At 44.4% G+C, this 54,109-nt stretch carries 47 protein-coding genes and 4 pseudogenes; 29 read left to right on the top strand and 22 right to left on the bottom strand.

What is annotated here, in order from left to right:
• From F6K38_RS10855 to F6K38_RS10840, 4 genes are all read right to left on the bottom strand, one after another.
• A partial coding sequence (locus tag F6K38_RS10855; protein ID WP_287356594.1) for a hypothetical protein occupies window positions 1-956 on the bottom strand: 956 nt, incomplete at its 3' end.
• Window positions 929-2,197 carry a tetratricopeptide repeat protein gene (locus F6K38_RS10850; RefSeq protein WP_287356592.1) on the bottom strand — a complete coding sequence of 423 codons (1,269 nt, stop codon included), beginning with the start codon at window positions 2,195-2,197 and terminating at the stop codon, window positions 929-931. The genes F6K38_RS10855 and F6K38_RS10850, both read right to left, overlap by 28 nt.
• A gap of 339 nt (window positions 2,198-2,536) precedes the next feature.
• Entirely contained in the window at window positions 2,537-2,695 is a 159-nt protein-coding gene (locus F6K38_RS10845; protein ID WP_154659947.1) for a hypothetical protein, read from the bottom strand.
• Between the two features lie 146 nt (window positions 2,696-2,841).
• Entirely contained in the window at window positions 2,842-3,054 is a 213-nt protein-coding gene (locus F6K38_RS10840) for a hypothetical protein (RefSeq protein WP_287252323.1), read from the bottom strand.
• A 988-nt stretch (window positions 3,055-4,042) separates the two neighbouring features.
• Here F6K38_RS10840 and bicA point away from each other — a divergent pair.
• The 6 genes from bicA (at window position 4,043) to F6K38_RS10810 (ending at window position 13,150) form a co-directional block, all read left to right on the top strand.
• On the top strand, window positions 4,043-5,746 hold the full coding sequence (gene bicA, locus F6K38_RS10835) for a bicarbonate transporter BicA (RefSeq protein WP_287356590.1): 1,704 nt from the start codon (window positions 4,043-4,045) through the stop codon (window positions 5,744-5,746).
• Between the two features lie 753 nt (window positions 5,747-6,499).
• Window positions 6,500-7,879: an AAA-like domain-containing protein gene (locus tag F6K38_RS10830; RefSeq protein WP_044492734.1), complete on the top strand. Its 1,380-nt coding sequence runs from the start codon at window positions 6,500-6,502 to the stop codon at window positions 7,877-7,879.
• A gap of 63 nt (window positions 7,880-7,942) precedes the next feature.
• Window positions 7,943-11,491 (top strand): WD40 domain-containing protein, encoded by a 3,549-nt coding sequence (locus F6K38_RS10825; protein WP_008182660.1) that lies wholly within the window; start codon window positions 7,943-7,945, stop codon window positions 11,489-11,491.
• Window positions 11,492-11,662: 171 nt separating this feature from the next.
• Entirely contained in the window at window positions 11,663-11,842 is a 180-nt protein-coding gene (locus F6K38_RS10820) for a hypothetical protein (RefSeq protein ID WP_008182657.1), read from the top strand.
• A 128-nt stretch (window positions 11,843-11,970) separates the two neighbouring features.
• Entirely contained in the window at window positions 11,971-12,417 is a 447-nt protein-coding gene (locus F6K38_RS10815) for a hypothetical protein (RefSeq protein ID WP_008182654.1), read from the top strand.
• 52 nt (window positions 12,418-12,469) lie between these two features.
• The gene (locus F6K38_RS10810) at window positions 12,470-13,150 is read left to right on the top strand and encodes a calcium-binding protein (RefSeq protein WP_287263182.1); all 681 of its coding nucleotides are present in this window, start codon (window positions 12,470-12,472) and stop codon (window positions 13,148-13,150) included.
• Between the two features lie 87 nt (window positions 13,151-13,237).
• On the opposite strand, the gene F6K38_RS10805 is transcribed toward F6K38_RS10810, so the two are convergent.
• Window positions 13,238-13,495, bottom strand: coding sequence for a hypothetical protein (locus F6K38_RS10805; protein ID WP_287356589.1), 258 nt, complete (start codon window positions 13,493-13,495; stop codon window positions 13,238-13,240).
• A gap of 347 nt (window positions 13,496-13,842) precedes the next feature.
• Between F6K38_RS10805 and F6K38_RS10800 the strand changes: the two genes are divergently transcribed.
• From F6K38_RS10800 to F6K38_RS10780, 5 genes are all read left to right on the top strand, one after another.
• On the top strand, window positions 13,843-14,646 hold the full coding sequence (locus F6K38_RS10800; RefSeq protein WP_287251190.1) for a cupin domain-containing protein: 804 nt from the start codon (window positions 13,843-13,845) through the stop codon (window positions 14,644-14,646).
• Between the two features lie 140 nt (window positions 14,647-14,786).
• Window positions 14,787-15,362, top strand: coding sequence for an RNA polymerase sigma factor (locus F6K38_RS10795; RefSeq protein WP_287356588.1), 576 nt, complete (start codon window positions 14,787-14,789; stop codon window positions 15,360-15,362).
• A gap of 189 nt (window positions 15,363-15,551) precedes the next feature.
• Entirely contained in the window at window positions 15,552-15,716 is a 165-nt protein-coding gene (locus tag F6K38_RS10790) for a hypothetical protein (protein WP_287251188.1), read from the top strand.
• Window positions 15,717-16,340: 624 nt separating this feature from the next.
• Window positions 16,341-16,616, top strand: a complete 276-nt coding sequence (locus tag F6K38_RS10785; RefSeq protein WP_008184390.1) for a hypothetical protein — start codon at window positions 16,341-16,343, stop codon at window positions 16,614-16,616.
• 172 nt (window positions 16,617-16,788) lie between these two features.
• A complete protein-coding gene (locus F6K38_RS10780; RefSeq protein ID WP_154659791.1) occupies window positions 16,789-16,938 on the top strand; it encodes a hypothetical protein in 150 nt (49 codons plus the stop codon).
• A gap of 406 nt (window positions 16,939-17,344) precedes the next feature.
• Here the strand turns inward: F6K38_RS10780 and F6K38_RS10775 are convergent, their stop codons facing one another.
• Together F6K38_RS10775 and F6K38_RS10770 are read right to left on the bottom strand one after the other, a co-directional pair.
• On the bottom strand, window positions 17,345-19,270 hold the full coding sequence (locus F6K38_RS10775; protein ID WP_008184392.1) for a cation:proton antiporter: 1,926 nt from the start codon (window positions 19,268-19,270) through the stop codon (window positions 17,345-17,347).
• An 832-nt stretch (window positions 19,271-20,102) separates the two neighbouring features.
• Window positions 20,103-20,237 (bottom strand): hypothetical protein, encoded by a 135-nt coding sequence (locus F6K38_RS10770; RefSeq protein WP_267872031.1) that lies wholly within the window; start codon window positions 20,235-20,237, stop codon window positions 20,103-20,105.
• Window positions 20,238-20,303: 66 nt separating this feature from the next.
• On the opposite strand from F6K38_RS10770, the gene F6K38_RS10765 reads away from it, so the two are divergent.
• The gene (locus tag F6K38_RS10765) at window positions 20,304-21,653 is read left to right on the top strand and encodes an ArnT family glycosyltransferase (RefSeq protein WP_008184393.1); all 1,350 of its coding nucleotides are present in this window, start codon (window positions 20,304-20,306) and stop codon (window positions 21,651-21,653) included.
• Window positions 21,654-21,962: 309 nt separating this feature from the next.
• On the opposite strand, the gene F6K38_RS10760 is transcribed toward F6K38_RS10765, so the two are convergent.
• Together F6K38_RS10760 and F6K38_RS10755 are read right to left on the bottom strand one after the other, a co-directional pair.
• Entirely contained in the window at window positions 21,963-22,088 is a 126-nt protein-coding gene (locus F6K38_RS10760) for a hypothetical protein (RefSeq protein WP_287251184.1), read from the bottom strand.
• Between the two features lie 39 nt (window positions 22,089-22,127).
• Complete coding sequence (locus F6K38_RS10755) at window positions 22,128-22,541, bottom strand: AbrB family transcriptional regulator (RefSeq protein ID WP_008184396.1); 414 nt, start codon at window positions 22,539-22,541, stop codon at window positions 22,128-22,130.
• 889 nt (window positions 22,542-23,430) lie between these two features.
• Here F6K38_RS10755 and F6K38_RS10750 point away from each other — a divergent pair.
• The 4 genes from F6K38_RS10750 (at window position 23,431) to F6K38_RS10735 (ending at window position 26,953) form a co-directional block, all read left to right on the top strand.
• Window positions 23,431-23,874: an Rrf2 family transcriptional regulator gene (locus tag F6K38_RS10750; RefSeq protein ID WP_008184397.1), complete on the top strand. Its 444-nt coding sequence runs from the start codon at window positions 23,431-23,433 to the stop codon at window positions 23,872-23,874.
• Window positions 23,875-23,891: 17 nt separating this feature from the next.
• Window positions 23,892-24,281, top strand: a complete 390-nt coding sequence (locus F6K38_RS10745; protein ID WP_008184398.1) for a GFA family protein — start codon at window positions 23,892-23,894, stop codon at window positions 24,279-24,281.
• The gene (cbiB, locus tag F6K38_RS10740; RefSeq protein ID WP_287356586.1) at window positions 24,281-25,318 is read left to right on the top strand and encodes an adenosylcobinamide-phosphate synthase CbiB; all 1,038 of its coding nucleotides are present in this window, start codon (window positions 24,281-24,283) and stop codon (window positions 25,316-25,318) included. Before F6K38_RS10745 ends, cbiB begins: the two co-directional genes overlap by 1 nt.
• Window positions 25,319-26,104: 786 nt before the next feature.
• A complete protein-coding gene (locus F6K38_RS10735) occupies window positions 26,105-26,953 on the top strand; it encodes a hypothetical protein (RefSeq protein ID WP_287356584.1) in 849 nt (282 codons plus the stop codon).
• A 77-nt stretch (window positions 26,954-27,030) separates the two neighbouring features.
• Here the strand turns inward: F6K38_RS10735 and F6K38_RS10730 are convergent, their stop codons facing one another.
• Window positions 27,031-27,774: a DUF2927 domain-containing protein gene (locus F6K38_RS10730; protein ID WP_008184401.1), complete on the bottom strand. Its 744-nt coding sequence runs from the start codon at window positions 27,772-27,774 to the stop codon at window positions 27,031-27,033.
• A gap of 323 nt (window positions 27,775-28,097) precedes the next feature.
• On the opposite strand from F6K38_RS10730, the gene F6K38_RS10725 reads away from it, so the two are divergent.
• From F6K38_RS10725 to sppA, 5 genes are all read left to right on the top strand, one after another.
• Window positions 28,098-28,271: a hypothetical protein gene (locus F6K38_RS10725; RefSeq protein WP_154659792.1), complete on the top strand. Its 174-nt coding sequence runs from the start codon at window positions 28,098-28,100 to the stop codon at window positions 28,269-28,271.
• Between the two features lie 862 nt (window positions 28,272-29,133).
• Window positions 29,134-30,444 carry a peptidoglycan-binding domain-containing protein gene (locus tag F6K38_RS10720; protein WP_287247988.1) on the top strand — a complete coding sequence of 437 codons (1,311 nt, stop codon included), beginning with the start codon at window positions 29,134-29,136 and terminating at the stop codon, window positions 30,442-30,444.
• A 102-nt stretch (window positions 30,445-30,546) separates the two neighbouring features.
• Complete coding sequence (pyrR, locus tag F6K38_RS10715) at window positions 30,547-31,092, top strand: bifunctional pyr operon transcriptional regulator/uracil phosphoribosyltransferase PyrR (protein WP_008184410.1); 546 nt, start codon at window positions 30,547-30,549, stop codon at window positions 31,090-31,092.
• 35 nt (window positions 31,093-31,127) lie between these two features.
• Window positions 31,128-32,156: a type 2 isopentenyl-diphosphate Delta-isomerase gene (gene fni, locus F6K38_RS10710; protein WP_287247985.1), complete on the top strand. Its 1,029-nt coding sequence runs from the start codon at window positions 31,128-31,130 to the stop codon at window positions 32,154-32,156.
• A 244-nt stretch (window positions 32,157-32,400) separates the two neighbouring features.
• Entirely contained in the window at window positions 32,401-34,218 is a 1,818-nt protein-coding gene (gene sppA, locus F6K38_RS10705; RefSeq protein ID WP_287247983.1) for a signal peptide peptidase SppA, read from the top strand.
• Window positions 34,219-34,437: 219 nt separating this feature from the next.
• On the opposite strand, the gene F6K38_RS10700 is transcribed toward sppA, so the two are convergent.
• Together F6K38_RS10700 and F6K38_RS10695 are read right to left on the bottom strand one after the other, a co-directional pair.
• On the bottom strand, window positions 34,438-35,334 hold the full coding sequence (locus F6K38_RS10700) for an ATP-grasp domain-containing protein (protein WP_008184413.1): 897 nt from the start codon (window positions 35,332-35,334) through the stop codon (window positions 34,438-34,440).
• The gene (locus tag F6K38_RS10695; RefSeq protein ID WP_008184414.1) at window positions 35,334-36,230 is read right to left on the bottom strand and encodes a hypothetical protein; all 897 of its coding nucleotides are present in this window, start codon (window positions 36,228-36,230) and stop codon (window positions 35,334-35,336) included. The genes F6K38_RS10700 and F6K38_RS10695 overlap by 1 nt, the downstream gene beginning before the upstream one ends.
• Before the next feature lie 251 nt (window positions 36,231-36,481).
• On the opposite strand from F6K38_RS10695, the gene F6K38_RS10690 reads away from it, so the two are divergent.
• Entirely contained in the window at window positions 36,482-36,757 is a 276-nt protein-coding gene (locus F6K38_RS10690) for a hypothetical protein (RefSeq protein ID WP_287252230.1), read from the top strand.
• Here F6K38_RS10690 and F6K38_RS10685 read toward each other — a convergent pair.
• Both F6K38_RS10685 and F6K38_RS10680 read right to left on the bottom strand, forming a co-directional pair.
• A complete protein-coding gene (locus tag F6K38_RS10685; protein WP_008184416.1) occupies window positions 36,663-37,331 on the bottom strand; it encodes a GDYXXLXY domain-containing protein in 669 nt (222 codons plus the stop codon). The two genes, F6K38_RS10690 and F6K38_RS10685, sit on opposite strands and share 95 nt — an antisense overlap.
• 24 nt (window positions 37,332-37,355) lie before the next feature.
• Window positions 37,356-38,717, bottom strand: a complete 1,362-nt coding sequence (locus tag F6K38_RS10680) for a DUF2157 domain-containing protein (RefSeq protein ID WP_008184419.1) — start codon at window positions 38,715-38,717, stop codon at window positions 37,356-37,358.
• 384 nt (window positions 38,718-39,101) lie between these two features.
• On the opposite strand from F6K38_RS10680, the gene F6K38_RS10675 reads away from it, so the two are divergent.
• The 3 genes from F6K38_RS10675 to F6K38_RS10665 all read left to right on the top strand — a co-directional run bounded on the left by F6K38_RS10675 (window position 39,102) and on the right by F6K38_RS10665 (window position 41,918).
• Window positions 39,102-39,584: an RNA recognition motif domain-containing protein gene (locus F6K38_RS10675; protein WP_287263187.1), complete on the top strand. Its 483-nt coding sequence runs from the start codon at window positions 39,102-39,104 to the stop codon at window positions 39,582-39,584.
• 383 nt (window positions 39,585-39,967) lie between these two features.
• Window positions 39,968-40,678 carry a ribose-5-phosphate isomerase RpiA gene (gene rpiA / locus F6K38_RS10670; RefSeq protein WP_287263188.1) on the top strand — a complete coding sequence of 237 codons (711 nt, stop codon included), beginning with the start codon at window positions 39,968-39,970 and terminating at the stop codon, window positions 40,676-40,678.
• A gap of 787 nt (window positions 40,679-41,465) precedes the next feature.
• Window positions 41,466-41,918 (top strand): hypothetical protein, encoded by a 453-nt coding sequence (locus tag F6K38_RS10665; protein ID WP_287252222.1) that lies wholly within the window; start codon window positions 41,466-41,468, stop codon window positions 41,916-41,918.
• A 154-nt stretch (window positions 41,919-42,072) separates the two neighbouring features.
• Here the strand turns inward: F6K38_RS10665 and F6K38_RS10660 are convergent.
• The 4 genes and pseudogenes from F6K38_RS10660 to F6K38_RS10645 all read right to left on the bottom strand — a co-directional run bounded on the left by F6K38_RS10660 (window position 42,073) and on the right by F6K38_RS10645 (window position 45,892).
• Window positions 42,073-42,727: pseudogene (locus tag F6K38_RS10660) on the bottom strand (Uma2 family endonuclease).
• Between the two features lie 193 nt (window positions 42,728-42,920).
• Window positions 42,921-43,115: pseudogene (locus F6K38_RS10655) on the bottom strand (DUF4058 family protein); the annotation flags it as partial.
• Window positions 43,116-43,223: 108 nt separating this feature from the next.
• Window positions 43,224-43,472, bottom strand: a complete 249-nt coding sequence (locus tag F6K38_RS10650) for a hypothetical protein (protein WP_008185379.1) — start codon at window positions 43,470-43,472, stop codon at window positions 43,224-43,226.
• Window positions 43,473-43,552: 80 nt separating this feature from the next.
• Window positions 43,553-45,892 (bottom strand): alpha/beta fold hydrolase, encoded by a 2,340-nt coding sequence (locus tag F6K38_RS10645; protein ID WP_008185381.1) that lies wholly within the window; start codon window positions 45,890-45,892, stop codon window positions 43,553-43,555.
• Between the two features lie 161 nt (window positions 45,893-46,053).
• On the opposite strand from F6K38_RS10645, the gene F6K38_RS10640 reads away from it, so the two are divergent.
• Complete coding sequence (locus F6K38_RS10640) at window positions 46,054-47,298, top strand: sensor histidine kinase (protein ID WP_044493487.1); 1,245 nt, start codon at window positions 46,054-46,056, stop codon at window positions 47,296-47,298.
• Window positions 47,295-47,930: a response regulator gene (locus tag F6K38_RS10635; RefSeq protein ID WP_008185384.1), complete on the top strand. Its 636-nt coding sequence runs from the start codon at window positions 47,295-47,297 to the stop codon at window positions 47,928-47,930. The genes F6K38_RS10640 and F6K38_RS10635 overlap by 4 nt, the downstream gene beginning before the upstream one ends.
• 515 nt (window positions 47,931-48,445) lie before the next feature.
• On the opposite strand, the pseudogene F6K38_RS44135 reads toward F6K38_RS10635, so the two are convergent.
• Window positions 48,446-48,599, bottom strand: a pseudogene (locus tag F6K38_RS44135) (IS630 family transposase); the annotation flags it as partial.
• A 71-nt stretch (window positions 48,600-48,670) separates the two neighbouring features.
• Here F6K38_RS44135 and F6K38_RS10625 point away from each other — a divergent pair.
• On the top strand, window positions 48,671-48,838 hold the full coding sequence (locus tag F6K38_RS10625; protein WP_154659821.1) for a hypothetical protein: 168 nt from the start codon (window positions 48,671-48,673) through the stop codon (window positions 48,836-48,838).
• Between the two features lie 119 nt (window positions 48,839-48,957).
• Here F6K38_RS10625 and F6K38_RS10620 read toward each other — a convergent pair.
• Both F6K38_RS10620 and F6K38_RS10615 read right to left on the bottom strand, forming a co-directional pair.
• A pseudogene (locus F6K38_RS10620) lies at window positions 48,958-49,236 on the bottom strand (IS630 transposase-related protein); the annotation flags it as partial.
• A gap of 280 nt (window positions 49,237-49,516) precedes the next feature.
• Window positions 49,517-50,284, bottom strand: coding sequence for a DUF4058 family protein (locus tag F6K38_RS10615; RefSeq protein WP_071104053.1), 768 nt, complete (start codon window positions 50,282-50,284; stop codon window positions 49,517-49,519).
• A 227-nt stretch (window positions 50,285-50,511) separates the two neighbouring features.
• On the opposite strand from F6K38_RS10615, the gene F6K38_RS10610 reads away from it, so the two are divergent.
• Window positions 50,512-51,450, top strand: a complete 939-nt coding sequence (locus tag F6K38_RS10610) for a CBM96 family carbohydrate-binding protein (protein ID WP_137985426.1) — start codon at window positions 50,512-50,514, stop codon at window positions 51,448-51,450.
• A 140-nt stretch (window positions 51,451-51,590) separates the two neighbouring features.
• Here F6K38_RS10610 and F6K38_RS10605 read toward each other — a convergent pair.
• On the bottom strand, window positions 51,591-54,109 hold a 2,519-nt coding region (locus F6K38_RS10605), incomplete at its 5' end, for a WD40 repeat domain-containing protein (RefSeq protein ID WP_287356581.1).

Here is a 54,109-nt window from a genome sequence, read left to right as displayed (position 1 = left end):
ACTAAACTCTTTTGTATTTCCGCTTGACTGTTTAAATCTGATGCTGCTTTAGCCAGTTCTAAACCTTTGAGGTAACGCTCCTTTGCCAGTCGATTTAACCCCACTTGTGTGTAGGTATTCCCTAGCAGTTGATAGGTTGCTACCAAAGTATTCCCATCTTTGATGCTTTGTTCGAGGATATCAATCGCATCATATTTCAAATCTTCGCTGAGGTAAAAATGGGCTATGGCTAAGGTTTTTGCTTCTTCACTTAACTGTTTTTGCTGGAGTTCCTCTACTTCTTTTAATAGGGTGGTAGCTTTCTTTTCATCAAGTACCCGAAAACCAAATACCCCTTCCTCTATAGAACGTTGACCGTTGTCAGTCTCAACAATTAACCAATAATAACCAGGTGGTAGAGGTTGTTCCCCTGAATAAAGAATTTCTGTCTCCCTACTGTGGGTTTTCCAGTCTAGATCTAATCCTTGTCCACGAATCCTAACAGAGTAACTTTCTGCACCTTCAACCTGATGCCAGCGTAGGGTGGGTCGGTTGTCGAGTAAGGATGTGTTCCTCGGACTTAATAGATAAGGAATGTTTTGATTATTTGCTGCCCTAGTAGGAGGGGTATCATCCTCTGAGTGAATTATTCTATTATCTCTGGTGGCAGGACAGCCTTCATTAACGGTGGAAGTTCTTCCCGGTTCAGGTTTCCAGGTTGTCCAGTTGGAACACAGCACTTCAACCGTAGCATTTGAGCCTACCAACAGCTGATAATCCCCCCTGAGTACAGAACCAATAGAAGCTGGTTGAAAATTTGACCAATTGGGCTTCTGGAATTTGACTTCACCTGGAGGACCCAAGGCGATAATTAGGTTAAACCTTGGTATTTGAGGCAGGGCAGGTTTGATGAAAGTAACTGCCACACCTAGCCCCAGTGCAAAGGCAATTAAGGTTTTCGATTGTTTTGACCACATGATTGATTGTCCTCCTTTAATTTTTTATGAGCTAAGCCCAGCCACAGATCCTCATCAGGATTAGCACTTGAGCCGAATTGACAACATTTTTGCCACTGGTTCAGGGCTTTGGTTTTCTGGTTTTGTCCTTGATAAACCTGAGCTAATAAGCAGTGGGCTGAACCGCGATTAGAGATTCGTTTACTACCTTCTTGACTACTTCCTAGAGAAACAGCACCCAGGATAAATTTCTCCGCTTCATACCAGCGCTGTTGCTTAAGCCTTGCCCAACCCAAGTTTTTCATCAGGTCGTATTTAACTTTGATACTGGCTTGCTCAGCCTTGGCTAAACCTTTTAAGAGTAGGGGTATAGCTAAAGATGGTTTGTTGTTCAGAATATGCAAGCGACCTAAGTTGTTATAGGCTTTGACAAAACCGCCTTTTACGGCGAATTGGTATTGAGTTCTGGCTTTATCAAACTGTTGTAAATCTTCGTAAACAAAAGCTAAGTTGTAGTGAGCTTTGACATTATCAGGATTAAGGGCTAACGCTTGCTGATAGTGGGCTTCAGCACTGGCTAGTTGACCTTGGTTATACTTTTCAAAACCTCTTTTATTGGAGAAATTAGAAAAATTGGGCAGATAAAAGTGAAAACCTAGTAAGATTACCAGTAATAACTCCGTCGCCCCGAGCTGGGCTTCCGCATGAAAATGCTTGGGAATACCCAGTCGGATTAATAATTTATCAAATCCTTCTTGTCCGGTTTCCGTTAGTTCGCTGATCCCTTGTAATACGGTCAAAAGACTGGGAAAAGCAATTGCTACTGCTCCCGCAAATCCAGTGCCTGCTATCAAAAAACGAGGCAGAAGGTCGATTAACAAGCCAAGATTCGCCGTCCAGCCAGCAATGCTCAATCCTCGCCATAACCAATCCCACCATTGCCAGCGGGCAAGCTCCGCTTCTGTTTCTAAATGCCACCACCAAGCTGTGTCTCGGGGTTCCAAACTAGTTCGCCAGCTGGCAAAATCAATAACTTTGCTGATCTGCCAAGCATTTTGTTTGAGGCGCACATCCAAGGCAACAAGCTTTTTTTGTTGGTGATAAGAAGGGTAAACTTGTGCCTGACCAACAGCCTGAACAAAATCCCTAGCATTTAAAACCACGATAATTTGCTTTTCAGACATCGGTGATGCTGAATCTTCAAGGTGTTCAAGGGCTATTTCGTAAGTCTTGAGAGCCTCATCTAAGGGAGGATTAGTCATTTACTTTGTGGGTCAAAGAAGCAAAAATTAAACTTAATTGTTATTGCAGCTTATATAGTTATATAGTTGATTTTATAGATTTGTACTACTAAGCTCGAAAAGCTTGACTGTAAGCATTCAGCAGTCAGCCGTCAGCCGTCAGCCAAGGGCATCAGCTGATACGCGACACGCTGATAGCTGATAGCTGATTACCTGATCTAGGGGTAATTGCAGCTGGCTCACATTTTTTTGTTCCCGCTTTTTATTGTAGGGCGCAGGCTAAGTAATAACAACCGTTAACATAGACGTTACACTTCCCACCCTCCCCACACTCCCGACTCCCTCGGTGCCCTTGACCCATTAAGAATTAAATTCGCCACGGGTCGCACCGCTCCCGACTCCCGACTCCCGACTCCCTAAAAAAAAATCGGTCAAGTTTGGGTTAACCCCAATCCTTGACCGAATCTGTACTTGAAGGTTCCACAAGTACAGCTCAAAATGGATAATTTCAGATCTCAATTATGGCATGATTCCCGAGTTAGTCAGCAACTGCTGAAAAGCAATAACATTCCAACTCATTTTGCTTCATGTTGCTTCATCCTCCTTCACCAAACATCCTTCACAATTCCTGATTTGCCAGGGGGCAACCCTGGCAAACTCCTATCTTAATCTACGTAAAAGTATCGAATCAAAAAGGTCATAACCTCACCAGGATTTCCCGTAGGCTCCGGAGTGCTCCACTCGTCCGGCTCCGCATACTTAAGGGAATAAATGGCATTAATTGTATTCCGAACCTTTTCAGGAGAACCGATCAAAAAGAGCTTGGCTTTCTTGGGTAAGGCACCTTGGTTGTCGGAAGGAGGAAAATTGTTACTCATCTGAAATTATCTCTTGAGTTTGTTGACACTATTAATTTATCAATAAATCAATATATTGTCAAGGGATTTTAGAAATTTTTTTTTATTAGGAAATCGGGAATCGGGAATCGGGAATCGGGAATCGGGAATAGTAATAAAATTACTCGTAGGGTGGGCAGTGTTTCAGAGCGATAATATTAGCTTATAATCGGTATTTTAAGCACTGCCCACCGACATCAAATCAACTATATTACTCGTAGGGTGGGCAGTGGTTTAGACGGATAAATCAGTTTTTAATCGGTTTTCAACACTGCCCACCTATATTAATCGTAGGGTGGGCAGTGGTTTAGACGGATAAATCAGTTTTTAATCGGTTTTCAACACTGCCCACCGACATCAAATCAACTATAAAATAGAATTTATTTGTCTAGATTTTTAATAAAATTACTGGTCTGGTGGGCAGTGCATAATAACAATTGAAAAGCTGACAATCCTGTTGGTATCCACTGCCCACCCTACATCTACATATACTGATCTGGTGGGCAGTGCCTAATACCAATTCAAAACCTCACAATCCTGTTGGTAGGCACTGCCCACCCTACATCTACATATACTGATCTGGTGGGCAGTGCTTCAGACCAATGCAAAACCTGACAATGCTTTTGGTAAGCACTGCCCACCCTACATCTCTCCCCATCTCCCCATCTCCCCCATCTCCCCCATCTCCCCATCTCCCTATCTCCCCATCTCCCTATCTCCCCATCTCCCTATCTCCCCTGGCCATAAAGCAAATCGATAATTGCCATGAGTTTTTCTTAAGTTAAGGTACTTATTAATAAATTATTAATATTAAGTTAACGGCTTATGTTTCTGGGGCTTGTGCCTTTACCATAGAGTAAAGTAAATGATTTTAGTAAAATACTTCAATAAATATAATGGATGTATTTGCAGTACAGTAAAAAGTAATTACCTACATGTAATGTAACAATTACCTACATCTAATTTAACTGTGCAACTAACTAACCAAATTCACTTTCGTAACATTAGGGGGGATATTTTTGGTGGACTAACCGCCGCCGTTATCGCCCTCCCCATGGCTCTTACCTTCGGTGTCGCCTCCGGTGCTGGAGCAGAAGCTGGTTTGTGGGGTGCTGTATTAATTGGCTTTTTTGCTGCGGTATTTGGAGGTACTCCCACCCTAATTTCTGAACCCACTGGCCCCATGACAGTGGTGATGACAGCGGTAATTGCTAACCTTACGGCTGCTAATCCAGAAAACGGCATGGCTATGGCTTTTACCGTGGTCATGTTAGCCGGAATTTTTCAAATTCTGTTTGGTTTTCTGCGCCTAGGCAAATACATTACTTTGATGCCCTACACCGTCATTTCCGGTTTTATGTCGGGTATTGGAATCATACTAATTATTTTGCAAACGGCTCCTTTTTTGGGTCAAGGTAGCCCTAAGGGTGGCGTCATTGGCACAGTTACTAGTTTGCCCACACTGATAGCAAACATCAACCCGGTTGAAACTGTTTTAGCTGTTTTGACCGTAGCAATTATTGTTTTAATGCCCCGCAAATGGAAACGCATCTTACCACCCCAGTTGCTAGCATTAATTCTGGGAACAGTTTTGTCTTTGGTATTTTTCTCTGGGGTAGATATTCGCCGTATTGGGGAAATTGCTGTTGGTTTGCCTAGTTTGCGTCTACCGGTGTTTAGCACTGAACAGTTACAGTTAATGGTGGTTGATGCTTTGGTGCTAGCTACATTGGGCTGCATTGATGCATTACTAACCTCCCTGGTTGCTGATAGTTTAACCCGTACCGAACATGATTCTAACAAAGAGTTAATGGGCCAGGGTTTAGGTAATTTAGTATCCGGTTTATTTGGCGGTATTCCTGGAGCTGGCGCAACCATGGGAACTGTGGTTAATATCCAATCCGGGGGTAGGAGTGCCCTTTCTGGAATCGCCCGTGCTTTAGCATTACTAGTAGTTGTGCTTTGGGCCGCCCCCCTCACCAAAACGATTCCCCTTGCTGTTTTGGCTGGTATCGCCCTCAAGGTAGGTATTGATATTATTGACTGGGGTTTCCTCAAGCGTGCCCATAAAATTTCTTGGAAAGCATCCCTGATTATGTACGGGGTGATTTTACTGACTGTTTTTGTTGACTTGATTGTGGCGGTGGGAGTAGGAGTATTTATTGCCAATATCCTCACCATTGAGCGTCTTAGTGCTCATAGAGCAGACAGTGTTAAGGCGATTACCTATGACGATGAGGAAATTCAGCTTTCCCAGGAGGAAAAAGTACTATTGGATCAAGGTGACGGTCGTATTGTACTCTTTCATCTCAGTGGACCGATGATTTTTGGGGTTGCAAAAGCAATTTCCCGTCAACACAATGCCATTGAAGGTTTTGATGTGCTGATTCTGGATTTCAGTGATGTACCTATTTTAGGTGTTACCGCTTCCCTAGCTTTGGAAAATGCCATTCAAGAAGCCTTAGATAAAGGTCGTGAAGTATTTATTGTAGGGGCAACAGGCAAAACCAGAAAGCGGTTACAAACCTTGGATATCTGGCAGCAGATTCCACCCCAAAACCTAGAAGTTAGTCGTTTAGAAGCACTGCGGTTGTCTCGTACCATGGTGAATAACTATCAAAATTATGCACCAAGTCAGGGAAAAGCTAATTTTGATTTGTCAGCTGATATATAAGTTTTATTTAAGAGCCGTAGGGTGGGCAGTGCCTAATACCAATTTAAAAGCTGACAATCCTTTTGGTACGCACTGCCCACCCTACATCTACTTCTAGATTTTTAATAAGCCTCCCAGATCCGCTGTTCCCTTTGCTATATAGCATAGAAGCGTTGAATGTTTAAAACGTTCAACGCTTCTGACTTTTTGATACCTTTTGATAGTTGTTGAGTTAAAAAAAATTAAATTAATTTAAACTAACTTAAAATCTCGACGTCTTGCATAAATAGCCAACAACAGGGTGATAAGTACTATAACTACATCGCAAAAACGTAAGCATTCAGCCATCAGCTATCAGCCGTAGGGTGGGCAGTGGATCAGACCAATTGAAAAGCTGACAATCGTTTTGCTAGCCACTGCCCACCCTACCTCTATCAGTGAGCCGTAGTGAGCCGTAGGGTGGGCAGTGGATCAGACCAATTGAAAAGCTGACAATCGTTTTGCTAGCCACTGCCCACCCTACCTCTATCAGTGAGCCGTAGTGAGCCGTAGGGTGGGCAGTGGATCAGACCAATTGAAAAGCTGACAATCGTTTTGCTAAGCACTGCCCACCCTACCTCAACTTTTGCTTCTTGCCTTGCCCGTAGCGCTATATCAGTTTCTCCAAAAATCTGGAATGCTGGGGCTGTAGTTGGTAGCTAAGTATACATCTACAAAATTGTTAGTTACATGATTGCTCAAGCATTTGATGAGTTTTACCCCTCCCATCCAGTTATGAGTGTAGTCTCTGGAGTAGACTCAGAATCAGAGTTAGCTTGGATACAAGCAAAAGAGTCTGCTGATCAAGTTGTCTTCAAAAATACAGGCAAACATCTCAGTGACATTGAAACCACAGTACTTCAGGGTTCCTGGGAAGGGAAAACCTATGATCAGATCGCCAATATGTATGGCTACAGTGCTGAGTATCTTAACAAAGATATCGGCAACAAATTATGGAATAAGCTCTCAGAAGCATTAGGAGAAAGGGTTACCAAAAAGAGTTTCAAACAAGCACTGAAAAGAGCATGGAAAAAGTGTCAAGGTAGATCACTTAGCACCAATGGAGAGCAGCAAGCATCTGAGCCCCTAACAAAGCTACCATTTCCGTCGGGTTGGGTGGCGCTGGATTCACCTCTTTATGTGGAGCGAGACAGCATCGAATCTCTCGGTTACGATACGGTGATTATGCCTGGTTCCCTGATTCGGATTAAAGCACCAAAGCTAATGGGAAAAACCTCCTTAATGATGAGGATTCTAGCTCATGCTCAATCCCAGGATTGTCAAACGGTGTATTTAGATTTGAGCAGTGTAGACCGAGCAATTTTAACCGATTTAGATAAATTCCTCCGCTGGCTCTGTTTGAAAGTTGGTCGGCAGTTAAAGTTAGAAAATCAATTAAATGATTATTGGGATACAGAAATTTTGGGTAGTAATGATAACTGCACAGTCTATTTTGAGGAGTATTTACTGGCAGAAATAGATTGTCCCCTAGTCTTAGCATTGGATGAAGTCGATCGAGTTTTTCCCTACCCCGAAGTGATAGAAGACTTTTTAGGGATGCTGCGCAGCTGGCATGAAAAAGCCAAGATTTCAGATATCTGGAAGCAACTGCGGCTAGTGATAGCACATTCTACAGAAGTTTATATTCCCTTAGACTTAAATCAATCTCCCTTTAACGCCGGAATTCCAGTGGAGTTGCGAGAGTTTGACCAACAGCAGGTAAAAAATTTGGCTCAGCTCCATGGACTAAATTGGAATGATACCCAGATAGAAAAATTAATGACAATGGGATCTGGTCATCCCTATCTGGTACGGTTGGCGATGTATGAAATTGGCTCTGGCAAGGTAACATTCCAGCAGTTGTGGCAAGATGCACCCACAGAAGCAGGTATTTATAGCAACCATTTGCGGCGACATTTAGAAACACTGCAACAATCACCAGAGTTGCTTCAGGCCCTCAAGAAAGTTGTCACCTCATCTGAGCCAGTGGAACTCAATCCGATCGAGATTTACAAACTACACAGTATGGGCTTGGTAGAGCGACAGGGTAACTATGTTGTGCCTCGCTGCAATTTGTACCGGGAATATTTCTACCAAGTTCTAGCTTTTAGGTAAGCATCTGCGCTACGCGCACGCTGCGCGAACAGCTGTCAGCTATCAGCTAATGAAACAGCAAACATGACAGAAGCAAAATCAAACTCTAACTATCAAGTTGGTGGCAGTCTCCCAGTTAATGCCACCAGCTACGTAACGCGACAAGCCGACGAAGACTTTTACCAAAGCTTGAAAGCGGGTCAGTTTTGTTATGTACTCAACTCGCGACAGATGGGTAAATCCAGCTTGCGGGTGCGGACAATGAAAAGGCTGCAAGCAGAAGGAATCCTCTGTGGTTTTATTGACCTGACCGGGATTGGCAAAGAGGATGTAACCCCAGAAAAGTGGTATGCTGGGATTGTCAATTCTATCGTGAGTAGTTGCCAGCTCAGCAAACAATTTAAATGGCGCAGCTGGTGGCGGGAGCAGCGGGATTTGCTTTCCCCTGTGCAACGGTTGAATCTATTCATTGAGGAAGTGCTGCTGGTTCTGGTTGAGCACAAAATTGTCATTTTCGTCGATGAAATTGACCGAGTTCTGAGCCAGAATTTTTCCGTAGATGATTTTTTTGCTCTGATTCGATTCTTCTACAATCAACGAGTAGATAATCTCGCCTACCAACGGCTCACATTTGCCCTGTTAGGGGTGGCAACTCCTAGTGATTTAATTACTGATAAAACTCAAACCCCCTTTAATATTGGTAAGGCGATTGAACTGCGTGGATTTGAACTCCCCGAAACACAGCCATTAGCTCAAGGATTAGAGGGTAAGGTAGATAATCCCCAAGCAGTGGTTCAGGAACTATTGAACTGGACAGGAGGGCAACCATTTCTGACCCAAAAGTTATGTCAGCTGGTGGCTCAAAGTACCAACAGTAGGAGTATTCTCAGTTCCCAATCCATTGAGCAGATCGTTCAAAGGCGCATCATTGAAAATTGGGAAGCCCAGGACGAACCAGAGCATTTGCGAACTATACGCGATCGCATTCTCCGTAACCAGCAGCGTGTTGGTCAGCTTTTGGGAGTATATCAGCAAATTTTACAGCAAGGAGAAATTGTTGCTGATGGCAGTTCCGAGCAAACCGAGTTGCGACTGTCGGGGTTAGTGGTTCAGCAGCAGGGACAATTAAAAGGTTACAACCGTATTTATCAGCATATTTTTAATAGAGAGTGGGTTGAGAAACAATTAGAGAAACTGCGCCCCTACTCTGAAGACTTCAAGGCTTGGGTGAAGTCTGATTATCAGGATGAATCCCGCTTACTGCAAGGTCAAGCCCTGCAAGATGCCCTAGGCTGGGCAGAACGCCAAAATTTGAGTCCCCTTGATTATCGTTTCCTCGCTGCTTCTCAGGATTTCGAGAAACGAGAAGTAGAAGCTAGTTTAGCGGTTAAAGCAGAAGAAAGTCGCATCTTAGCTAAAGCCAATGATACTTTAACGTTAGCCCAAAAGAAAGCCAAGAAAACAATAGGTATTGGGGGAGCAATTTTAGCAATTTCTTTAGTAGCAGCAGGAATTGCCGGATTACAATTGGGGAAAGCAAGACGCGATCGCTTAGAAGCACAAGTGTTACTAACCAGTGCCAAAGCCCAAATTTCCCTAGTATCAAGCCCTCTAGATGGGCTAATTGAAGCGATCAAAGCAGGACAACAATTAAAAGAGTTACAACAATTCCATAAATTAGCTCCAGTTACTAAACCAGCACAAGCACAGGTTATAGATACCTTGCGACAAGCAATCACAAAGGTAAAAGCATATAATCGCTGGGAAGCCCATAATGGTCCAATTTCCATGGTCAGTTGGAGTCCCGATGGTCAACTACTGGTTTCTGGAGGGGGAGATACACTGGTCAAACTTTGGAATTCCCAAGGTCAATTAATGCATACTCTTAGGGGTCATAGCGAACAGATCGTCAATGTCCAGTTTAGCCCCGATGGAAAATTAGTTGCTTCTGGCAGTAAAGACGGTACGGTCAAATTATGGAACGTAGCAACGGGAAGCTTAGCTAAAACCATCCTTGCCCACAATAACACCTGGGTTAGGGGTCTTAGTTTTAGTCCCGATAGTAAACTGCTTGCTTCCTCTGATTCTAGGGGTTGGGTTAAGTTTTGGGATGTAGAAACAAAAGCCCTAGTAACCAGTATTCGGGCTCATAATTCCTGGGTTACCTCGGTGAAATTTAGTCCTGATGGAACCATACTAGCTTCCACGAATTCAGATAACACCATTAAGCTTTGGAATGTAGAAGATGGTAGCTTAATTAGAACCCTAACAGGTCATCAGTCTGGTGTCAGAAACGTTGATTTTAATGCGGATGGTAAAACCCTTGCCTCTAGCAGTGAGGACACTACGATCAAACTCTGGAATCTAGAAGATGGCACAGAAATCACTACTCTTAAGGGACACAAAGGAACAACTTGGGGAGTAAATTTCAGTCGAGATGGTAAGCTGCTAGTCTCTTGTGCTGATGATGGTACAATCAAACTTTGGAATCTGGAAAACTTGGAGGCAGAACCCCAAACGTTTGTTGGTCCACAAGGTCGTGTTACCACCGTAAGTTTCCACCCTAATAATCAAAAAATACTTGTTTCTGGTAGCTACCCTAGTACAATCACTCTCTGGAATATAGATGGCCTTGAACCCAAACGTTTTGGTTTTGGTAGCACCAAAGTATGGGGAGTAACTATTAGTCCTGATAATCAATTACTAGCTTCGGGTCACGATGACCATAGGATAAAACTGTGGAACACCTCAGATGGCAGTTTAAACAAAACCCTAACAGGTCATACCGACGATGTCTGGCGAGTTAAATTCAGTGCCGATGGTAAGCTTCTTGCTTCTGCCAGTTTAGACAATACGGTAAAGCTTTGGGATGTTGACAATGGTAAAGAAATATACACGTTGACTGGTCATACTAGTAATGTCAGAAGTATTACCTTTCGCTCCGATGGTAGGATTTTAGCTTCCGGTAGTGACGACAGAACCATCAAACTCTGGCGCGTGCAAGATGGGGAATTATTGCGAACGTTTAAAGGTCATCTTCATTCCATTCGGGATTTGAGTTTCACCCCCGATGGTCAAAATATTGCCACTGCTAGTTTTGATGGTCGCATCCTATTTTGGCAAGTAGAAGATGGTAGGATGGTCAAAGTTTTTGATAATATTGACAGTTGGTTAGCCACTATCAGTATTAGTCCCAATGGCAAATTGTTAGCTTCTGGGGGTGGCTATAGGGGAATTAAGCTGTGGAATAACTCAGATGGTACTATCGTTAAGGAACTTCCCGGTCATGGCATTTGGATCAGAAGTTTGCGTTTCAGCCCCAATGGCAAATTGCTGGCTTCTGGTAGTTTTGACCGCACAGTAAAACTTTGGCGTGTGGAAGATGGTTCTTTATTGAGAATTCTAGAAGGTCATCTTGGTCGGGTAGAGGATGTTAGTTTTAGCGCAGATGGAAAACTCCTGGCTTCTGCTAGTAGGGATGGCACAGTCAAGCTTTGGAACCTAGATTTAGAATTAGATGATTTGATGCAACTAGGTTGTGAGTGGCTGGGGGATTATCTGGCGATTCATCCCGAACAAGAGGAAATACGCGAGATTTGCAACCATCCTAGGCAGGGAGATAGGGATAGCTAAATTGATGTCCCGAGACCTGATTTAAGCTGACTTTTTACTATAAATTATTATCCGCAAGATTTTTATCAGGTGTTGAAATACCTGATTTTTTCCTATGGTCAATAGTTTGAGGGCAACGCCATACTGAATGAGTAAGTAATTGCAGTGAAAGCAAACAGGAGTATTTCCATCATGAAACGCAACACAAAAAATACTAATCCATCTAGCCAAAAGTCACAAAAAACTGAACAAATTTTGCAGAAAATTCCTGAAAAATTACTAGCAAATATTAGTGGTGGTAACAACAATTTACCGAGCAATAATCCTAGCAATCCAGGTGACAGGCCTGATGGTCAGATTGGTAGTTTGTAATTCCCAAATCTTACCAATTACTGATTGCTCAATATTTCCCAAGATCTACATGACTTAGGCAACCCAGAATTTCCTAAGTAGTAACTCAACTTTTTCGACCAATTAATCACTTATCAAGGTAACCAAAAATGCCACAACAAATTATCTATGCACTTCAGTTCTCTGGGCAAGCTGTCCCCCAGAACGATCAAGGAACAGTTCTCAAAGCTACAACCCACGCACCCAGTTCCAAGATCACATCTGTCGTTAAGCAAGGTGTTGATGCACAGATCCAGACTGTGGAAGGAGGTGTTGCACAATTCTCTTCCACAGTGGAGTTTCTCACTGACAACACTTTCACCGAGAGTGGAACGATTACCTTCGGTCAGGGAAATAGCCTCAGATTTGGAACAGTGGGTCAGGGAGCTATTGGCCCTAGCCCAGAGGAAGGGGTGAGTCATGGAGTCGTGAGTTGGCGTCTTATGAAGGGAACTGGTGTGTTTGAAAACGCTAGGGGCTTTATTACTTCTAACTTTACCGTCGGTGCAGAGGGAGAAGTTACTGACAACCAGTTTGGTGTCATCTACTTGATGTGACCCTAAACCCTTGATGAACTAAACAATCAAATTAAATTTGGAGGACAATAAAATGGCAGATATTTTTGGTAATAGCAATCCTAATGTGCTACCTGGCACAAACAACAGCGACAGAATCTTTGGTTTGGGTGATGATGATCAACTGCGTGGTGGAGGTGGATACGATCGGCTATTTGGCGATCGCAATGCTCCAGGAGAGCAGCCTATAATTATTATCCCCGGAAATGACACCCTTTGGGGGGGTGGCGGCACTGACGAACTGTTTGGCGATGCTGGTAATGACTTACTAGATGGTGGCAATGACGATGACTCCCTTGAGGGTGGCATAGGTAATGATACTCTCCTTGGGGGTGATGGCAATGATATTCTCGTTGGTGTTAATCCCCTTGCGATAAGACCCGGTTTGGACGAAATTGACTCGTTAACTGGTGGTTCTGGAGGAGATCTATTTGTGCTTGGTGATGCTAATCAAGCATACTATGACGATCTAGGCGAGAGTGATTTTGCTATCATCACAGATTTGAATCTCTTTCAGGATAGTATTCAACTCAACGCAAATCCTGCTGGCTATGAGTTGGAAGAAACCCTTGTCACCCTTGATTCTGGGGATGTGGTTCAGGGACTAGGAATTTACGCTATCCAGGAAAGTTCCGGTTCAAATGATTTGATTGGTTTGATAGAAAACTCGCCCATGGGTCTGGATTTGAACGATTCTGTATTTAATTTCGTTTAGTTTTTATCAAAATGAGGGGTTTTGGGGGAGTTGCGTAGGGTGGGTTAGGGGCGGGATTGGCCTCATGTTCAACACCGAGCGCCAGTGTTAGGACAGCCCGCCCCGTAACGCACCACCCAAGGGCTCGCACTCATTTTCCGCTTCTTTGGCAGTGTAAGGACAGCCCGACTGGGAATGAAACGGGCAAGATGCCCGTTCCACCAAGATGCCCGTTCCACCAAGATGCCCATTCCACAGCAAGATGCCCATTCCACAGCAAGATGCCCGTTCCACCAAGATGCCCGTTCCACCAAGATGCCCGTTCCACCAAGATGCCCATTCCACCAAGATGCCCATGGCACCCACTGGGTCAAAAAGCTTTAATGAGATGCACCCCTGCCCACCGACATCAAATTACTATCAACTAGTTTTTATTTGTCTAGATTTTTAAGAAAATTAATCGTAGGGTGGGCAGTGATTTAGACCGATAAAATCAGCTTGTAATCAGTGTCAGATGCACCCCACACTTCCCGCGCCCGGGCCCCACGCTCCCCACACTCCCCGCGCCCGGGCCCCACACTCTCTACAGTTACCTTCTTTTTTACAAATATGAGATGCACCCTGGCGATCTGCATTCAGAGGCTGATGTCACATATTGCCTGTTTGTGCATCTTTAGTTTATGGAGGGAAAGAAAATGACAAATTGAAAACTTATGGAAACTAACTACCACGTAAACCTTTTTGGCAGCTGCGACCAACAGCTAGCCAAGCTGCTCAAAGAGTACTGTCGCCTAGTGACCCAACCTGAGTTGTCATCAGAAGATGCTCAAAGCATCACAGAGATCCTAAGCTATAGCAGGTACGACCAAGAACTAAACTATTGGCTATGCCAAGCAGATCAGTTAATTGACTACCAACTCAGCACCGGGGCAATACCTGATTACGACTTGGTGGTGAGTTCCCTTTCCATCAAGAATCTTGCTTATAATCTTACGCGGGTTCCCTCCCATCAAGTGACGTTTGAAACTTTTAAGGAACTAGTAACCCAAACCAAACTGAAGCACAGATTTCTCGACCAATATATCAGCTTTGATGAACAACACTTCTCGCGCAAAGCCATTTTTCAAACCACAGCCCTGACCATTTATATGATTGGCTGGAGACCGGGGCAAGGTACCATTGCCCACCACCACGGTCAGTCCCTAGATGCCATCCTCGTCTACAAAGGAGAAATGACCCATCGCTTCCCTAACCAGGACGAGTGCCTAGAGCCTGACAAAATGCCCTCCAGACCTGGCGAGCTGTTTGGGGAGAATCAACTGGTTTGCATTGACCGCAAGCAACGTCACCTAATGGCTAATAATTCCTCCAAAGATCTGGTCACCCTGCACTTTAGATTTGGTACCCCACCAGACAATATTAATTGGGTAACCAAGATCAGTGAGTGCAAGCCAGCAGCTATTTGGAGCAATTCAAACGCGCACATGGAAGAGATCTGTCGCTTAATGATTGCTTAGAGTCTAGACAAGCCAAATAAACAGGGTGCATCTCACTGTCTTGATGCAGTCGCTCATGGGGAGGGGCTGCATCGTCCTCGTTATAAATTTACAACAAAAAGATGCACCCAATCAACACTATGTAATACTGAGGTAAATGCATGAGTCCTCTAACACCAAAAAACTGGGGATTAACGCCCTTAGGTCCTCAACAAGTCCAGTATCTCAAAGGCTACTATTACAACCTCTTGTGCAGGTGCAAATTGCAGCATCGGTGTGACTCGGACGACATCCTCAGCCAGGTATGGGAGAAGGCAGCGGAAGTCGAGCGCTTAGAACGCCGGATTGAAAACCCCGAGGCGTGGGCGAAGAAAGTTGGGGAGCGCATTATTTTGCAAAAGAAAAGGAGGGAACTATCGGAAAAAAAGTCCATCCAGAAACTTGAGCCGATGATCCAAAGCCAAATTTTTGCTAGCCCAAGGGACGACCTTTACTGTGATGGCACACTAGGACAGATGCTAGCTTTAGCCCTCAAGGAACTCAAGCAAACCAAGCCGGACTTTTACCAACTAGTGGTGATGCGCTTCTTTGGTGATATGAGCTGGGAGCAGATATCGTTAGAGTTGTACCCAGACACTGCCATTAGCAGAAAAACTATTAACAGGGTGCGTCAGAGGGGAAGTCGCGCTTTGAAAAAACTGAGGAAAATTTTCTTTAGAAACCTTGAGACGTTATAATTTTCTGGATGTAGCGACCCGAAATAAGGCTATTTTTGGGGGCACATTAAAGGCAAATATAGCAGTTATCAAGTTATCAATTGGGTGAGGTACTTCGTCCTGGGTTAATCGGAGTAGGGTTAAGAGTGTGGGGAGTGCTTAACCAGGGCGCGGGTAACGGGGGGAGTGAGAAAAAATCCTGTGTACCTCATGAGTCTTAGAATTGCTATAAGTACGTCAAACTTATCTTTGGAAGCAAAACGTAAGCATTCAGCTATTAGCTTAAGCGCTACGCGCACGCTACGCGAACAGCCATCAGCTATCAGCCATCAGCTAATGCGCTACGCGCACGCTTCGCGAACAGCCATCAGCTAAGCTATCAGCTAATGCGCTACGCGCACGCTTCGCGAACAGCTAATGCGCTACTTGAGGTGCTACTTGAGGTGCTAATGCGCTACTTGAGGTGCTGCGCGAACAGCTATCAGCTTATGCCTTACGTCCCAGCGTCGAAGTCTTTGCCACCCTACTTGAGGTGCTTTTGAATAAAATAAGCATTCAGCCGTCAGCTGACCGCTGACGGCTGAATGCTTACAGCCAAACTTTTTGTCACATAATCAAGATATACGCATCTAACTATTAGAAGCGAAAAAAGTGCATTAAGTTTACTTTTTTCGATTTGCTACTGATTTTTCGTTCTGATTTTATCATTATTAAAGGGTGCATATTCAGCAGCGCAAAGTCAACAATAACCTGACATAAAATCTGGCAATTGTGACGTAAGCTATCAGCTATCAGCCATTGGCCGTAGGCCACTCTACGCGAACAGTTTATGCGCTACTTGAGGTGCTACTTGAGGTGGTTTTGAATAAAATAAGCACCTCAAGTAGCGTGAGCCTTTAGCTCACGGCTGACGGCTGATAGCTGATAGGTTACTGTCAAGCTTTGGTTAACTTTGCGAGATATTCTCTTTATTCTAGTCTGGAGTGCAGGGTTATAATCATGAAATGCGATCAGATTTATTGTGCCTGGATTCAGGATTCTCAAAACGCAGATCATTACGTCTGCCTAAAGTGCAATCGTGAACGCTATATCAACGAAAGTCGTCCTGGATCAGTAATCTTTGTTTGCGTAGCAATAGCTTTCATAGTTATTGCTCTGCTCAGCAATGATGGCGAGATTCAACATCCAGAAAATCAACACCGAGCAACTCAAATAGAGATGGGTCGAAAAAATCAAGTCCGATACCGGGACTTGTCGCCGACGGCTAACCTCTAGTACCTCTGCAAAATTCCCAGGGCTCTGGGAACAGGGAGGGTGGGAAGTGTGGGAAGTGTGGGGAAGAACGGTTGTGGTTTCCACGGGGCTTACGAGGTGCGTCGCGGTGTTCCGCACACAGCCCCTCCCCATTAGGGACAGCATCGCTACTATAACTAGTGCTATAGTAGCGATGCAATTTTCATCCATGGTTCTGAGATTACCAGAATCTGGTGGGGATTTTTTGCGATCGCGTAGCGGCTCAAAAGGAGCATCGCTTTTAGCGTGGCCTACGGCCAATCGCGTAGCGGCTCAAAAGGAGCATCGCATTTATAATCGTTAAAAACTTACCAGAAGGTAGACTAGCAACTTAGATAAAAACTCTTCAAAAGGGTAGAAATTGATTAAAGTTTTACGTGATCATTGGTCTAGGGTAATTGGAGTTAACTTTTTAGAAAAAGCACCAAAACCTCAAGTCTTGGGATTTAGGACTAAACCCGTCTCCATTTCTAGTAAAGTCAATCTCTTTTATGGCAAAAAAAAAGCAAGTTATGAAATTAACTTGCAACGGACTTAACCTGATATATTTTGGGAATTTTATTGGATTATCAACCAAATAATACCATTATCCTTTAATACCATTATTTGGCTTCTAGGTGCAACAGGTATCCGTGTAGGAATTGTGATAATTTGTTATGCCATATTGCTTAGTCCCAGATCCGCTGTTCCCTGTTCCCTTTGCTATACAGCTAATTCACACTTTCATCTACTGTTGAATTCGATGCCCCTGTAGAAATTGGCAATTCCTCGACTTTGGGTAGCTTCTCCAGAGCCAGACGAGAGGAAGAAGTCCCACCGGATAAACGCTTCAGAAGTTTTGGTCTAGGGTCATGGAGCAAGTAAATAATATTATCTCCCGCTTGCAAATCTTCATTCCCACTCGCCACTTGAAAACTCTTTTCCCTCTCCACTAGCAAGGGTACCAGTTCTCCAGAGCGAATTAAGGCTTGTAGATGAGCTCGCTGAAAACCAAATCCAGCTTCCTTGAGAGTGGTTTTGCCCAACTTGATTTGCCCATCATTAATGTACTGGATCCAAGTTTTGATAGGTAGTTGTGGCATGAACGCCTGATTAACCTTAGTTTTATTGTTGTTGCTATTGACTTGGGGGTCACGAGGAAACACAGCTAAGACTCGCGGTGGATTAAACTCCTCCACTGCTCGTTGAGCCAATACCAAGTTAATCTCACCATTCTTGGTCATTGCTAGGAACGTTCCCACCGATTCGATGCCAGCTTCTTCTAGAACATCCACATCCAAACCACTGCTTTGGAAAACCCGCAGATTTTCGTCCCTTGCTTTTTGGCACGCTTCTGGGTCTGTATCAATAAGGACAACAGACTCTCCTCGCTCTTGAAACAAACGAGCAATCAGACGGCTCATCGGATTACAACCGATGATTACAGCACCAGTTGCCTCCTCCTCTGGGTTAAGTTTTAGCCATTTGGCGACCCAGCGAGCGGTCAAACCCTGTAAAACTACCGTCAACATAATTGTCAGGAATACCAAGGCTTTAATCGAGTCACCACCATTAACCCCCCGTTCCGTTAGGAGAATCGCAAACAAGGAAGCCACAGAAGCACTGACAATTCCCTTAGGACCAATCCAGGACACAAATAACTTTTGCCGCCAATTGAGATCACTATTCCAAGTACAAACCACCACACTGATGGGGCGCACCACCAACATCAACACCAAGACGGTAAAGATACTGCCCCAGCCTAGGGCAAACACACTGGCGATGGAGAGGTCAGCGGAGAGCAGTACGAATAACATGGAAACCCCAAGGACAGTTAATTGTCCCTTGAAGCGTCGCAACAAGCGCTCTTCAGGCAGGTCAGAGGCTCCCAAAACTACTCCAGCGACTACAGTTGCCATCAAACCGGATTCAGAGCGAACCATCTGAGCCAAGCCAAACAAACCCCACATGCCAGCCAGTACGACTAAGTTTTTGAGTTCTTCTGAGATGAAGCGTGCTTGCTTGAGAAGAAACCCCATTAACCAGCCCCCTAAGCCCCCAATCACAGCACCGATGCTCAAACGAAGACCTAGACCGACAAATGCTGCATTTGCACCAGCATCACTATTTAAAATTGTGTCCAGGACAACCACTGCCAGAATTGCCCCGACTGGATCAATGAGAACCCCTTCCCCTTCTAGAAGGGTTTCTACACGTCGATCCACTTTCACCTGTTTTAGCAGAGGACTAATCACCGTTGGTCCGGTGACCACCACTAGAGAGGCATAGAGAAAAGCAATTGGCCAAGGAAACTCCCCTAGCCAGTGAGCCGCCATGCCACCTCCTAACAGGGTAATCAGTGTTCCTATGGTAACTAGATTTCTCAGGCTACCAGAAACTTTGCCCAGATCCCGCAGATCTAGGTTGAGCCCTCCTTCAAACAGAATAACTGCCACTGAGAGGGCAACAATTACCTCTAGACCAACCCCTAGCTTCTGTGGGTGCAAAAGACCGAAGCCATCTGGTCCGAGTAGAGTGCCAAACATCAGCAAAAAGACAATGCTGGGAATTTTTAAATACTCACCCATTACCTGGGCACTGATCCCAGCGAAGATGGCGATAACCATCTGTAGGGTTAGTTCAAATGAGCTTTCCATATGCGTAAGTGTCGCAAGTGATCAACTTAGGTAGAAATTCCTCATTATTCTGTGTTCAACTCCATGGGCTGGCTTGGTCAACAAGTGATCGGTTAGCAGTGAATCTGAACTTGAGGTAAGTTCTAGAACATTGCTCGTAGCAGTCGATGGTCAATGACTGAGCTATAGGTCACAGTAATAAAACCGTCTATAGCCTATCTTAAGCATGCCCTTTGTGTCCTGGTAGTGTATCACTTTCATAGGACTTATTACAGAAGTAGGCAACTTCGGAACTTCGGAACAGTGAACAGGTAAGGATTCTGGAGATTAGTGCGTGAACTTTGGCAACAGGTCTTGAAAAAAACTCAAGTTTGAATTACTCAAGACTATAAGCAAAGCTGTTTGCTGTTGTGCCTTACTTAAACGATTGCTGAGCAACAGTTCCTCCCGGAGATAAGATTGAGCCACTGTAAATAGTCATGGGGAGGTTTGAGAGTGTCTGTTACCATGTCATCCTCCTATTTGTCTAATTAGTTTTGTTTATATTGTGTTGATATTGTGTATAGTTGTCAGACTTTGCCATTGGTCACCAATCTAATTATTAATTGGACTCATAGCTCACACTAATGATAGCTCAAAGGTTTTTATACGTTGATTGGTAATTTCAAAAAAAATTCAGTTTTAATTCATGCTGGATAGTTTAGCACCGTCACTTCAACAACGGACATTCCATCACTGACCGTAAACAGCTTCAACAGAATTGCCTGTTCACGCTCGCGCGAGACGATTAGTTAGAGACGATTAGTTTTCCGACATAATTGAAAGGTTAAAGGTAAAAAGTATACTGCTGTGGTTAAGAACACCAGACAACGGGGTTAGTAGAGTAGATAAGATGGCTAGCAGCATTGGGATAATCCCCCAAGTAGAACCGAAAAATTGGATGATGGCTCGTGGTCTGGTGGGGAACGGTAAAATTAGCTTCGTTCATGGTTTTTTGTTAAACTTCTAGCTTTAATTATGAATTATTGGTAAAGGTAAAGGTAAAGGTAAATTTATGGATCATAAAACGTTTACTTGGGGTGGCTCGGGAAACCGGATACGTAGAACTCAACGCTGGATTGAGAGATTGTCGCTGTTAGGGTTATTCCTGGCAGCACTATTGTTGTTTAGCATCAATTTGGGCAGTGGCTCGTTGCAAGGGGTAGAGCAAAGCATAAGTCATCTTGCGACTCAACTACTTTCAGCAAAGGGGGAATTTGGGCAGTGGCTTTACCCAACTCTCGAAGGTGAAACCCTAACCCTAATTGAATACCCCCCCCTACTAGCCTGGCTAATTGCGGTGGCTTATCAGTTTGGTGGTGTCAACGAGTGGACTACGCGCTTACCTAGTGCCATGCTCAGTGTGCTGTCGGTACTGCTAGTCTATGGTCTTGCTACAGAAATCTTCCCCTGCCGTCAGAAGGGTATTTTCTCTAGCTTGATTTACCTAACTTTCTTACCAATAGCCCATTATGGGCGTATGGCAATCCTGGATGGAGCTAATCTGTGCTTTGTGGTGTTGATGATGTGGTGTGTGTTGCGATCGCGTCGGGACTCACGCTGGTCACTGGCAGCGGGGATCGGATTAAGCTTGATTTTCCTCACTAAGGGGATCCTGGTGGCATTGTTGATCACAGCGATCGCTCTGTTGTTTCTAGCATGGGATACGCCCAGACTCCTGACGTCTACTTATTGGTGGTTGGGATTGCTCCTAGGCTATAGTCCTGCTCTTGCTTGGTACACTGTGCCATTGCTGCTACAGGATCAAAGAGCCGTTACTACAACTACAGCCATTATCTACCAGTCCCTACGCCCGATCTGGACAGCAGTGGATGGGCAAAATCGCCTGCCTTGGTATTACCTGGGGGAAATCTTAAAATTTTCCGCACCTTGGTTACTGTTCTTTTCCTACTGGTTACAGCAGGCTTGGCAGAATCGCCATTGGGGCTGGGCTAAATTGGTACTGGTATGGGCTGGCGGTTACTTGATCGCCATTTCCCTTCTTGCCACTAAATTGCCTGGGTATGTGTTGCCAGTTTACCCAGCATTAGCCCTTGCTGGTGGAGCCCAACTCACAGACATTTGGCATTGGCCTTCTGGCAAATCTTATCCCCGTTTTTGGAGTATTGGTTTAAGTCTGCTAGGTGTTGCTACCATTACTGTGATGCTTCACTTAGGGATTAGAAAAGCTTTTGACCTCAGCTCCTGGCTGTTCTTCGCTTGTGTCCCTTTAACCATGGTTATAGCAGGGATGCTGGTTGCCCGACGGGATAGACAATTTATGGTAATTTTATTCTGGGGAACCTATATTTCACTACTGATTTTGATGTCTTCTGACCATGAGATTTGGCAATTTCCGATCTAGTTCAACTTATTGCTTAATACTGGTCTCCTTGAGTAATGGAAATTGAAGCCAGCCAGAAGAATTGATGATGCCCCTGACTGGATGTTATTTAAACAATATCCCAATTGAGTGATTAAAAGCTAGATTGGGAAGTTTCCATAAATGGGGATGGAAATTGATACACCGCTTTCTTAACAGACAGTGATCGGGTTGGCATTGAGCTATCAGCAGTCAGCTGACGCGCTACTTTCCGGCTTTGCAAACAGCTAATGTTTTGGGAGCCTGGGTTTATCAAGAGAGTAAGCTTATGGGCTCCTTTTCAAACCAGGCTTACCGTTTAAAGCCTCGTGGATTGGTTCTCTTGAGGGCATCATGAATGGCTGGCAAGCACAGCGTTTCAAGTAGCGCTAATGCTGATAACTGACGGCGGAATGCTGACATTTTGAGCGACAGCACATTTACCGGTTACGGCGTTCTAAGCCTTGTCTATTCGGCTCAGGATGCCTCAAGTGCTTCTTCTTCTGTTGGATCAAGTTGTTTAAGGTGAATGTGCTTGCGTCCCAGGGTGATTTCAAACTCGTCCCCTGGTTGTAAACCCATTTGTTTCGTGTAAGCCGAGCCAATCAGAAGATTGCCGTTAGACTGCACACTAATCCGATAGCTGGCACTGCGTCCGCCACGACCATTGCCATTGGTTTTGCTGTCTAATTCAATCCCCTCGGCATCAATAAGGGCATTGAGGAACTTCATCATATTGACTCGCTCTACTCCGTTTTTTGTCACGGTGTAGTAGCCACAGGCTCTAGCTTTTTGTTCTTTGCTCAGGCTACCTAGGTCTTTGACTTTCGCCACCAATGCTTGACCCTGCAGAGGAACGATCGGAGCAGCCATGTTTTTCTTTTTAGCCATCAACTTGAATCTAATACTAAGGACTTAAGTGGTATCCAGCATTTCTACTGGACTGACTGTCAACTAAGATAACAAAATCTTAGTTTAATATCAGTATATGAGACTATCTTACACCCAGAGTGTCAACTGTGTTCGTTAATAGTCAGTTTTTAACTACCGTTCAACTACAGCAATAGGTTGTGAATAGGTCGTGAACAACTCCGATCATCTGGGTCACAGGAAAATTGCCTAGGGTCACGGGAAAATTTGCTAAAAGAGTATGGGCTACTCTTGTAGGCAATTTTCCCACCAGCCACCTGTACTTTCCATCCCTGTCACAAGTCAATGGCTATCTCCATTGGGTGACACTATTTTATAGTTTCTTTGAGCTGTTGCATTCAGCCAACAGGCTATCAGCTATCAGCCATTGATAGTCTAAGATATAAGCTTCTGGCTTGAAGCCGATAGCTAAAAGCATACCGCTCAAAGTATAGTCTTCAGGATGAGAGGGTTCCTTGGTTCCCCCTGCTCTTGATGCTGATAGCTGAGTGCATTAAACGAGCGTGATCTTTAAACGAGCGTGATCTTTAAACAGGTCATAAAATCGTTTCCGACTTGTAAGCATTCAGCTATCAGCGGTCAGCCGTCAGCCGTCAGCAGATGTAACTCAGATTTAACACATGGTTACCTGTTTTATTGATGCAGTTGCTCATGGGGAGAACCCCCTTTGGCGGTGCTGCAACGCCTATTCAAAAGCACCTTAGCTTAATGCTAATAGCTGATAGCTGAACGCGCACGCGTGCGCGTAGCGCATTAGCTGACCGCTGAATGCTTACTCCGACTTTAGTCTTTCAAAGAAATTGTCCCGTTAACTCCCACGTCCACTTTCCGATTGGATTGCTATTTTATTATGAAGCTCACCACTCGTGGACACTACAGTGTTAAGGCACTACTAGATCTGAGCCTAAGACCAGGGTATGGACCGACATCGGTTAGAGCGATCGCTAAACGGCAAGGTCTACCAGCTCCATATCTAGAAAAACTACTGATTGAGATGCGCCGTGCTGGCTTAGTCAAGTCAGTTCGTGGAGCTCAAGGAGGCTATCAATTAGCCCATGAACCCACACAAATTTCCCTCGGCAAAATCCTAGAAGCAGTGGGTGAAACCATCGAACCACTACCCCACCATACCCCAGACGCTGGTCAAGCCGAAGACTGGGTTACATTTACACTTTGGCATCGTTTGCATCAAAAGCTTAAAGAAGCATTGTACACTATAACTCTTGCCGATCTTTATTATGATGCCCGTAGTTGGCAAGCCGCTATGGGAGAAGAAACCAGTTTCGTTGTTTGAATCAATTTTTCGTCAGCATGAAAAAGAGTAACGAACCGATTACTTATGAGGGAGGCTGTCATTGTGGCGCTGTCCGCTTCCGGGTAATTGTCAACAAGCATGAGGCAATTGATTGCAATTGTTCGATGTGTAAAAAAAAGGGCATCTTACACCTGATTGTCTCCCCTGAGCAATTTAGCTTACTTAAGGGATATCAAGTGTTGACTAGTTATACCTTCAACACTCACACAGCGAAGCACACATTCTGCCAAATCTGTGGGATTCATCCTTTCTATCGACCCCGTTCTCATCCCAATGGGATTTCTGTCAACCTACGTTGCCTTGACGGTGATGTTCTATCTCAATTTAGCATTGTCCCTTTCGATGGGGCTAACTGGGAAGAGAATGTCGATAAAATTAGAAAGTAGTGGTTCAAATCCTGGGTAATAACCATACTAATGGTGTCATTTTGCTGCTGGCGGCTAGTCTGGATTATCTGATCGGTGATCCTTGGGGTTGGGTCCATCCAGTGCAGGTTATGGGCTGGGTAATCTCTCACTTCACTCAGTTAGCAATTCACCTCTGGCAGCAGCCTTGGCAACGACGCTTAGCAGGAATTGGGTTGGGTATTGGACTAATTATTGGGAGTGGAGTAGCTGGATGGTTTATTGTCCTCCTAGGAATCTGGCTCAATCCCTTTTTGGGTATAGGCATAGGAACTATCTTGCTAGCCAGTTGTTTTGCGGGTCGCTCTCTTCGAGCAGCAGCAATGGATGTATTACAGCCTTTAACTGCTGGAGAATTAAAATTAGCCCGTTCTCGATTAAGTCAATATGTTGGTCGTGATACAGAAAATCTTTGTGAGTCGGAAATCCTACGAGCTGTCCTAGAAACGGTGGCGGAAAACACTACCGATGGGGTCACAGCCCCTCTGTTTTATGCCATTGTTGGAGCGTTGATTCCTGGGGTTGGTAGTGTTCCTCTTGCCTTAGCTTATAAAGCTGCCAGTACTTTAGATTCGATGGTCGGTTACCGGCGAGAGCCTTACACGAATTTAGGTTGGTTTAGTGCTAAATTTGAAGATTTACTAACCTGGATACCCTGTCGATTAACCGTATTGACCCTAGCCTTGATGTCTGGAAAACCTCAGCAGGTCTGGCATCTGTGTCGCCGTGATGCTATTGCTGATCCCAGTCCTAACTCTGGCTGGAGTGAATCGGCTTTTGCTGTGATTTTGGAGGTTCAGCTGGGGGGGACTAATTTTTACAGTGGTGTTGTCAAGCAAAAACCCTTATTAGGGAAACCTACCTACGAGATCACACCAGGCAAAATTGACCAAGCCTTAGAGCTGACACGTTATTGCTTTTTAATTTGGCTGGGGATAGGGTTGGTTTTTTGTCTAGTGCAATATAGCCTTTCGTGTAGGATATGTAAACCTGTATGGTCTTTTGTTATTGGACAATAAAACTCCGGAGCTCTTTCCCATCTTGCATGCAAGCCTCTTGCATGCATGCCTTTTACAGCCAAAAGTCTGTTTACAACCCAGATCTAAACGCGCTTATGCGATCGCTTCACACGGAAATACGCGGGAGCGTGGTAGCCCCGTCTTTTTAAAGCGGGGAGGAAACGCGACACGGCAGTTTTAACTGCCGTCAAAAAAAATGTATAATGATGATGTGAGTAAAGGCAGACGCCTATGTGATGAAGCGACTCTAGTACCGGAGAGATACCGACCCTCAACGATTACATTGCGCTAATCCTCTTGTGAACGGGTAAATAATTGCAGATCGCAGAGCGTACCGAACTGGCTAAGTGGTAGTACCTGGAAAGCATAATTTTTGCAAGAAAAGTAGCGGGAACTGTTGGGATTGAACTGACTGACAGAACTCAGTAGGGGCGCTTTGACTACGCCTGTAAGATTCGTTTATGGATTCTTAACGAATCCCCGCGTCTTTAGACCGGGGAGTGTCAAAACGTTATCGTTTAATCAGGGAATTATTTTTTTTTGCTTAAATTTTCCCCTATGGTAGGAAATTGTATTATAACCTTTTTCCAGCCATCTATTTGGCGTTGCTGAACAAAAGAATGACATCAAGTATAGTTGGGTCAGTTACCGATTACCGATTACCGATTACTGATTACCCTTGGGTCTTCCAGCTGATAGCAAAGCCATCAGTTTTCCCCCAACTTTAGGGGGAATTGTGATCATAATTGCCTCAAAACTTAATAAAACTTAAAAAAGGAGAAAAACGTGGAAGTACTTGCTTACACTCATTCCTATGAATCCTATGAAGAAGCAGTAGGTATTGATTGTGATCTAGATCTAAGAGAACTCAACCTCAACTGGTTTAAAATTCCCAACACTGCTTGGCTCGGTTTACTAGGATGTGCGGTTTGGCTGGGGAGTTTGAGTGTAACAGCTCCAGTGTTTGCGGCTTTGGAATCAGGAATCAAAGTCAAGACTCCAAGTGGTGGTTGTTTGACTGCACGCAAAGGTCCTAGCGATACTTCCGCAGCTGTCGTCTGTGTTAGCAATGGAGCTGTACTCAAACCTGTGGTTGCTACAAATGGGAATTGGCTGCAGCTGAGCAGTGGCAATTGGGTCTATGGTCCTTACACTACCTCTACATTAGTTGATAAAAGTAGTGAGGGCGGTGGCGGTAGTCCGATTTTGGAATCAGGAATCAAAGTCAAGACTCCCAATGGTGGCTGTTTGAAAGCACTCACTGGCCCTGGTACTGGTCAAGTTGTTGCCTGTGTCCGTAGTGGATCTGCACTCAAACCTGTGGTTGCTCAACAACGGGGTTGGCTACAGTTAACTAGTGGAAATTGGGTCTATGGACCCTATACTACCTCTAAATTATTTGATGAAAGTAGTGAAGGGGGTGGCGGTAGTCCGACTTTGGAATCAGGAATCAAAGTCAAGACTCCCAATGGTGGCTGTTTAAAAGCACTCCCTGGTCCTGGTACTGGTCAGGCTGTTACCTGTGTAAGCAGTGGCTCTGTACTCAAACCTGTGGTTGCTAAAAATGGGAATTGGCTACAGCTGAGCAGCGGCAATTGGGTCTATGGTCCTTACACTACCTCTAAATTCTTTTAATCTTAATCTTGATACCACAGAACCTACCCAGTAACTCTACTTGTAAGGTGCGTTATTAACGCACCTTACAAGTATAATTACCTCTCAAACCGGAGGCTATTGAGAACATTGATCACTTCTGCTTTAGTCATTCCGGGACGAATTTCTGGTCTATATAGCATTTCTATGACAGCTTGATCAATCTCAGCATATTCGGTCGTATCAGTCCAGCCTTGGAAAAATACACTATTTCTGTATTTATAGGAATCCCTCATCAGTCCTATAGATTGGGTGAGCTCTTCTCGGATTAGGTGAGACCGTGCCTTTTGGGTAATACTAGTTGTAGAAATCATAATTCTTGACTTATAAATAACTTGGTTATTCCACCAAGTGCGAACAAACCCAAAATTGACCGGTCGATAGTATGGCTCATAGCGACGAAACTCGTATTCGGGAACAAAATAAATCTTGAGATTGGGATTATTATCATCAAAATTTATTTGAATTGAACCTTGGGTAATCGTATTTATTTCATCAATAACGGTTGACAAAGTCTGCCAATCTTCAGGGGTTGGCAAGCCGATAACCTTAATCCTCAGATTTTTGTCCCATTTTTTGATAGTAGGATTGGAGGAGCCGTATTCCGAGCCTAAGGCAATTTCTAAAAAATAATCAATTTGAGCTTGAGTATAGTTTCGGTTGTCAATTGATTGGAGAGTCGGTTGTGTGCTACTTAGCTCATAATTATTCCCATAAGTGGGTGGTTGATAGGTAGATGGGATCAAAAAACCTAAGAAACTCAGAATAACAGACTTGACGATTGGCAAACAAAAATTACGCATGGTCACTCGCTTCGCTCCAATTCAAAATTATCAATTCAAAATTCAAAAATACCCCAGGAATTAATTCGAGGCATTGAAACATCGCTTCGCTCCAATTCAAATAGTCTTTTTCCATAAATGAATTCAGGGGCTTGTATCCTTAGGTTGATAAGCGAGGGGGTTTTGGCACAGTGATGATCAGCGATCGCATCACTGTGGAGCGCCGATCACAAAAAAAACCCCAGCAGTCAGCTGGGGGCAATTATCCAGGAGATTTACTTTGATCACATCCGTTATAACTCTTAAATCCAGCCCGAAATTGACTACATCCGGAAAGATTGGTCATGGTTGGGCTCAAAAAACCGAAGAAACTCAGAATATATGATTTGAGGATTGGCAAACAAAAATTAGGCATGGTCATCCCCTTTGGAATTAATCTAGAGAGTCAGGTTGCTCAGAGGCGGTTTTGGCACAGTTATGATCCGCGATCGCATCACTGTGCGACGCGATCACAATAAAAACCCCCAGCAGTCAGCTGGGGGCAATATCCAGGAGATTTACCTTTTTAGGGTAATTATCGAGTAGATTTACTTTGATCACATCCGTTATAACTCTTAAATCCAGCAGGAAATTGACTAGCTCCGGAAAGATTTCATGGTTGGGCTCAAAAAACCGAAGAGACTCAAAATAACAGACTTGAGGATGGGCCAACAACAATTAGGCATGGTCATCCCCTTTGGAATTAATCTAGAGAATTGGGTTGCTCTATAGCAATAAGCGCGCGGGTATTTACAAATAATGGTGAGGGATAAATTCCTAAAAGCTTTGTCAAACTTGGCTTTTCTCTTCCGGTCTTGATGCAGTCGCTCACGCCTGCATCAAGACCAGGCTAAAAAATGTAGTTAATAATACTCTTAAGCCTCGAAAACTACTTTTTACCTATTCCTTGTTTAAAACTTCTGAGGCGATCCGATCACTGTGCGACGCGATTACAATAAAAACCCCCAGCTTACTGCTGGGGGAAATATCCAGGAGATTTACCTTTTGAAGGTAATTCTCCTGGATATTTACCTTTACCACATCCGTTATAACTCTTAAATCCAGGATGAAATTGACTACATCCGGAAAAATTGCTAAAAGATTGCTCCTTAAAGATTGATCATTGTTGGGATCAAAGATATTACCTGGGAATTGGTGAAGGAGTGATCATCTCAAGGGGTGATCGGGTAAAGGGATGATCGGATCAGCAGTTATGACCGATGAAGGCAACTGGGGATGACTTGGGCAAGAGTGATGTCTATTAAGATGGTAGTGTTATGAACACAATACAAATATTGCTAGATAACTGGCTATCATAAAAAAAAATTTGGTAGGAAAGTGATGGAAAGCTTAGTCTGCGTTAATCTTGCCGAGTCCTATGAAGACGCGGATAATTTTCAGTGGCAAGATGATAATGGTTTAATTCGATGGTTGGATGGGCTAAACAGTCCCACTATTCCTAGTTCAGCTTGGATCAAGATTAGTGCGATCGCAATTGCCCTAACCATCCTCAGTACCGCTGCTCATGCCAGTGCTAAAGTACTTCAAAAAGGCAGCCGTGGAGCACAGGTGACTTCTCTTCAGAAAGAGTTGGCAGCGGCTGGCTTTTATAAAGGTCGGATTACTGGCAACTATGACATATTAACCCAGTCTTATGTTGCTATCTTTCAGCAAAAGAAGGGACTACCAATAGATGGTGTGGCTGGACCAAAAACCCTAGCAGCCTTATATAAAACTGCTGGTACTGATATTCGTCTCCCAAGCAACACACAGCTGAAACGCGGTAGTAGAGGAACGGTAGTCAGCGATCTACAAAAGAAGTTGACAACCTTGGGATTTTTTAATGGTCCGATCACTGGCTATTACGGGCGCATGACCCAAGCAGCGGTAATTAAATTTCAGCGAGCCAAGGGATTACCTGTGGATGGCGTTGCTGGACCAAACACATTGTTCGTAATTAATGGTGGTTCTATCAAGAACGCCACTGAGTTACGGCGAGGTAACAAGGGAACTGCTGTGACCAAACTGCAACAGCGGATGAGGGAGTTGAAAGTCTACAACGGTCCAGTAACTGGATTCTACGGTCGTTTGACTGAGGCAGGGGTCAGAAACTTCCAGCGTAAGAGGGGACTACCAGTCACTGGTATTGCTGACTCTCGTACTTTGTCAGACTTAGCCAAAAATCCTAATGATAAGGATAATCTTACCAACGTGACTGAGTTGCGACCAGGCAGCAATGGCCAATCAGTGACAAAACTGCAAAATCGCCTTGCACAGTTGGGATTCTACAAAGGGCCAGTCACAGGATACTATGGTAAACTAACTGAGACTGCAGTCAAAGAGTATCAGCTTTCTCGGGAACTGCCAGCAAATGGCATTGCTGACTCTCGTACCTTATCAGCACTACGGGGCAATTCTTCTGGAATTGCCGTTGCTGCTAGCATCATTACTCCATTAAAACGAGGTAGTAGTGGCACAAGAGTGAATAGCCTTCAGAATCGCTTGATTTACCTAGGCTACTATAAAGGATTAAAAGATGGCGTATTTGGACCAGCCACAGAGGCAGCCCTGAAGCGATATCAACGGGACAAAGGCTTATTTCCCAATGGAATCGCTGATGCTAAAACCTTTTCATCTCTTTCTCCACGGTGATAGGTTTACATCTGGTATAATCTCAAAACCTTGAAAGCCCCGTCCCCCCCTAACTATAGGAGTGTGGGCGGGGTATCCTGCTGAAATTTTTAATAAATCAGGATGCCTACTCAAACCATTGAAATCCTATCAGCTGAAGAACTGCGCCGTACAGTAAATCGTTTGGCATCTCAAGTGATCGAACAAGTGAGTGATTTGTCCAAACTAGCACTGGTCGGTATATATACCAGAGGTGTTCCTTTAGCTCAGTTGCTAGGACGTCAGATTGAAACCCTAGAGCAGGTCAGTGTGCCAGTGGGAGCGTTGGATATCACCTTTTATCGGGATGATCTCGATCGAATTGGCATTCGCACCCCAGCAAAAACAGATATTCCCTTCGATCTTGATCGTAAGATAGTGGTGTTGGTGGATGATGTCATTTATAGAGGACGTACCATTCGTGCTGCTCTAAATGCGGTGCTTGAGTATGGTAGACCCCAAACGATTAAATTATTAGTGCTAGTAGACCGAGGACATCGGGAACTGCCGATTAGTCCAGATTTTACCGGCAAGCTACTCCCCACATCCGCCGAAGAACAGGTAAAGGTTTATCTAAACGATAATGATGGTCGGGATGGAGTGGAATTAATTAAAGTAATTAGCGCCTGAATCATGATCAGATTGCTCTTATTTTCCAAATTATTATGACCCAAACCCAACAGCGAAAGGCTGACCACATCAGGATTTGTCTCGATGAAGATGTTCAATTTCGTGCCAATACCAATGGACTTGAAAGGTACCGCTTCACTCACTGTTGCTTACCAGAACTAAACCGCAGTGAGATTGACATATCTACCACATTTCTCGGGAAATCCTTGGGAGCACCATTGTTGATTTCCTCTATGACTGGTGGTACTGAACAGGCAAAAACGATTAATTTTCGTCTGGCTGAGGTTGCCCAACATTACAAACTAGCCATGGGGGTTGGTTCTCAGCGAGTAGCTGTGGAAAAACCCGAGGTTGGTCATACCTTTGCGGTGCGCTCCCAAGCTCCAGATATTATCCTATTTGCCAACATCGGTGCGGTTCAGCTGAACTACAGTTATGGACTAGAAGAATGCCAAAAGGTGGTTGACCTGTTAACAGCAGATGGGCTGATTTTGCACATCAATCCCTTGCAGGAGTGCATTCAAGCTAACGGGGATACTAATTTCAAGGGTTTACTTGACAAAATTAATGGTTTATGCAGTAAGTTAACGGTACCAGTGATTGCTAAAGAAGTGGGTAATGGCATCTCAGCCGGTATGGCCCAAAGGTTGCTGGAGGCTGGTGTTACCGCTATTGATGTCGCTGGTGCGGGGGGCACCTCTTGGGCAAAGGTAGAAAGTGAGCGAGGATTAACCGCTCATCAGCGTCGGTTAGGACAGACCTTTGGTGACTGGGGTTTACCAACCGCTGAGTGCATTACCAGTATTCGAGCCATTGCCCCCGACATTCCCCTAATTGCATCTGGGGGATTGCGCAATGGTTTGGATGTCACAAAAGCGATCGCATTAGGAGCCGATATTGCTGGTCTAGCATTACCATTCCTGCAAGCAGCAGCTGAGTCAGTAGATGCCGTTGATGCCTTAGTGCAACTGTTGATGGCAGAAATCACTACCGCTCTATTCTGCACCGGTAATGCTACTTTGTCTGATCTCAAGGAATCCGACACTTTGAAAAAGTTAGGATAGTAATAATAGGGAATAGGGAATAGGGAATCGGGAATCGGGAGTAGGGAATAGGGAATAGGGAATAGGGAATAGGGAATCGGGAATCGGGAATCGGGAATCGGGAATCGCCCTTAATCCTTAATCCTTTATGCTTAATCCTTAATCCTTAATCCTTAATCCTTAATCCTTTATGCTTAATCCTTAATCCTTAATCCTTTATGCTTAATCCTTAATCCTTAATCCTTAATCCTTAATCCTTTACCAAATGCGTCAATTTCTCCAACAAACTTTTGCCAGCCTAGTAGGAAGTATTGCCGGTTTAATTCTATTTTTTAGTTTAGCTACTAGTGGATTCCTGTTTCTACTGATTGCAGTAGCATCCAAAGATACAGGGCCACAGGTTCAAGATAAATCAGTGCTGGTGTTTGATTTATCGGTCAATATCAGCGATACCAATCCTACCTCAAGCACCAGTGAAGTGATTGAAGAGGTGTTATCGGGTCAACAAACCAATATCATCCCTTTGCGCAAGGTCCTCGATACTCTAGATAAGGCAACTAAGGATAAGCGCATTGTTGCCCTCTACCTAGATGGATCCGCATCTAAAACTGTTGGCAACACTGGCTTGGCAAATCTCAAGGAGGTAAGGGAGGCTCTGGAGCGTTTCCGAGCTGCTGGGAAAAAAATTATTGCCTATGACGTGGATTTGGGAGAACGAGAATACTATCTTAGCTCGGTTGCGGATACGATAATTCTTAACCCGATGGGCGTTGTAGAAATCAATGGCTTGAACTCTCCCCAACTTTTTTTGACCGGAGCTCTCCAAAAGTATGGTATAGGTGTTCAGGTGGTTCGAGTTGGCAAGTATAAGTCCGCAGTTGAACCGTTCTTGCTCAAACAGCTGAGTCCTGAAAGTCGGGAACAGACTCGAGAATTGTTAGATGATCTTTGGGATGAATTTTTGACAACAGTGGGGAAAAGTCGTGAGATTACTCCCAAGACCTTGCAAGCGATCGCTAATACTAAAGGGATGTTGATCGCATCAGAGGCCAAAACTCAAGGTTTGGTGGATCAAGTTGGATACTTCGATGAGGTGATTGCTACTCTCAAGGAGCTTACTGGAGAAAAGAAAAAGGATAAATCGTTCCGGAAAATTAAGCTGGCTACTTACGCTAGAGCGAAAAGTCCTTACTCTAAAAATCGCAAGTCTAAGCATAAAATTGCCATAATTTATGCCGAGGGTAGCATTGTTGACGGTCAGGGAAACTTTGAGCAAGTGGGGGGTGAACGCTTTGCTAAACAGCTGCGCGAGCTACGGCTGGATAAAGATATTAAAGCAGTAGTGCTAAGGGTTAATAGTCCTGGTGGCAGTGCTACAGCCTCTGAGATTATTCAACGGGAAGTGCGGCTTATCCGTGAGGAAAAGCCAGTGATTGTGTCGATGGGCAATGTGGCAGCTTCTGGTGGCTACTGGATTTCTACCTATAGCGACCGAATTTTTGCTGAGCCAAATACTATCACTGGTTCTATTGGTGTCTTTGGTGTACTTTTTAATATCCAAGAATTAGCTAACAACAATGGTCTGACCTGGGATATTGTACAAACAGGTTCTTTAGCCGATATTCAAAGTACTGTCCGTCCCAAAACAGACCAAGAGTTGGCAATCTACCAAACCATGGTTAATCAGATTTATGACCAGTTCATTGACAAGGTAGCAGAGTCACGTAAATTGCCTAAGGGCAAGGTTAAAGACATTGCTCAGGGACGGGTTTGGTCAGGTATAGACGCCAAGCAGATCGGTTTAGTTGATGAGATTGGGGGTATTAATGATGCTATTAAGCATGCAGCTAAGCAAGCTAAGTTAAAGGATGATTGGAAAGTAGAAGAGTATCCAAAAATTCCTAGTTTCGAGGAAATGATTCTGAAGACCCTGAGTAATGATGTTAGGCTCACAAGCCGACAATTACCTGAGCCACTAACTACAGAATTGCTGAAGCTAAAAGAGGATTTGGCAATTTTAACAACCTTGAATGACCCGAAGGGGATTTATTCTATTTTACCGTTTAACTGGCGGGTAGATTAAGGGTTGAACGCGATGGACGAAGTCCCGCTTTCAGCGAACGCGTGGCCTTTAGGCCAAGGTTGTCTGTCAGAATGCAGAATGTAGAATTAAGAATGTAGAATTCCAAATTCTACATTCTGCATTCTACATTCTTAATTCAAAACTATTGGAAATTGAGCTTCTTTAAAGTTTTTTAAGATTCAGCTAGAAATCGAAAGCAAAACTTCGCTGACCTAATCGTCAAGAAACTACTAAAGTCTCAATCATTGCTTCACATAGCGCTCCATTCAAAACTTGATCGAACCTAACAAACATTGGAGAACTATTGAGTTCCAAAAATACAAGTTGTTTGGTGTGTGGATCGGTTTTGAAGTCAGCCGCCCCAAAATCCATCTGTAAAGCGACCATTAATTTGCGTAGCAACTCTACTTCTTGGGGAACTGTTTCGAGTGGAATCACCTCAGCATCTGGTTTAACCCGATAATCTAGATGCTGACTACGGATTTCAAAAGCAAAGGCATGATTCCCTACCACATAGATCCGTACTTCTGGCGCTACTAAACGATTTTGGACAATGGCTGGCATCGCAGCACAACCATTACGAAACTGGATAGAGGAGTACAATTGCTCTAGGGAATAACAAAAATCACCCCCAGCAACGGGTTTAGCAATCGCACTCCCCGCAGAATATTTTCCCAATTCCTCAGCTTCGTTAGTGATCCAAGTATCAGGGGTTTGCAAACCTAACTGTTGCGCTAGGATCAGCATTGCTGGCTTATTGCCAACTGCAGGAACATGGTGACGATTGAACAACCGGATATGGTTTTGGGATAGCAACCAACCATAGAAGGTTTGATACCAACCCGATGCCCGTTGTGATGCCCCAGACTTCGGAGCGTTAATATTACCAAAAACGTCATACCGAATAAAAGCTCCGGTTACAGACAGAACTGGAGCCTCAACTCTGGGATGCCTTTGGGTAAGATGCCATGAAAATTTCGGACTTTCTTCTTGCCCATGGCGTAAATCGCAAATCGGGACTTGTTGACCTTGAGCAACTTCAATCAACCGAGTCAGATTTGGATCTAACTCCCCACCTGCAACAAGCAAACATCCACCATCTGCTGATTTAATCATTAGTACCAACCAAATGGACTACTCTCTTCACCCAGTGCTAGAGTTGTTGGTCCTTCCTCTCCTATTGCCTGTGTAGTCGGTTGAGCTTCCTCTCCTACTGCCTTTGTAGTCGGTTGAGCTTCCTCTCCTACTGCCTGTGTAGTCGGTTGAGCTTCCTCTCCTAATGCCTGTGTAGTCGGTTGAACTTCCTCTCCTACTGCTAGTGTCGTAACTTGAGGGTCTTCCTCTCCTACTGCCTGTGTAGTCGGTTGAGCTTGTGTAGTAAATCGAGGATCTTCCTCACCCAATGCTAGAGTTGTTGGTCCTTCCTCTCCTATTGCCTGTGTAGTAAATCGAGGGTCTTCCTCTCCGTATGCCCGTGTAGTTGGTTGAGGTTCTTCCTCTCCTAGTGCCTGTGTAGTTGGTTGAGCTTGTGTAGTAAATCGAGGATCTTCCTCTCCGTATGCCCGTGTAGTCGGTTGAGGTTCTTCCTCTCCTAGTGCCTGTGTAGTAACTTGAGGGTTTTCCTCTCCCAATGCTAGTGTCGTAGGTTCCTCTTCTCCTACTGCCAATGTCGTCGGTCGAGGGCTTGACTCGCCAGGCTTGAGGAACTCAGCAGCGTGAACCGTAATACCATTGATTCGGGCAGAAACAATTACCGCATCTGCACCATTGGTAGGTTTAAAGTCAACACAAGCCGTGATTGGCGTCAGTCTTGGAAGACTAATACCTGACGGTTTATCAGCATCAAAACTGAATTCTAGGACAGAATCATCTGGATTGGGGTCTGCTGAGTTGTCTAACCGGGGATTTGTCCAGCCAGAAGTGGCAGCAAGCCCATCTGCTTGAATACTGAGTACAAGGGGAGACTCACTTACCTTAATTACAGAAACTTGCGAAACACGGAAAACTTTCATCCTGCTACCTATTTTATCCAGATATATCTAAAAATTATTGATCATGAGTCATAAGTAACCTTATATCGTTTGATGCAAAGTACATTTGACTCAAGTATCCATAGGAATTTATATCCTTTTTGTTTCTAAATAAGATGAGGCGTTATAAAAATTTAAGCATTATACTCAAATCTTGCGATCGCTCTTTTCCACTACTTGTCTGGAGCCGTCCCCTCACAACCTGCATCCCATAACCTCGGCATAATCTAGCTTTGAAGCACTTGTGTCAGGCAGTCAGGGGTGAAGGTTGTTTGCCCAAAGCGATTCGGTGTAGGGTAGGGTTAAATGTGAATTACACTCTTTCCCCCGTTCCCGATTCCCTGTTCCCGATTCCCTGTTTCCGATTCCCGATTCCCGATTCCCGATTCCCGATTCCCGATTCCCGATTCCCTCTTAAAACCGATACTTGCGAATCTGCTGTTGAGAATCTTTACTTACTAGCGCCCAGATTCCGATTGGTAAAGCATTCCCTTGAGCATCCACCTTAATTTCCATCACAATTGGTGGTGGTGATATCGGTAGGTTAGAGTTCTCTTGCCTAGCACTATTTAATTCTTCATTAATTTGTTCCCGTTGGTCTTCTGGCATATAATAAGTTTCCAATCCGTATTCAATCGAGCCATATTTAGCAACACCTTTGAGGGGAATCTGATTAGCTGGTAGTCGGGAAGGGAATTTGGCACTTAAGGCTACTGGTTTCCAGGCTATTGGTAGTTCAGTGGAGTTGGATGAGTCTGGTGCTTCTAAAATTACGTAAAAACGGGTACCAGGCTTGATAAAGGTTACCTTGTTGCCATTAGGTTGTTGCTTAGGTAATTTTTGCCAGCCAGGAAGATTGCGTAAGTTGTCCTGATTAGAGATATCGTATCTTAGAGTTTGGGAATAGCCTCGCAAAAGTTCGTAAGGGTCTACTGGCGCTGTCTGGAGAATGACAGTAATGCCAGTTAGTGTAGTGTAAATTGCCTGGGTGGGAACAGTAATAATTAGTGCGGTTTGAAATAAAAGAGGTACCCAGAATCGCCAGCTTGGTATAGGACGGGAATACTCAGAATTAATGCTCATAAGTCATAATTTATAATTCATAAATCATAATTCAGACTTCAAATAGCGCTCAAACCATAGTCCAGCACCAATAATACCTAGCCCACAGAGGAATAAGACTATGGATTTGACTAATAAACCAGTATCGTACTCCAGCATCCGGGTCAAAATTTGCAGCGTCAGTAGCACCATGCCACCCCAGAATAAACCTCGTTTCCCCTCTGCTAGTCCGGCGCGGATTAAACCGATGACGATTAGGAATAAAAGCAGATTGAAGATGAATACGGCTAATATGGGTAGAATACCAATACTGAGATGCCAATAGGGAACTAGGGCGCTGATCACAATCATAGTAGCCACAACCTTAGTTGTTGAGTCCACTCGACGCAACAGTTTTATCCACGCCCAGATCGTTAAGCTACCTAAAATGACACTATCAATCACCGCAGGTTCCAAGAGTATTGAGGTGACGTCAACTAGGGGTTTGACTGATGGTGAACTATCCCATAACACGTGGAAAGACAAAAAATAAAATGATAGGCTGAGGAAAGTGATCCCAAGGGTGCGGGCTGTGCAATTAAATTCCTGGAGGTTGGGCTGAATTGTTCCCAGGAAATCCCCGTATGACCATAACAAGGCTGGTGGTAGGGCGCATGCGATCGCAGCAATCCAACCGGGATAAGGCCATAGCTCGAAGTTGATCAAGTTCCATTCCAGGCCAGCAACTACTGCGATCGCACTTAAGCGAAACATCCATCGTGAACGGCACCAGTAAGCCAGGGGAATAAACAGTAAACCCGCAAACACTGGCATATGTTGTATGATTAGCCTTAGCCAAGACAACTCTGTGATTGCTAGAAATTCTGGCTGGGAGATTCCTCGCACATACCCTAACCCAATCAAGACCATTGCCAGCATCCCTAATCGGGTCAAGCGTAGGCTATAAGCCATGGCTAAGACTCCTAATCCCCAAATCAGGTATAACTGATAGAGTGGTCCACTGTGGTGGAACATTTGGGACATCAGTGCTATATTGGCTCCTAAAGTCAGGGCTCCTAAAAGTAATAAACCCTGTCCCAAACGGCAATGCCTACCTTGGGTTGGGTCTCGCCATAGATAAAAGCCAGCAATGTTGATCCCGAAGAAGACACTCAGAAGCAAGGTCACTTTCAACCACCGAGACCAGGCTTGCCAGTTGGCTGCCACAAAGGTGATCATGCCCAAGCCTAAGAGAAGACTGCCTAGTACTAGCAAAATTACGACGAATCGATTACGGGCCGCTACTTCCAGGTCACTAAATTGATAGCGTTCCGCTAATTGAGCGTATAGGCCAGCATCAATCAACCCTTCTGTTTGCCATTGTTGTGCTTCAAGACGTAACTGGTGACGAAATTTATCGGAAGGCATCACAACCTATTTTTTAGAGCTTAAGACTTTCATCTGGGAATATACAATGTTATAATCACTAACCGACTGAATGTTTGATTATGTCCATGATATGGTGTAAACATTCTGTAATAATTAGATTAGAGTAAGTAAAAAACTGTTAACTAGAATCGGAGCTAATGGTAAACCAGAGGTCAACGTGTGGGTCGTAGTAGCTCCGAACATGTGGTATATAGGAGTTTTGATTTTACTGCATCCGTCTGTTCAGTTGAGGTTGGTAAGGTACGTCAGAAGATTGTCTAGACGTGGTAAGTGTTCGTCGCTCAAATTTCTCCTTATCCACCCTAGTGACTGGTGTCAACAATTTTTTCCTTTTTTTTTGTTATAGCCCGGAGGTATCTCTAAATGTCTATTCGTCTGTACATAGGTAACTTACCTAAAGAAGAAGTAAACCGTGATGAGCTGCAAGCTATTTTTGCTGAAGCCGGTGACAACTTTAGCACAAAAGTGATTAAAGATCGTAAAACTGGTAAATGTCGGGGCTTTGGCTTCGTCACAGTGTCAACGGATGAGGAGGCTGATCAATTCATTGAAAAGTTCAATGGTCTTATGTTCAAGGATACTGCCTTGAAAATTGAAAAAGCCCTGCCACGATCTAAGAATCAAGAGAAAGAACCATCTAAGGAGAAAGAAAAACCCAATCAGGCATCAACCTCATCTACCAGCAACAATCCTCCCCCTCGCCGTAACAACAACAAGAATAAGTCTAATAAGCGTAAGCATCAACAGACTACATCTGACCCCGGTGGAATTCAACCCGATCCCCGTTGGGCTAAGGAATTGGCAAAGCTGAAAGAACTGTTATCGGCTCAAACCACTAACTCTTAAGTTGGGATACATCTAACTGATTTCCATTACCAATTCTGGTAAGATTAGCCCTACGTCCTACCCGTCAGGGAGGCGTGGGCTTATTATAATTTCTCAATAAAAGATCTAATCACCAAGTGCCTGGGTTTGACCAGTCTGCTGATAGTACTGCTGATAATACTACTTCAATAGTTCGATATCTGACTCATTCTGGCAGACAGAGAGTCTTTTATTTTTTTTGGTTCATGATCAGTGCCAAATCCCGATAGGTTTATGGTCATTTAAAAGGGAGATCAGGTAATTTTGGATCGTCTGTTACCCAATCGATTTACAATTATCAGTTGTGAACTAAAACTTAAGTTTTAACCACTAACAACCACTAACCACTAACCACTAACGTTGTTATGAGTGCAGAAATTGACCCCATTAAGCTAATGAAACAGGAAGTTGGCAAAGCAGCTGCCAAGCGGGTGCAGTCGGGAATGATTGTGGGGCTAGGCACTGGTTCAACGACTGCCTATGCAATTCAGTTTTTAGGCGATCGCTTAAACTCTGGAGAAATTAAGGATATTGTAGGGATCCCCACCTCTTTCCAGGCAGAAGTCTTGGCGAAACAGTACGGCATTCCTTTGACTACCCTCGATGCAGTGGATCACATTGATGTAGCGATTGATGGTGCTGACGAAGTTGATCCCCAGAAAAATTTGATTAAGGGGGGTGGCGCTGCCCACACCCGTGAGAAAATTGTAGATTCCCTGGCCAAACAATTTATCGTAGTGGTGGATAGCACTAAAATAGTTGAAAACTTGGGGTCTACCTTCCTATTGCCTGTAGAAGTTATCCCGATGGCAATCACACCAGTTATGAATGCTATTCAAAAGCTAGGGGGTAAACCGGAACTGCGCATGGGGGTCAAAAAAGCTGGACCAGTGATTACGGATCAAGGGAATATGGTCGTTGATGTTAAATTTGACGCCATTGATAACCCAGCTGAGCTAGAAAAAACTATCAATAATATTCCTGGTGTTCTGGAAAATGGTTTATTTGTTGGGGTTACCGATCTGGTTCTAGTTGGAGAAGTTAAGGATGGTCAGACCGTGATCCGGGAAATTTAACAACTCCAGCACTAAAGCTTGAAGGTGCCGTGGGATTATTGCTTGATAGGAATACTCTTGATAGAAATACTCAGATATTTCTCCCAAGCCAAGGCAATTAACTGTATCTCCCACGGCTTGATTAATTTTATAGCTAGAGACTAGTTGATTAGACTTTGTCGAGCTTAGCCACCAGCAGCAAAAGTGAGCATGATCACTGCTGAAAGCAACATACCAGGACTTAGTAACAGAACTAACATCAAAAAATCATGGGATTCCATAATCGTAAACTCTCCTAACTGCTTCTTTACTACCCTAACCTGGGACAAAGGCTAATCCCGGAAAATCAATAATTTATCAAGAATTCGTCAGCGAAAGGCCTTTGGCCACGCTACGCGAACAGCCGTCAGCCGTCAGCCGTCAGCGAAAGGCCTTTGGCCACGCTGTGCGAACGACGCTGGGATTTAACTCAGCATTAAACGAATGCTTACCTCTTTTATTCAAAAGGTGTTCGCGTAGCGTGCGCGTAGCGCATTAGCTTATAACTGATAAATAATAGTTTATAACTTACTTTTACTTTTGCTTTATTACCGATTTCAGCTATTAGCTAAACTTGTTACTATTATAACTATAAAATTGTAAATATTTATTAAAAAAATATAAATTATCCTGATTTTTTTTATTTTATACTTGACAACAACCATAGCCAATGTTTATAATATAAACATACCAAAAAGAGCCGCGCTTTGCGGGTGTCAACGACAAGCGCGGCTCTTTCCCAAACCACAGTTTAGGTAATTCTATAATAATGCCAAAAAAACAATTCGTTCATCATCCCATCGATTATCACGAAGCGATGGAGCGTCTTGAACAGCTTCGACAACAGACGGAGCCGAGGGATGAAAATATCTATCCCTATCCGATCACGGAGCGATGCAGCGCGGTCTTGGGGGTTTCCCCCATGAGCGACTGCATCAAGAAGCGAGAGCAAATCTTGATTCTACTGTACAGTTACTGCCAATTGGGTATGACACCCCAACGGTTTTACCAAAAGTGGGACTTGACTCACGAAGATATAGCTTTGATCTGCTCTTGTTCCGTTCACACGGTTAATGGCTGGTTTTCCACCAGTCGTCGCTGTTACCCTCCCACTGCTGGTCACTTGCGCCATCTGGCGATTATGGATTTTTTGTTGGAGGATTTTGAGACTATTCCGAAGGAGTTATTGGAGCGACTGCATCAAGACAACGATTGTGCTTGAAGGAGGGCAGAATGTAGAATTTAGAATTTAGAATTTAGAATGTATAATTCTACATTATAAAACGATTTTGGTTTGCGATTCTCCTAGGAGAATCGCACCTAATCAAACTGCTGCGATCGCCTTTGGCGCACCTCCAGGACATGCTCCCAACAAATCAGGTTATAATTCCTTGTAATTTAAGTTTGAAACCGGGAAGCACCGCTTCTCCAGATAACTCGTTGGGATTATCTATAACCTCAGTTTTTTGTCCTGACCGATAGATTTCAACCCGTCGATTCTGAGGGTCAATCAGCCAACCTAAGCGCAAGCCATTGTCAATGTATTCTTGCATTTTTGCTTGTAGCTCCTTGAGACTGTCAGACTTTGATCGCAACTCAATTACGAAATCAGGACAAACTTTAGGGAGCGATGCAGCGCGGTCTTGGGGGTTTCCCCCATGAGCGACTGCATCAAGACAACGTTTGTTTTTGTTCCTCGGTGAGTGCATCCCAGCGGTGACGTGACACCCAAGAGCTATCAGGGGAACGATTCGAGCCACTGGGAAGTTCAAATCCGGTAGAAGAGTCAAATGCTTCTCCTTTTTCTGGGTTTTCCTCATACCAATTTCCTAATTGCCTGGTAATACTAAGATTTCTTTTACCGGTTTCCCATCCTGTTGGTGGATTCACAATCAATTTTCCTTGGGCAGTTCTTTCTAATCTCAGGTCTCGGTTAGCAGTGGCTAATTGTTCAAACTGTTGGTGATTTACTTTGAGGTCCAAAGATGGTGGAACTATTAGCTTCAGTAGGGGGTCTAGTTGACTTGACATAACCGTTAATCCTGGCAATTGAGATATAACGAGGGAGCAGAAGATAAAGAAGTCACTTCGGGTAATTACATTGGGATTTTGGGGAGTTTATATAAGTCGCGATCGCTTAATGGATAATTGAGTAAGGATAAAAAAGGTTGGGCAATCTGCGAACATTTATCTTTCTGTTAATTTTTGTCCTGATTCAAAAATTTTATCGGCGACATCCTGCCCAAGATTCTACATCATCCTCCGACCAAGGCAATGGTGGATTGCTGCTATAGTCAATAAAATAGTCGTAGCCTAACTGGTCATAAAGCTGATCCACCAATGTCTGTAATTGTACCATTGGTTCGGTATCCCCAGGAAGCAGGGGAAGCGGAAAAGAGGGAATGCGATCGCTTAAACTAAATGGATAGCACTAATTCACCTTAGGGGCAATCAATTCCTGACCCGCCTGATCAAGGGTGAGTCCCTTAACCGTTTCCTCTAAGGGAGCCTTGCCTCACACCAAATATCAGCTGATAGAGCTGATAAAGGTACCGAGTAAATTCCAGAATCTTTTCCCTAGCCAAGCAGATAAAACTCCACAGTAAATGGAGAAGCCTATGCTTAAAAGCATTATTGTATTCAAAGATATCTCTACATGCCAAAGCCATCGATAGATAGACATGATAGCGATGCCCGCCAGTAATCCGGCAGCCGCACCTGCTGCCGCCTGAGTTAATACTTGTCTTGTAGTACGTTGAATCGTTTCTGTTTCCATAACTAGAGGCTCCTCGTTAGTATCGTCAGCAATCCTGCACGGGACACACAGGAGTGTGCCCCCAATCTCAATCTATTCAATTACTTCACCTTGGATGCAATCAATTCCTGACCCCCTTGATAAAGTGTTAATCCGTCAACCGTTTCATCTGCTGACAAATTGAATTGAATCGTGATATCTGCAACCTGAGCCAAGAATTTAGTTTCTGAAACAGCATAAAGGCTAAACGCTTCCTGCCCTGTGGCTTGGGCGAGTAGTTGTTCTTCCTCGACTCGAATAGCGATCTGCATATTAGGGAGTAACTGGTAGGTTCCCACATAGCGGTTGTAAATTGCTGGGTCAAGCTCAACAATCTCAGGCTCACCGGATTCATTAACTGTGACAGTGTCAATATCAACAGTTAATTTTTCTAGTTGAGCTTGTACGTCTTCAGACATCTCAGCCTGGTAACGTCCGCCCAGGTGTTCAGCTAAAAACTTCTCTAATGCAGCTGTCATGGCCAGCGAGTTGATCTCCTTACGGAAACCATGGCCTTCATCGGGGGCAATCAAATATTCCACCGGTCGGCCTAAATCTCGCAATGCGGCCACAATTTGGTCCGATTCCGCTTGCTTAACCCGGGGATCCTTGGCTCCTTGAATTACCATTAGTGGGGCCTGAATTTGGTCGGCGGAAAACAGGGGTGACTGGGCTTTTAGACGGGAGCGATCGCTCGGATCATCCGGATCTCCCAGCCGCAGAGCAAAGGTAGCCTTCATCGATTCCCAATAGGGGGGAATTGACTTGAGCAAGGTAATCAGATTCGATGGCCCCACATAGGATACGCCAACGGCATAGATATCTGGTGTAAATGCCAAACCAGCTAGGGTGGCATAGCCTCCATAGGAGACACCAAAAATTCCCACACGCTCGGGATCGGCAATCCCTGCATCAATCAGATACTGCACGCCATCCGTCAGGTCATGCTGCATCGCACCCGTGCCCCATTCGTTGTTACCGGCATTGAGAAAAGCTTTACCATAGCCAGTAGACCCTCGAAAGTTGGGTTGGAGAACGGCGTAACCGCGATTAGCCAGAAACTGGGTAAACCGCTTGTACCCCCACATATCTCGTCCCCAAGGTCCACCGTGGGGCATGACAATCACCGGTAAGTTCACTGGGTCTACCCCCTGGGGCAGGGTCAGATAGGCTGGAATCTCTAGACCATCACGGGCTGTATAGCGGATCGGCTGCATGGTGGCCAAATGTTCCCTGGGCAGCTCTGGCCGATCATCGTAGAGTTTTTCCAGGGTTTGAGTACTACGATCAAATAGATAAGTAGACCCGGGATTCACATCGCTCCGGGTTCCAATCAACGCAAAGCGATCATCCAGGGTAAGGGATTGCAACACAATATCAACGTCGGGCAGTTGTTGTTTCAGAAAGGCTAGATCAGCCGCTATCTTGTCGTTTTGAGGATAGATGCGGATGCGATCGCCAATATAGGAGGTAGCAATCAACTCATCAGTCGCTTGTGAAAACACTGCACCCCCAAAATCCACCTGGTTTTCAGGATCAACTTCCACGACCTGACTCTGTTGGCTTTCGAGATTAAGCAGCTCTAACTGGATTAAATTCCCATCCCGATTGCTGATCAGATACACCCGTTGGCCATCTTTATGAAAGCGAATGGGGACACAGGTTTCTTCAATTCGACAGGTGTAAACAGGTGTTAATCCATCTTTTTGCACCGCCAGAATCTCATGCCCCCCTTCCAGGGTTTGGCGATAGCCGATGCGCACATTACCGTCTAAATCCGTTGTCCAGAGGGCAATATTATCGTCATTTTGAATCAACAGCGTCCGCTCGCCTGTTGTCAAATCCAAACGATAGACATCATGAAACTGGGGATTGCGCTCGTTAAGACCGATAATGATGTGGTTGGGAGTCCGTTTAGGAACGCTATATATACTGGCCGTAATCCCCTCTACAGGGGTTAAATCGCGGGTTACCGGGCTAGTCTCACCTAAAGATTTAGCTTCAACCGCATAAATGTGAAAATTCTCATTGCCCCCTTTATCCTGGCCGTAGAGAATGTAACGACCATCGGCGCTCCAAAAGTAAATTATAATTGGGCTTTCAGCATCAGCCGTGACTGGACGAGCAGCTTCCATCGGTTCATTGATGCCCTTAACCCACACATTGATCACGCCGTCTAGAGGTTTTTGAAAGGCCAGAAACTGACCGTCGGGGGAAAGCTGGGCACCCGTAATCTCTGGATCGCCAAAGAATAGTTCCCGCTGAAGTAACGGTGCTACAGCGGTCTGACTTTCAGCAGCGCTAGCAGTTTTTGCCGTTAGGGGCAGCGGTGGATTGCCAAGGCTAAAACCCATCAAACTAATAGACATCATCAAACCTGCACCAAATTGAAATTGTTTCATGACAAACCGTATCCTCTGAAGAGTTGCTTATAATTCAATATTAAACAGGCCATTTCAAACTGACTATAGCGAAAGGTCATATGGATACATGACGTTTGTCATGGAAATTTATCCATAAGTTTCATAAGCTGTAGAAGCAGTCATAAGCATTAGGTAAGCTGATGTCAGCTCGGACAACTCCTCAGGTTTCCACCATTAATCCTTCAATTCCTAAAATCCTGCGCTATCTGGAATGGGCATGTTTGATCATGACCATCCTGCTATTGCTGTTCCTCATCCTGAATAAATCATTGTCCAACGAGACCAAGGGCAGTGACTACCTAATAAGCTTTTGTGTATTGGGAGTTTTGGCCATTCTGAGCTTTTTCTTTCCAATCCGTCGCCCCATGTGGCAGCGACGAGTTTATGTCTTTGCCGGAATTTCCTGTGTGTTGGTGACAATAATCTTTAGTGATGCCGGTCTCGGTCTCTTTGTCTTTCTATACTTAGCCAAAAGCTGTTTTCTGTTGCGTCGTCGGGACGTGATCATCACGGTTGTTTTAGTCGGCATTACCTGGCATGTAGGTTTTGCGTGGCGGTTAACGAATGATTTACTAACTGATCTCTCAAAACCGATTGCAGAGCAGCAAGCTCGCTTTGAAAAAAACCTACAAACCCTTCAAGAGACTCCCCAAGTATTTATTGCGCAACTGATTTTCACTGAACTTGTAGTCTATATTTCTCTGAGTGTGCTAATTACGCTGCTTTGTTTAAGCTTAGTGGCTGAGTACAGGAGTCGTCAGCAAGCAATCGCTTTAACTCAGGAAGTTGAATTGCTAGCCGCAGATTTAGAACGCACCCGCATTGCTCGCGATATTCATGATTCATTGGGGCATACTTTGACCTCCCTTGATGTGCAGCTAGAATTAGCACAACGACTCTACGAACGAAACTCTAATCAGCTTCAACCAGCGTTAGACACGGCCAAACTGCTGGCCAGCCAATCCTTACAAGAAGTGCGTCGGGCAGTGACCACCATGCGAGAAGAGACCTTTGATCTCAATAAGGCCCTGCCACAGCTGCTGGAATCTTTTACATCCAACCCATCCATAACGGTTAAAAGCAAAATAGATTTGCCCCAGCTGCCGTTACAAACCAATCATCAGCTTTACTGTGTGGTTAAGGAAGGATTGGAAAATATCCGCAAACACAGTCAAGCCCAGGTTATTCACCTCAAGGGATATGCTTCGGCTGATGCGGTTATCCTTGAGCTAAAGGACGACGGTATTGGCTTTGATATTGCTAAACCCACCCAGGGTTTTGGCCTCAGGGGTATGCAGGAGAGAGTTCAGCTGATAGGCGGATCGATACAATTAGATAGCACACCGGGACAAGGCAGCTGTATTCAGATTAGGATACCACGATGATTCGACTTCTATTGGCTGATGATCAACCCATCTTTCGTCAGGGACTGGCGGCACTGTTGTCCCTGGAGGATGATCTCGAGGTGGTGGGTGAAGCCAATCACGGTGAAGAGGCCATTGCCCTCACGGAGAGGTTACAGCCTGACATTATCTTGATGGATGTGCGGATGCCCATCTGCGATGGCGTGCAAGCAACCCGAGAAATCCATACCCGCTACCCCTGGATTCGGATTCTGGTCTTAACCACCTTTGACAATGATGACTATGTGTTCCAGTCTCTTCAGGCTGGGGCGTTGGGATATTTGCTTAAAAGTACTCCAGCACCTAAGGTGGCAGCGGCCATTCGTAGTTTGCATCAGGGATACAGCCAATTAGGTCCTACCATCGCTCCAAAGGTGTTTTCTCAACTGAATAATACCCAACCTGAACGGGAAAAAACAGATTATCATGCTCAATTCAATCAGAGGGAACTACAGATCCTGAAGCTGTTGGGACAAGGTAAAAGCAATCGAGAAATTGCAGCCGCCCTTAATCTGACCGAAGGCACGATTAAAAATCATCTAACTAATATTTTCTGTGAGTTGGATGTTCGCGATCGCACTCAGGCTGCCCTCTGGGCTCATCAGCATCTTTAATGTGCATTAAATTAAACTATTTTATCACTATTTTATCTGGAAAATCATCATAGCAGAGCTTTTTTGGTAAAAACTAAACTGCAACAACCAACCCACGGGATGATTACCTGAGTTTGACGTAATAAAAATAGCAATAATTCCGGAATTTGGACAAATATTTTCTGAATTAAACTATCATATTTTATAGCCGTATAAGTATAGATTAGGACGTTAAATAAACAGCCAAATCAACTCTTAATACGAAATTTTTCGATAGTAATTATTTATTTTATCACTCGATTTTTAATCGAAAATCAATAATGTTCTATTTTCTTTAAATCAGGAGAATAGGGGGGCAAATAGTAAGGTGCGCGCCTCCAAGGGCGCGAGCAATTCCTCGCGCCCTTGGGTAGCACCTGAAGTTAACAACCGGCTGATTCAACTAATTATCGAATTTTTTATCCTCTCTTGGTGCGCGTGACCTAGGCGTTCGCGGAGCGGCGACCTAGGAGTTGGAAACCTCACGGTCGCACCGCTATGTAAACTAGCTTGTCTGGCTTCTTTTTAGAAATTTTTTCTAGAAACTCTTGCCTTTTTTATTCATCCCTTTCTCGATAACCGTAAGTTTTTTTTTCGGGTATAACCGATTTTTTTTAAGGCAATACCAAAAGTCCTATCACTAATCTTTTCGTAAGCATTCAGCCGTCAGCCGTCAGCCGTCAGCCGTCAGCCGTCAGCTAAAGTAACTCAGCATTATTCCAATGCTTACCTGTTGTCTTGATCCCAAGCGCGAGTGGGGGAAACCACGGCAGCGCGGTCATGGGGGGAACCCCCAAGACCGTAATGGTGCGTTTTCCGTAGGCGAATTTAATTCGCCACGGGTCGCACCTCTGCCTCCCCAAGACCGTAATGGTGCGTTTGACCCGTAATTAAATTCGCCACGGGTCGCACCTCTGCATCGCTTATTCAAAAGCACCATCTGTAGCACCTCAAGTAGCGTGCGCATTAGCTGATAGCTGATAGCTGATAGCTGATAGCTGAATACTTACATCTTTTCTGACCATGCTTCTGCCATTTCATTCTGAGTTGAGCTACCATGAGATTGGACAAATTTACTAAATCTCTCCAAATCAGCTATTTTCGGATTATATCCCTTTTGATAACCCTCTTTTGGCCTATAATATCCTGTTTCATTTCTCTTTTTTAACCAGATATCAATTGTATTTCGGCTAATTTTAAATAAACGACTAGCTTGAGTTTTTACCATGCCATCGTCGATAGCACTAATCACTTTTTTTATTAAAACTGTAAGGAACTGGCATTTGATTAATTTATTAACAAATCCTGGCTATTTAGCTTTTTGACTATTATGTCCTAAGCTTTGCTTCGACTGCTATATCATATGTTGGAGAAGATCTATACTGGCGTAATGGTGATGGGACTGAACTAGCAAGAAATACCCAACAGATTCTTATGTTGGGGAAGCGCTTTTAAGACTTAGATAGCTTTAGGGGCGACATGGGCTCTAAAAAGCTTACTATATTTTGAGGCTAATGAGCTATGGCTTGATACAGTCGAGAACTTATTTTTGTCCTGATTCACAAATTTTATCGACGATCTCCTACCCAAGATGCCACATCATCCTCCGACCAAGGGAATGGCGGACTGGTGCTATAGTCAATAAAATACTCGTAGCCTAACTGGTCATACAGCTGATCCACCAATGTCTGTAATTCTACCATTGGTTCCGTATCCCCAGGAAGCAGGGGAAGCCGAAAATAGGGAATGCGATCGCTTAAATTAAAAAGGTACAAGTCAGCAGTGGGACGGGTATTAGAACGACTGACTAATATCCGATAATGACTCGGATTACTGCTGTTAGAAACAGGCAAGGGTTCCCCATCTCGCAACAGGTCAATTTCTACCAGATGAGTCATACTCTCCAAAATCTGCTGGCGTTTGGCTTCGTATTTAAGACGCCCTTCTCCTCGTTTATTGGCAGGGGAGATCACTTCAATCGCTGTTACCACTTCCTTGGTGGCTACATCTTTAACCTCGATGTAGGATTGTCGCACTTCTTCTCGTAAAGGAACAGCTACCTTAATCGGTTGAACTGACGGTTCAGATACCGCAACTGCTGTAGCCATTGCGACTGAAGCATCTCGGCTTTGTTGAACCGTAACATCTGGTCTACCAATGGCAATCTTCGTTGAGCCAGCAATCTTATAAACCCACTTATCGGTAACCACCCGATATTTAGGTAGCAGTTTAGGAATTAATGCTCTAGCCAAAGCTGCCAGCAATTGATTGTGGAAATCCGACCAATATTCCGGTTGTTCAAGGTAGGGATTCATCCCTGGAAATGGGTTAGGCATATAGCATTTTGATTTGAGTTGTGAACATACTTCCTTAAGGAAAGGCAAGAGGCATGCATGCTAGAGGCAAGAGTTAATCAAGTACAGAGGGATTTTGGGTAAGGATTTGAGCTCTTAAGATTTACGCTATAAATTAGCTCTAAGGATTTCAGCTTACATGTCGCCCCCCAGGATTGCTCTATAGTATAGATGCACCATTATTGTTAACGCAATTACAACAACGTAACATGGTACCATTATCTCTCAGAAGTCTATGGGCTTTTCTGCTGAGCGCGGTTTTGATAATTCCTTCCGTGATGCTCTTCCCCGCTCCAAGCCAAGCCATGGTTAACGCTGAAAGCGAGAGCATACAAAATGTAGAAAACCCCCAAGTAGCACCAATCACTGGCAATCTTCAACTAATTACTACAGCAGCGGGCAATGGAGCAGACACCTTTATCCGAGGTGGTTCCTACTCTAGTAAGAATAATGGAACAAACGGTAAATTAGTCGTCAAGCTTGATAACACCGTCTCTTATAGCCGCAAAACTTACCTCCGATTTGATCTCAGTGAGCTGAATGATGGTATTGATGATGTGAGCCTGAATTTGAGTACGATAAACCTTCCCAACACCAAAGGATCTATTGAGTTTTATGGCTTGAATGATGGAGTAGACGAAAATTGGTCTGAAACCAAAACCACTTGGAATAACGCGCCGGGTAATGATACTTACTCTACCAATTTATTTCTCTCAAACCAAACAACTTACTTAGGGAAACTCCCTGCAGCTTCTATAGCGACAGGAGATTCTTTTAGCTTTAACTCACCTGAGTTACTAGATTTCATCAAAGGTGATACTGATGACATAGTGACTATTCTGATCAATCGTGCAGAATATAAAGCCCCAGATGCCTATATCGTTTTTGCGTCTAAAGAAAGCACTGAGTATAGCCCTCCTACACTAATGGCTACTCTGAAACCTGCTGTTCAAAGCAAGCCTGAAACTGATACAGCCAATCTTTTTGAGCTTCCCGATTGTGTGAATTCCGATTGTAACTGCTCGGATTTTAAGACTCAGGAAGAGGCACAGGCTGTGTTTAACTACTTTGGAGATGATCGTTTCCGTCTAGATGGGAACAAAGATGGTCTTGCTTGCACCAGTCTGCCCCATGCCAAAGCTCCATAACCTTTAGTCCTCCACGACTTAGCAATGTTCTAGATCGCTCTTATTGAAACCAATCCCAATTCTCAGCAGGAGGATTGGGTTTCGGCTCACATTCCGCATTTCAAAGTAAGTACCTAGGCACAATTAATGGCATTGCCTATTTATGCGATCGCACCCAACTGTTTCAGGGTTGCTTTCTGTGCCTCAGTTAATCCTGTCACTCCAGTGATATTCATCGCTTCGTAGAGTCTGGGAGCTCTGAGAATTTTCAGGCACTTGCCCGTCTTAGTGTCCCAAAGCCTCACCGTTTGGTCTTGAGAGCCACTAGCTACAATTTGACCATCCCCACTAAAGGCAACAGAAGAGATTAGATGGGTATGTCCGGTGCAAGTGTGGCGGCACTCCCCTGTCGAAACATCCCACACCTTGACAGTTTGGTCGTGAGAGCCGCTAGCGATAGTGTTGCCATCGGGACTGAATGCCACGGAAAAGACCCAATTGTTGTGTCCCCGTAATAGTTTAGAGCATTCACCCGTACTCAAATCCCAGAGGCGTATCGTTTCGTCTGTACTACAACTGGCCAGGATATTATCCTTAGGACTGAAAGCGACGGATTTGACCCGATTACCATGTCCCTGTAACGTTTTCAAGCATTCCCCTGTGCTAACATCCCACAGCCTCACCGTTTGGTCAGTATTGCTACTGGCCAAGGTTTTACCATCACTACTGAAAGCCACTGACCAGATCTGATTAGTATGTCCTTCCAAAGTGCTGACGCAGTCACCAGTACGCTCATCCCAAAGCCTCACCGTTTGGTCAGCACTGCCACTGGCTAGGGTTTTCCCATCACCGCTGAAAGTGACGGAATAGATCCAATCAGTATGTCCGTGCAAAATCCTTAAGCATTTTCCCGTCTTGATATCCCAAAGCCTGATAGTTTCGTCTCTACTGCTACTAGCTACGGTTTTACCGTCAGTACTAAAGGCCACTGAACACACGTGAGCAGTATGTCCGTGCAAAATACTGATACAGCGATCGCTATGATAATCCCATAGTCTGACTGTATTGTCGTTACTGCCACTTGCCAAGGTTTTACCATCAGGACTGAAAGCCACTGGAAATACCCAATCAGTATGTCCCTGCCAAGTTTTCAAGCATTGACCAGTGCCCCAATCCCAAAGTCTGACAGTTTGATCTAAACTCACACAGACTAGGGTGTTACCTTCAGGACTAAACGCCACAGAAAAGATCTGATTAGTATGTCCATGCAAGGTTTTCAGGCAAATACCAGTGTGGTAATCCCATAGCCTGACAGTATGGTCGCCACTACCAGTAGCTAGGGTTTTGCCATCAGTGCTAAAAGCCACTGAGTAGACTCCACTACTATGTCCGGTGTGAGTACTAACACAGCTACCAGTCCTAGCATTCCAAAGTCTGACAGTGTGGTCATTACTGCCACTGGCTAGGGTGTTGCCGTCAGTGCTAAAAGCAACTGAGCGTACTCCACTGGTATGTCCAGTACAAGTTCTAACCCAACTACCAGTGCTAGCATCCCAGAGTATTACAGTGTGGTCATCACTGCCACTGGCTAGGGTTTTGCCATCAGTACTAAACGCAACTGATCTCACACAACCGGTATGTCCAGTAAACCTGTTGAGGCATTGACCCGTGTCACCATCCCAGAGTATTACGGTGTGGTCGCTACTACCACTAATCAGGGTATTACCTTGAGGATTAAAAGCAACTGAGAACACTTCATCAGTATGTCCAGTACAAGTTTGCAAGCAGCTGCCATCACTGACTTGCCATAACTTGACGGTATGGTCAGCACTACCACTGGCTAAGGTTTTACCATCCCGACTAAACGCAACAGAGCGTACCCAATTAGTGTGACCCTCACAGATTACCAGTAGTTTACCAGTTTGCACATGCCATAGGCGAATCTGAAAATCTGTATCACAAATTGCCAACATCCTCCCATCTGGACTAAATGCTGCTGATAACATATTCCCTAGGGTTTCAGTAAACACTGAGCCAGCCAAGTCACAGCCAGCGAAATTGACATTGTGTAATGTCAGTCCCTGTAGGTTGGCTTGCCAAACTGTCAGACCAGAAAAGTCATAGCCGTTTAAATCAATCTGTAATTGACTCAGTAAATTAATAGTATTACCACTGACATATCCCATCTGGAGAGTAGATTTTTTAACCCCAGGAGTCGGGGAGCGCAGCATTGATAGGATTTCCACGAGATGGTTTTCCAGCTTTTTTGTAGAACCAAAACTAGAGAGTAATTTCTCAATAATCGGTTCGAGAATCAGACAGAATTGAGCATCCCTAACATAGTCAGGGGCGCTGGCTTTGACTAGGGAGTGAGTGCGGAAGATAGCGATATTTTGACTAATAATCTCTTCAGGAATCTGCTCGATGAGTCGATTAATCATGTATTCCATGACTACAGGTTGTTGGGTAAACCCAGTCGAAGTTTTCTCAATCAATGACCGCCGTTGTAGAGACCCTACAGCTTCTAAAATATCAGTAGCGCATAGGTAACAGACAAAGTCTTCTTGCAGTTCTTCAAGAGAAATGGGTTCCCGATTGATAGCTAGCCAGTACATCAGTTCCTTTTCTGTGGAGGTAAGGCGCTGAAAGTGCCGATCTAGTAAATCCCGAATATCATCAA

Source organism: Moorena sp. SIO3B2 (assembly GCF_010692525.1).
In the GTDB taxonomy this organism is placed as follows: domain Bacteria; phylum Cyanobacteriota; class Cyanobacteriia; order Cyanobacteriales; family Coleofasciculaceae; genus Moorena; species Moorena producens.
Note: the sequence above shows the minus strand (reverse complement) of the source record. Positions and strands in the feature narration are given on the sequence as shown.

What these genes read in the sequence shown, in the direction of transcription:
- F6K38_RS10850 (WP_287356592.1), bottom strand. Translation starts at nt 2,197, where the DNA reads ATGACTAATCCTCCCTTAGATGAGGCTCTCAAGACTTACGAAATAGCC.
- F6K38_RS10840 (WP_287252323.1), bottom strand. Translation starts at nt 3,054, where the DNA reads ATGAGTAACAATTTTCCTCCTTCCGACAACCAAGGTGCCTTACCCAAG.
- F6K38_RS10830 (WP_044492734.1), top strand. Translation starts at nt 6,500, where the DNA reads ATGAGTGTAGTCTCTGGAGTAGACTCAGAATCAGAGTTAGCTTGGATA.
- F6K38_RS10825 (WP_008182660.1), top strand. Translation starts at nt 7,943, where the DNA reads ATGACAGAAGCAAAATCAAACTCTAACTATCAAGTTGGTGGCAGTCTC.
- F6K38_RS10820 (WP_008182657.1), top strand. Translation starts at nt 11,663, where the DNA reads ATGAAACGCAACACAAAAAATACTAATCCATCTAGCCAAAAGTCACAA.
- F6K38_RS10815 (WP_008182654.1), top strand. Translation starts at nt 11,971, where the DNA reads ATGCCACAACAAATTATCTATGCACTTCAGTTCTCTGGGCAAGCTGTC.
- F6K38_RS10810 (WP_287263182.1), top strand. Translation starts at nt 12,470, where the DNA reads ATGGCAGATATTTTTGGTAATAGCAATCCTAATGTGCTACCTGGCACA.
- F6K38_RS10800 (WP_287251190.1), top strand. Translation starts at nt 13,843, where the DNA reads ATGGAAACTAACTACCACGTAAACCTTTTTGGCAGCTGCGACCAACAG.
- F6K38_RS10795 (WP_287356588.1), top strand. Translation starts at nt 14,787, where the DNA reads ATGAGTCCTCTAACACCAAAAAACTGGGGATTAACGCCCTTAGGTCCT.
- F6K38_RS10790 (WP_287251188.1), top strand. Translation starts at nt 15,552, where the DNA reads ATGAGTCTTAGAATTGCTATAAGTACGTCAAACTTATCTTTGGAAGCA.
- F6K38_RS10785 (WP_008184390.1), top strand. Translation starts at nt 16,341, where the DNA reads ATGAAATGCGATCAGATTTATTGTGCCTGGATTCAGGATTCTCAAAAC.
- F6K38_RS10780 (WP_154659791.1), top strand. Translation starts at nt 16,789, where the DNA reads ATGCAATTTTCATCCATGGTTCTGAGATTACCAGAATCTGGTGGGGAT.
- F6K38_RS10775 (WP_008184392.1), bottom strand. Translation starts at nt 19,270, where the DNA reads ATGGAAAGCTCATTTGAACTAACCCTACAGATGGTTATCGCCATCTTC.
- F6K38_RS10770 (WP_267872031.1), bottom strand. Translation starts at nt 20,237, where the DNA reads ATGAACGAAGCTAATTTTACCGTTCCCCACCAGACCACGAGCCATCAT.
- F6K38_RS10765 (WP_008184393.1), top strand. Translation starts at nt 20,304, where the DNA reads ATGGATCATAAAACGTTTACTTGGGGTGGCTCGGGAAACCGGATACGT.
- F6K38_RS10755 (WP_008184396.1), bottom strand. Translation starts at nt 22,541, where the DNA reads ATGGCTAAAAAGAAAAACATGGCTGCTCCGATCGTTCCTCTGCAGGGT.
- F6K38_RS10750 (WP_008184397.1), top strand. Translation starts at nt 23,431, where the DNA reads ATGAAGCTCACCACTCGTGGACACTACAGTGTTAAGGCACTACTAGAT.
- F6K38_RS10745 (WP_008184398.1), top strand. Translation starts at nt 23,892, where the DNA reads ATGAAAAAGAGTAACGAACCGATTACTTATGAGGGAGGCTGTCATTGT.
- F6K38_RS10730 (WP_008184401.1), bottom strand. Translation starts at nt 27,774, where the DNA reads ATGCGTAATTTTTGTTTGCCAATCGTCAAGTCTGTTATTCTGAGTTTC.
- F6K38_RS10725 (WP_154659792.1), top strand. Translation starts at nt 28,098, where the DNA reads ATGGTTGGGCTCAAAAAACCGAAGAAACTCAGAATATATGATTTGAGG.
- F6K38_RS10720 (WP_287247988.1), top strand. Translation starts at nt 29,134, where the DNA reads ATGGAAAGCTTAGTCTGCGTTAATCTTGCCGAGTCCTATGAAGACGCG.
- pyrR (WP_008184410.1), top strand. Translation starts at nt 30,547, where the DNA reads ATGCCTACTCAAACCATTGAAATCCTATCAGCTGAAGAACTGCGCCGT.
- fni (WP_287247985.1), top strand. Translation starts at nt 31,128, where the DNA reads ATGACCCAAACCCAACAGCGAAAGGCTGACCACATCAGGATTTGTCTC.
- sppA (WP_287247983.1), top strand. Translation starts at nt 32,401, where the DNA reads ATGCGTCAATTTCTCCAACAAACTTTTGCCAGCCTAGTAGGAAGTATT.
- F6K38_RS10700 (WP_008184413.1), bottom strand. Translation starts at nt 35,334, where the DNA reads ATGATTAAATCAGCAGATGGTGGATGTTTGCTTGTTGCAGGTGGGGAG.
- F6K38_RS10695 (WP_008184414.1), bottom strand. Translation starts at nt 36,230, where the DNA reads ATGAAAGTTTTCCGTGTTTCGCAAGTTTCTGTAATTAAGGTAAGTGAG.
- F6K38_RS10685 (WP_008184416.1), bottom strand. Translation starts at nt 37,331, where the DNA reads ATGAGCATTAATTCTGAGTATTCCCGTCCTATACCAAGCTGGCGATTC.
- F6K38_RS10680 (WP_008184419.1), bottom strand. Translation starts at nt 38,717, where the DNA reads ATGCCTTCCGATAAATTTCGTCACCAGTTACGTCTTGAAGCACAACAA.
- F6K38_RS10675 (WP_287263187.1), top strand. Translation starts at nt 39,102, where the DNA reads ATGTCTATTCGTCTGTACATAGGTAACTTACCTAAAGAAGAAGTAAAC.
- rpiA (WP_287263188.1), top strand. Translation starts at nt 39,968, where the DNA reads ATGAGTGCAGAAATTGACCCCATTAAGCTAATGAAACAGGAAGTTGGC.
- F6K38_RS10665 (WP_287252222.1), top strand. Translation starts at nt 41,466, where the DNA reads ATGCCAAAAAAACAATTCGTTCATCATCCCATCGATTATCACGAAGCG.
- F6K38_RS10650 (WP_008185379.1), bottom strand. Translation starts at nt 43,472, where the DNA reads ATGGAAACAGAAACGATTCAACGTACTACAAGACAAGTATTAACTCAG.
- F6K38_RS10645 (WP_008185381.1), bottom strand. Translation starts at nt 45,892, where the DNA reads ATGAAACAATTTCAATTTGGTGCAGGTTTGATGATGTCTATTAGTTTG.
- F6K38_RS10640 (WP_044493487.1), top strand. Translation starts at nt 46,054, where the DNA reads ATGTCAGCTCGGACAACTCCTCAGGTTTCCACCATTAATCCTTCAATT.
- F6K38_RS10635 (WP_008185384.1), top strand. Translation starts at nt 47,295, where the DNA reads ATGATTCGACTTCTATTGGCTGATGATCAACCCATCTTTCGTCAGGGA.
- F6K38_RS10625 (WP_154659821.1), top strand. Translation starts at nt 48,671, where the DNA reads ATGCTTACCTGTTGTCTTGATCCCAAGCGCGAGTGGGGGAAACCACGG.
- F6K38_RS10615 (WP_071104053.1), bottom strand. Translation starts at nt 50,284, where the DNA reads ATGCCTAACCCATTTCCAGGGATGAATCCCTACCTTGAACAACCGGAA.
- F6K38_RS10610 (WP_137985426.1), top strand. Translation starts at nt 50,512, where the DNA reads ATGGTACCATTATCTCTCAGAAGTCTATGGGCTTTTCTGCTGAGCGCG.